Source organism: Microbacterium sp. Y355 (assembly GCF_059445345.1).
The window spans coordinates 2387534-2445204 of record NZ_JCAIUD010000001.1 but is presented as its reverse complement, the minus strand read 5'-3'; the positions used below and the strand labels follow the sequence as shown (position 1 = coordinate 2445204).

Sequence of the window (57671 nt, the reverse complement as noted above, 5' to 3'; positions counted from 1 at the left end):
GAGCTCACCTCGGAGTGCGTCGTGGATGCCGGATTCACCATGGGATGTCAGCTTATCGGCGAGGTCGCGGCGACGGTGACGCGACAGACGGAGGGGGCCAGGTGCCGGCCGAAGTCCAAGGAGGCGAACCCTCGGCCGGACACCTGGAGCGTGTGGTGCGTATCAGAGGGGCTTCGCCATCTCTTTGAGCACGTGCATGGTCGCCGCGACGTTGTCGAAATCTGGGAGGCGTCCCATCTCCCATTCGCCGATGTTCAGCGATGTCTCAACGATCAGCTTGCAGCGCTCGAAGCGGCGCTGCGTGAACTCGACGAATGCGTCTTCCAGGCTCTCGTGCTTCGTGAGTACTTCGCCGAGCACGACGCCGTCCTCGATCGCCTGCGCCGCACCCTGTCCGAGGTGCGGAGTGATCGCATGCACAGCGTCGCCCATGAGGATGACGCGGCCCTTGTGCCAGGGTGCCGGGGCGATCAGTGATTCTTCCGGGCGCAGCACGATGTCGGCCGGATCTTCGCTGAGGAACTCGTCTCGGAAACGCCCGGCGAGGCCGCCGTATCCCTCGAGCTCCTTGTGCAGCGCCTTCGAGAGATCTTCGGTGGCCGGGCGATCGCCGCGTTCCATCGGCTTGTTGAAGAACATGTAGGCGAGGTCGGGCCCGATCGGCACGAAACCAGCCATGCCGTTGGGGCCGTCCTGCAGGATGATCCGGTCGATCTCCGGCAGCCCTGGCATGTTCTGCCGGTAGGCAGACTGGCCGATGTAGCGCGGCTGCAGTTCGGCATCCAGTACATAGCCGCGCACCTTCGAGCGCACACCGTCCGCACCGATCACGGCATCTGCGACAATCTGTTCGCCGCCTTCCAGGGTCACGAGAACGTCGTCGTCGCGTTCCTGGAGTGATTCGAATGCGGTGGAGTACTGGATCGTCACGCCGATCTCCAGCGCGCGAGTCGTGAGGATCTCGTGCAACCTAGGACGGGTAACACCGTTCATCGGCGGCAGCGTGCTGCTCTCGATGGGGGTTCCGTGGATGTCGCGGATGAAGTTGCCGCCGTGGTCGTACATCGCACCCCAGGCCTTGGCGGGGTAGCCGGAATCGATGCACGCCTGGGCGCAACCGAGAGCGTCAAGGGCACGCAGGGCGTTGATCGGCTGGATGATGCCGACGCCGAACACGGAGGCGTGGGCATCGGGATACCGCTCGACGACGTGGACCTCGTGGCCCTCCTGGCGGATCGCGATCGCTGCGGAGAGTCCGCCGATGCCGCCGCCGACAACGAGAATCTTTCTGGCCATTTTCTCTCACCTACATCTTCGTGGTTCGTGACTCCGCGCGTCTTCGCGGGGAGTTGTCCGGGTTTCTCCGACGGATTTCTCCGTAGGTATCGCCCTGGCGTAGAACATATGATTACATATATATGTTCTGAAATGTTCCACTAATTTCGAAACACACCGATCCGGCCGACGATGGCCGGTGAACCAACTGCGACGAAGCAGGGAGTGTGGTGATGACGAGTCTCGACTCGAATCAGACAGCGGCGACGGGCGTGCCCATCCTCGTCGTGACAGGCGTATCCAAGTCCTTTGGCGGTGCCGCGGCACTGCGCGACGTTGACTTCGATGTGCGCCCAGGCGAGGTGCACGCGCTGGTCGGAATGAACGGTGCGGGCAAGTCGACGTTGGTCGGCGTACTCAGCGGCGCGCACGAGCCGGACGGTGGCGCGATCCATTTCGATGGCCAGGAGCTATCTGGGCTGAACCCTCGTCGTGCCCGCGAGCACGGAATTTCAACCGTCCCGCAGCGACGGGATCTCGTCCTGGAGCTCTCCGTCGCCGAGAACCTCTTTCTCGGTGACCTACCGCGTCGCGCAGGCTGGGTCGGATGGCGTGCCATGCACACCGAAGCACGAAAGACGTTGGAGCGAATCGGCCTCGACATCGATGAGCGCACCCTCGCCGGCGCTCTCTCCGCAGCGGAGCAGACGATGGTCGAGATCGCACGGGAAGTGCGACGCGGCGGGCGAGTGCTCATCCTCGACGAGCCCACGGCGTCGTTGGGGGGAGCAGCAGCCGAACAGGTGCGTGATCTCGTGCGGCGCTTGCGAGCTCAGGGCACCGCGATCGTTTACATCTCGCATCACCTCGACGAAATCCTCGACATCGCCGATCGGGTCACCGTCCTCCGCGACGGTCGACGCCAGATCACCGTCCCCGCAACCGAGCTGGACATGTCCTCGCTCGTCTATGCGATCGCGGGCGAGAGCGTTACCTCTGAGCGCCCCACCGATCGCGCAACTCCGGGTGAGACCAGGCTGCGGATCGACTCCGTCAGCACGGGCTCTCGCCTTCGTGATCTGACAATCGACGTGCGATCGGGTGAAGTCGTGGCAGTCCTTGGCCCCGCGGGCGACGGGCAGTCGGCGCTCTTTTCGCTGCTCTCCGGAACGGCGAAACCGGATGCAGGCACGCTAGAGGTGGACGGTCAGCAGGTCGTCTGGGGGAGTGTCTCCCGGGCGCTGCGCAGCGGCCTGCGCTGTGTCACCGGCGACCGGCTCGCCAACGGTCTTGTCGGCACGCTCGGCATCGACGAGAACATCGTCCTCGCCGGGGACCGCCGCACACCCAAGCCTTGGGTGAACTGGCGGAGCCTGCACCGCAGGGCGCAGGCTCTTCGCGAATCCTTTGGCGTCGTCACAATCCAGAAGGATCCACCCGTCGGTCAGCTCTCCGGAGGTAATCAGCAGAAGGTGCTGTTGGGCAAGTGGCTCGACGGTGACCCTCGCGTCTGCTTTCTGGAAGATCCGACCAACGGCGTCGACGTGCACGCCAAAGCCGACATCCACCGTCTCATCGATGAGCTCGCAGCCGGCGGGACAGCCGTGCTGCTGGCATCATCCGACGTCGCCGAGGTCCAGCGCCTCGCTGACCGGGTCATCGTCGTGAGCGCCGGCGAGCCTACGGTCGTCCTCAACGTCGCCGAAACTCACCGCGACGAGCTCGTCGCCCTCACCGTAGGAGGAACCCACCGTGACTGACACCGATGTCCGTCCCCCGATGACTGCCACCGTCGCTCTGCAATCTCTTCGCGAGAAGCGACTCTTCAACCTGGGTGGGCACGGCGGGCTTCTACTTGTGCTGCTGATCGTCGTAGTGATTACCTCGATCGGGTCGGAGGTGTTCCTCACCGCACCCAACCTCGTCAACGTGCTCCGCCAGGTGAGCGTCCTGGCCGTCCTCGCCGCTGGCCTGACCGTGCTGATGATCTCCGGAGGCATCGACTTCTCGATGGGCTCCAACGCCGTGGTGACCATGGCACTGGTGGCGCAGCTCGTCGCGGGCGGAGCGCCGACGATGCTCGCGGTACTCGTCGGTATCCTCGCAGCGACAGCGGTCGGAGTCATCAACGGCCTCGTCGTGACCTTCACCCGAGTGGCACCATTTGTGGCGACGCTCGCCGCCGCCACGCTTCTGGATGGGCTGGCGCTGTTCATCGTCAACGGAATGAGCATCTCCGCCGGTGCCGAGCTCAGCGCCTTCGGCGTCGCGAGCATCGGTGGCATCCCGTACCTGTTGATCATGGCGATCGTGATCTGCGTCGTTCTCGGATTGACCCTGAAATACACGAGCTTCGGACGCGACGGCTTCGCCATCGGCGGCAACGAGGATGCTGCCCGGCTCAGCGGTATCCCGGTCGCAGCGCGCAAGATCACGCTATACGCGCTGATGGGCCTGCTTGCGGGTGTCGCCGGCGTGATGATGCTCAGCCGTCTCGGAGCGGCGAGCCCTGGAGTTTCTGGTCTCACGATCGAGCTCCAAGCCGTCGCCGCGGTCGTGATCGGTGGGACCTCGCTCGCAGGCGGCCGCGGAACCATGATCGGCACCGCCCTCGGCGTGATCCTGCTCGGCATCCTCTCCAACGCGCTGAACCTTCTCAGCGTCTCGGCCTACATCCAGATGATGGTCGTCGGCGGCGTACTGCTGATCGCGGCCATCGCCAACTCGTGGCGGAGGCGGCACTAGTCGCATCCGCTTCCCGCGCCCACAGCGCACCCGCGCGTCCTGACCCGGGGCACGCATCACACCAAGAGAAAGGCACCGCACATGAGCAGGCAAAGAAGGCTGTTCCCGATCCTGTCCGCAACGCTGATGGCAGGACTCGTCCTGGCAGGCTGCAGCTCGACCGGAGGGGGAGGCGGCGATGACACGGGCGGTGGTGATGAAGCGACGAAGATCGGATTCATCAGCAGCGCAAACAACCAGTGGGGCACCTGTCTTCAGAACGGCGTCGAGGCTGCCGCCGACGAGGAGGGCGTTGAGCTTCTCGTCGCGAACTCCGACGCCGATGCCACAAAGGAGACCTCGAACATCGAGGACATGATCGCCCGCGGAGTCGACGCGATCGTACTGAACACGGTCAGTGTGGACGCGATGATGGGTGGCATCCAGAAGGCGAAGGCGGCCGACATCCCGGTCTACCTCGTCGCGGTCGTGCCGGAAGATCTCACTGATGTACTCGGCGCGACCGTCGTCGATCTCGGCGGCGTTGGCGCGCTCGCCGCGGGCTGGCTCGCCGAGGACGCGGGCGGAGAGCCGGCGGATGTCGCTGTCATCGCCGGTGCCCCAGGGGCATCATCCGACTACGTCGCGAAGGGCTTCACCGGAGCGCTACCCGACTCGATCACTGTCGTTTCCGAGCAGCCCGGCATGTTCAACCGTGGCAAAGCTCAGGAGGTCGCCGAGAACATCATCCAGGCGAACCCCGACCTCGACTACGTCTTCGTGCTCAACGAAGACATGGCGTTCGGAGCGAGGACTGCACTGGATGCCGCGGGCAAGGAGGACGTGCAGATCGTCACGATGAACGGCACCGAGGAGGGGCTTGCAGCGATCGAGGCTGGTCAGTTCTCGGCCACCGTCGCCGATTCGGCAGCCAACCTCGGTGCGACGTCGATTCAGAACACTGTCGCGCTGCTTGGCGACGAGGCTGAGGAGAAGATCTTCTCGATGCCGACGGCGCTCATCACTGCCGACAACATCGATGAGGCCATCCCGTTCTGCGGGTGATCAATCCAGAACACACAAACCGTCCTTCCCGAAGCTGGGGAAGGACGGTTTGTGTGTTCTCGATTGCGTGGATGCCGTCAGTGCAGCCCGAGGAACTCCTCCAGCGTCGCGGGGTTTGCCTTCAACAGAGCGTCGAGCACTGGTTCGTTCGGGAATTCGCTGGCCTCGAAGAACCAGCGCTTCGATGCGGGCATGCCCCACAACTGTGCGCGCTGTGGGTTACTGACGTCCCAGCGCATCGGCGGTGTCTCCAGATCGATGAACTGGTAGTGGGTGGTGAAGAGCTCAATGCGGTGCTGGTCGGGGTCGCGGATATAGAGGAACAGCGCGTTGCTGATGCCGTGGCGACCGGGGCCGCGATCGATCTCTTGGCCGAACCCTGTGGCGCCGCATACATCGGCTGCGTGAATCAGAGCGCCGGCATCGGGCACCGTGTAGGCGAAGTGATGCAGGCGAGGGCCGCGGCCGTTGGTGAAGACGAGGTCGTGTGTGTTGCCCTTCACCTCGAGCCAAGTGCCCCACAGCTCATCGGTGCCGTCGGCCGCGGTGTACTCGGCCATGCGCATCCCGAGACCCGCCCAGAAGTCGGTGGCGGCCTGCACGTCGTGGGTGGCGACCTGGTAGTGGTCGAGGCGCTGAGGGAACGAGCCGCGGAACTCGTCGAAGTTCTGCATCTTGCGCTCGACGACATCCATCGAACTGGTCAGCTCCATGTGGGTGCCGACTGCATCGCGGAAGCGGATCGTCGGGCCCTGGTGGTCGACCTCGACGCGTTCGAACTCGACTCCGCTCGAGCGGAAGTGCTTCTCGGCCGCGACGATGTCGTCGTCGGTGCGTACGCGTAGGCCGACGTGCAGCGCCTGCGGTTTGTCGGCCCTGACGAGCACGAGACTGTGGTGCGCGGCCTCCTCGAGGCCGCGCAGGTAGATGGTGTCGTCAGTCTCTGCGGTGACGACCAGGCCGATCACGTCGCGGTAGAAGTCGCGACTGGCCTCGAGATCGGTGACGGCCAGGGAAACATGGCTGGCACGGGTCAGTGCGAACGGCGGGTTGTCGTTGGTAGTGGGAAGCACGGCATCCTCCTTCATGGACGTTGGGTTCCAGTCTTCGCTGATCGGATGCCGCGAGGAACCCTTGATCTGACTAGCGCGGGTATAGTTCAAAGCTATGTCGACGCCATCCGGATAGGCTTTGGTCAATGGAACTTCGTCACCTGAAGTACTTCGCGGCCGTCGTCGAGGCTGGCTCGATCTCGGCGGCTGCGGCGCAGTTGCGCCTGTCGCAGCCCTCGCTTAGCGTGGCCATCTCGCGGCTCGAGGCTGAGGTTGGCACACCGTTGCTGGAGCGATCGACGCGCGGTGTCGAGCCGACGAGCGCTGGGCGGTATCTGCTCGGAGCTTCCTCGCGGGTGCTCGGTGACATCGCCGAGATCGCGAGCACTCTGACGCGGTTTGGGGCAGGAACAGCTGGTGCACTCACGATCGCCGCCGTGCCGGTACTGATGTGGCGTCGTATCCCCGATCTGCTCCGCCGCTACGCCGCAGAGGCGCCCGATGTCGAAATCAGCCTCGTCGATCCCCCGCCGTGGGATGCCGTCGACATGCTGCAGCAGCGCACGGTCGACGTCGCTGCGATCCTCGTCGCCGAACCGAAGCGCTTCGCGCGACGGCATGCCGCCTCGTTCGAGGTGCATGACTGGGGAGAAGTGCCGCTGGTCGCCGTTCTCCCGCCCGACATGTCAGACGCTCCTGATCCCTTCCCGCTTCGCGCTTTCGATGATCGCGTGCTCGTGCTTCCGCAGCGCACCGCGGCCGTGCCGAGCCTCCCGGAAGCGGTGGATGCTGCGATGCGCCGCCACGGTGTGGTGCCTGCCCGCATCCGCACGGCCGAGACGATCCAGTCGAGCATGCCGCTTATCGAAGCCGGTCTCGCGTGGGGCATCATGCCCGATCCGGATCGTACGAGCCTCACCAGGTTCGATGTGGCAGTGCGGCGGTTGGATCCGGATCCACGTGGCCTGCAAGCACTGGTGCTGGCACGGCATGGCGCGTCACGGCATCCGGCCCAGGCGCGAATGCTCGGACTTCTTGCAGACGTGACGCGGTGATCGATCATCTCCGCAGATCGTGTGCGAAATTCGATATGATCGACGCAAGGAAGTTCACGTGTCGCCCGTCGCTTCAGGCAGGGCGCAAGAGGGGGTCTCGCAATGGCGCAGAGTAAGGCGGAACAGGCCTACGTCATCCTCAAGACGAAGATCATGGATGGCACCTACGGCCCAGGACACCGTCTCGTCATCGATCAGCTCGGTCGTGAGCATGGCATCAGCTCGGTACCGTGGCGGGAGTCACTGCGTCGCCTCGAAGCCGAGGGCTGGGTCGACATCGTGCAGAACGTCGGTGCACTGGTGAAGACCTTCGACACCAACGCCTGGAAGCACTCCATCCGTCTGCTCGCCCGCCTTGAGGGCTTGGCCACAGCACTTTCTGCGCCGAATCTCTCGCCCGAAGACCTGGCCTCGGCCCGCGACCTCAACCGTCAGATGGCTGATTCGCTCGTGAACTTCGACACGATCCGCTTCGGCAGGCTCAATCGGCAGTTCCACATCGTGCTCTGCTCACGCTGCGACGACGAGCGGTTGAGTGGCCTGGTCGAACATGAGTGGACTCGCATGGACATCATCCGCCGCTCGGCCTTCTGGTATGCGCCCGGTCGTGCCATGGCATCCATCACGGAGCATGACCAGCTTCTCGATCTCATCGAGGGTGGGGCAGATGCCGAGGTGATCGAGACGGCCGCGCGCAAGCATGAGATCGCGACTCTTGATGCGGTGCTCGCGCACGACCAGGTCAGTCGGCTGGAGTAAGTTCCCGCTCCTCAACGGCCTCGATGGCGCGTCGACCACTCCGCAATGTACGCCTTCGCGTAGTCGTTGCCGTTGGGTAGCCGGAGTGTGGTGTGCACGTGGAAGCGTGCGGGCAGGCGGTTGTTGAGCCAGACGCCGGCGTGGTGGTCGAGCTCGGCCAGGATCACCGGACTCTGGATGCGGAAGTAGAACGGCTGTGAGCCGTCGGTCGCGCCATACCAACTGAAATACGTCTCGTCGCGATGTGCGTCGATGTCAGCAAGAGTCTGCAGGCGCTGCGGCTCGGTGAGCAGCAGCAGGAAATCCTCGACGATCTGCCGCAGCAGATTCCACTGTGCATCCGTGAGCTTCGAGGCGAGTAAACCCTCGTAGGGAACGACCCGATTGTCGCGGAATGCGCCAGCAACGTGTCGCTCATCGGCCGGATGCAGGCGCCCCTCCGGCATCGCCGGATCCAGCACCGAGGAGAACACGACGGCCGCGGCGCGCTGCGCTGCATCGAACGATTCGCCCAGTTCGATCGCGAGCTGCTCGCGGGCGTCGAATAGAGGGGCACGCTCGTCATCGGAGAGTGCGGGTTCGGCACCGAGGAACACTGGTGCGATCACGTGCCGCCCGCCGACCGACACGAAGTTCAGCGCGACATGGTGTCCGAACAGCTGCCAACCCCATGGTTCGTCGGACGACGGTGTGCCGTAGAGCGCGAACCAGTAGCTGCGCTCGTTCATGATCGTGGGCAGATCGACGAGCTCGCCGAGGTAGCCGTTGAGAGCCATCGCCTCGGTGACGCGGGCGTATCCTTCCGGGCTCAGGGATGCTTCAATCACCGCGAGTGCGGCCCGCACGACGGCATCCGACTGATCTTCCAGTCGCAGCCCGATGCGGAAGAAGACGAACTCTGGATTGCTCCATCCACGCCACTCGGGAGCATCCAGTGGGTAGCTGATCTGCTCACGCTGTTCGGGCGTGAGCAGATCGAGCAGAGCGGATGCCGCGGCTGCCGGCGCCGGGTCGGGCGACGCACTCTCGGGGAGCGAGTACAGCCCCTTTCGGCGCTCGCCGTCGGACGTGATGCCGACGAACGGCTCGTCGTACAGCCCCTTCCAGTACTCCAGCAGCTCGCGCAGGAACGGCGCTTGATACCGGTCGGCGGTGAACTCCTCGTAGTCCATTCCGCGCACATCGGCAAGCATTGGATCCTCGAGATCGATGAGGTGCTCGCGATAGCTCTGCGAGCCGAGCTCTATCGCGTCCTCCCGCCCGGCGACCCGGTCGCTGGAGAAAAAGCCGTCGATGTCGTTCTGTGCGGAATGGTCGCTCATCGGATGCTCCGTGCGTGCTGTCGGACGATCAGATCGGGAGGTTGAACATGCGCTTGGCGTTGCCGAACAGCACAGCTTCGCGGTCGGCATCGCTGATCTCGAGCTCGTTCTTTACGAAGTCGACTCCCTGGCTCATCCAGCTGTAGAAGACCGGGAACGATGACCCGAACATGTAGTGATCTGCACCGTTGATCTTCAGCGCCGCCTCAACCTGGACCTTGCCCCACGAGTGCGGGTGGGTCAGGTCAAAGAAGATGTTCTCGGCGAGGTACTGCTTGATCTTCTCTCCGCCGGTCGGGTCGAGGCGCTGCATGGCCTCCTGCTTCTTCGGCTGTTTCGGGGTGAGCAGTTCGGTGTTCGCGAACCAGTTGCCGCCGAGCATGGTGTGAATCATGCGCAGCCCGGGCATCTCGTCGAACATCCCGCTGAACAGCTCGCGGCCAACAGCGACGCCCTGGTCCATGATGCGACCGAGCTCACGGCGAAGATTCGTGTAGTCGAGCACGGATTTGTACTCCACGGGCAGCGGGGTGTGGTGGACGATGACTGGGATATCCAGCTTCTCGATCACCTTGAGGTAGGGGCGGAAGACCTCGTCATCGAGGTAGAGCTGGCCGTAGTGGCAGGCCAGCTGCACGCCGACAGCGCCGAGCTCCTTCACCGAGCGCTCCAGCTCATAGATGTTCTCCTTGCCGCCCCACGGCGGCACGCACGCGGTGGCGAACAGTCGTCCGTTCGAGCGCTTCACGATCTCGGCGGCGTTGTCGTTCACGGCCTTGCAGGTCTCCAGCCCGAGCCACTCCTGCCACACCGGCACGCGCATGATGCCGTAGTCGACCCCAGCCTCATCCATAGCCGCGAGCTTCGACTCGGCGGAGTAGTCACCCTCGACGTAGTTGAGGTTTGGGTATCCCTTGGGCTTTTCGAGGACAAGCTGCTTCTTGCCGCTCTCCATCTCAATGACGGTGGCAATCTCGCCGAAGCCGCGGGGGGCGCTGTCGAGAAAACCGTTCAGGATCTTCTCGTTCGTGAACAGGTCCTCGGGGAGGTGGTGAATGTTGATGTCGACGACGGTCATGGCGCTCTCCTTTGTGCGTTCCGGGGCTCGTGTGGATCAGCGTAGCGCATCGTGCTTGAAATCGTGTGCGATCCTGCGTACGATCAGTTTCACGTTCAAGGAGGAATGCGGATCATGGCAGATCACACCCATCGCGATGTCGAGTACATACTCGGCGACACCGGCATGCGCGGGCTCATCGTGACACCCTCCGGCAGCGTGCAGCGACGCCCCACCGTGCTCCTCATCCACGACGCCTTCGGGCTCGGCGACGACATGATCGCGATCGCCGACAGGCTCGCCTCCCGTGGCCTCACCGTCTTCGCCGCCGATGTCTGGGGAAACCGCACGACTCCCACCGCGCAGCCGGAGATCGGGCCGCTCATCGGATCGATGGCGGGAAATCGCCCGGAGTGGCGGGCGCGGATCGCTGAGGCGCATCGGGTTGCCACTGCCCAGCCGGAGGTCGACGCCGACAACATCGCCCTGCTCGGATATTGTTTCGGCGGTTCCTCCGCGCTCGAGTTCGTACGCACCGGGGGCTCAGCCCGGGGAGTGATTGCGATTCATCCCGGTCTCGATCTGCTCGAGCACGACTGGTCAGCCTCCGCGGCATCCGGCACACAGGCATTCATTGCGGTTGGATCAATCGATCCGATGGCGACCCGCGAGCAGCGCATCCATCTCGAAGACGCGCTTACCGGTGCCGATCTCGATTGGGAGATCGATGTCTACAGCCATACGACCCACGCGTTCACCAGTCTCAAGTCCCAGAACTCGCCGCGGCCAGAGCTCTTCGCCCACCACCCGCGCAACTCCGCGCGGGCCTGGCATGCGACGACCAGGGTGCTTGACGAGCTGTTCCCCCAGACCACCGGCGCCTAGCCGGATGTGACAGAAAGAGAACTCATGCACGACATCGCGATTATCGGAGCCGGCCCCGGCGGACTCGTCACAGCTCTGCGGCTGCACCAGCAGGGCATCAAGACGACCATCTATGAGGCGGTGCCCGAGCTCAAGCCGCTCGGCGTTGGCGTCGACATCAAGACCGTCGGCACAAGGGAGTTCGAAGAGCTCGGTCTGCTCGAGGAGTTCCGGACGATCTCGGTCGAAGCCGAGGATTCGATCTTCTATAACCACTTCGGTCAGGAGATCTACGCGGAGAAGTGCGGCCTGCACATGGGGTACCTGCACGAGCAGCGCTTCGTGCACCGCGGTGTCCTGCAGATGCTCCTCTACCGCACGGTGCTCGAGCGGCTCGGCGAGGATGCCGTCGTGCTGGGTGCGCGCGTCGTGCACTACACGCAGGATGCCGACAGTGTGACGCTCGATATCGAGCACCGCGACGGACGCACGGAGAAGGTGCGACACGGGTCAGTCATCGCCGCGGACGGCATCAAGTCGGCGGTTCGCCGCCAGATGCATCCAAACTTGGCGGAGCCTGAGTTCTCCGGCATCACGATGTGGCGCGGCACCACGCTGCGAGAGCCGATCCGAGGTGGACACACGATCCTGCATCTGGGCGACCCTCGCATCTCGACCATGATCGTCTACCCGATCGCCGAGAACTTCGAGGGCACCGGCCTCGACCTCATCAACTGGGTCGTCGAGACCAACGGTGAGGAGACGGTCGAGGACTGGAATGCGGTCGCCGATCCCGACCAGATCATCCCTGCGTTCGACACGTTGAAGCTGCCGTTCCTCGATGTGCAGCAGCTGATCCGCGATGCACGTGAGGTCTACCTGTTCCCGCTCATTCGGCACTTCCCGCTGGATTCCTGGGTCGATGGCCGCGTCATGCTCCTGGGTGACTCGGCGCACGCCATGTACCCGCGTGGCGGCAACGGGATCACTCAGGCGATGCTTGACGCACGCGTTCTGACAGAGAAGCTCGCCGAGCACGGTGACCCGGAGGTCGCGTTCGCTGAGTACGAAGGCGCGCGCCGCATGATCGTGAACCGGATTGCTGACAGTATGCGCGGCGAGGGCTACGAGGTGATCCGACGCATGGTCGCCGAACGCACTGACGGCAAGCCTTTCGATGACATCGAGCAGGTGTTGCCGTTGGCCGAGGCCGACGAGATCTTCAGTAAATACCACGCCATGGTCGGCGCACCGCGCCCCGGCCATGAGGCAGGCGAGGCCACCGGGTTCCGCACGTGGGAAGAGGTGGCCGCACGATGAGCACTCCATCTGCCGAGCTGAAGGCCGAGATTCTCGCTGTCGAAAAGCGCCGTCAGGATGCGCTGATTGCGGGCGACATCGACGTTCTGGGTGGCCTCTTCGATGAGTCACTTATCCACGTGCACGCACCAGGCCTCGTGCACACCAAGGCGCTGCTGCTTGAGCACGTGGCCGTGCGCCGTGCGTACATCGAGATCACTCGGCAAGACGTGCTGGTGCGAGTCTTCGGCGACTCCGCCGTCATCACGGGTGGCATCGTCAACCGGATGCACGCACCCGATGGCGGGGAGCGCATCGTGGACGGCGTGGCCACGCAGGTGCTGCACCGTAGTGATGACGGCCAGTGGCGGTTCGTGAGCTTCCAGATGACGCCGTACGGCGAACAGGCCTGGGGAACGCTCCCCTCGGAGAACGCGGAACAGGAGCAGCAGTCATGAAGCTCGCACGATTCCACACTGGTGACGAGGCGGTGCGCATTGGACGAATTGACGGTGATGAGGTCATCGACCTGTCCGGTGTCGAGGGCGTCGATTCTTCGCTGAAGGCGCTGATCCCCGAGCTTGATGCGCTTCGCGACAGCATCCTCGCGGCCCGAGGCCCGAGGCATCCGCTCTCTGACGTCACCCTGTTGGCACCCATCGATGACCCGCAGAAGTTTCTCGGGATCGGCATGAACTACGCAGCCCACGCCGAGGAGGCGCGTGCCGCGGGCATTCCGATCCCGACCAGCCAGATGTGGTTCAACAAACAGGTCTCGTGCCTCAATGGCCCGTTCGGTGACATTGTGCGCCCGACAGTCTCGGAGCAGCTTGACTACGAGATCGAACTCGGTGTCGTGATCGGCAAGCCAGCTCGCAACGTCTCGGTGGAAGATGCGCGCGAGTACATCGCGGGCTACCTCGTCGCCAACGACGTGTCGGTGCGTGACTGGCTCGCGAAGCTTTCACCGACGTTCACGCTCGGCAAGTCGTTTGACACACATGGGCCGATCGGGCCGTGGCTCACAACCGATGATGAGATCGACGACCCGCTGGCGCTGCAGATGACGCTCAGTGTCAATGGAGAGGTGCGCCAGAGCGCAGACACTTCCGACATGATCTACGACATCTACACGCAGATCGCCTATCTCAGCCAGGTGATGACGCTCATGCCCGGTGACATCCTCGCCACCGGAACCCCCTCAGGAATCGGCGCACCGACGCAGAATTGGCTCGTGCCAGGCGATGTCGTGCGTGCCGAGATCCAAGGGCTCGGCGTCATCGAAAACACTGTCGTCGAAAGCAGTTGAGATGAGACTGTCCCTCTCCGGGGCGATGGCGCTCGCCGCAGACCCGGAGCTGCTTATCGCCGACGAGGCGACGAGTGTGTTGGATGTCACGACTCAGAGTCAGGTGCTCGATCTCATCCTCGATCGACGCGACGCCGGCTTCACATCCGGCTGGCCGCGAGGAACGGCGGGCATATCGGCTGGCGACGCGGTCGGCGTGAATGAGGTGAGTGGAGGAACCATGGCGAGACGGATCAGCATCGAACTTCCCGGATTCGAGCATACGAACCCGATCCCGGCGGGCAGTCGGATCGGCCCATTTCTGGCATCCGGAGCCCTCACCGGACGTGACCCGCACACGCGGGAGATGCCCGCGGGGCTGGACGAGCAGTGTGCGAACGTGTTCGGCCACATTCGTGCGCTGATGGATGCCGCGGGTGGCTCGACTGATGACATCCTCAAGCTCACGCTCCACCTGGCTTCGTTCCGGGATCGCGAGGCTCTGAACCGTGAGTGGCTGGCGATGTTCCCCGACGCCGCGTCTCGGCCCGCGCGTCAGGTGGTGGCTGCGCAGTTGGACGGCGGAGCGCTGATCCACGCGGATCTGCTGGCTGTGCTTTCCTGAGCGTCCGCAGTTCTGAACTGCGTCACCCCTCAGAGATGACCGGGATGTCGTGCGCCTGCAGCAGTCGGGTCAGCCGGTGCCTTCTCTCCGCCGCACGATCTCGTTGATCCAGATCGGTGCGAACGGGGAGGTGCATCCGGGAGCTGTCGGATAGTCGGCCAGGACCTGCAGCCGGTCGCCGATCTCCAGCGCGCGTGCACGCAAGTGTGGGTGGTGGATGCCGATCTGAGCGAGGGTCTCGTTCATCGTCCATTGCGGGCGCTTCGGTGCATCCTTCATGTCTCGCTCGATGAGATCGAGCAGCTGCTCCAGGTCGAGGCCATCCGGCGTCTTCGCCACACGCTCGGATGTCAGCGACCACGCCGCGGCAGCGACTGTCGGATCAGGGCCGCCGAACCAACGAAGCCGCATCTCTTCGGCGAGCGGGGTCTTCTTGGCGACGTAGTTAACGAACCAGTCGTTGACCTTCGGCGCCCGTGTCTCGCGGAGCATCGCGTCGAGCTCGTCAGCGGAGAACTCCCTCGGCTTGCAGATCAACAGCGCGAGCAGCTGCGGTGGCGTCTCGCCGGTCGCCCAGAGCTCCTTCGCAAGTGCATGGTTCGTCTTGACCTGCTTCGCGAGCGCCCGCATCCGCGACAGGTTGATTCCGTGATCGTCGCCGCGCTTCTCATTCGCTGCGCGCACCTTCGGGTCGTCGAGCGCTGCGAGATCGGCGAGCACTTCGGACAGATCGGCCATGCCTCCAGCGTAGATCGGCTGGACGTTTCAATGAGCGCAAATGGCCCGATAATCCCCTCGGATCGAGCCATTTGCGCTTGTCGAACGCTCGGCGGTGGCATCAGAACAGCTCTGATCGCGCGAACTCCCGCACGGGTGGAGTGAGTCTTCCGTAGCTGCCGATGCCGCCGAGCGGTGCCAGCACCTCCATCAGTTCGCGGACGGCTTCCTGCGCCTTGTGCTCCGGTTCGTCACCTGCGGTCGTGAGCGTTCTCAGCCCGTCCGTCACGCGCTGGACGACGCCACCGGTGTCAGCGCCACTCCCATCGGCGATCGCGAGTAGTGCCAGCGTGCGGGCATGCTCCGGCGGCCAGCTGTAGGTGAAGTCACGTCCGTGCTGAGAGGCTTCGCGCATCTCAGCGAGCGCACGCAGCGGCTTCTCCTTGATCATTCTGGTTCGCACTGTCGGCAGGATGCGACCTTTCAGGCGTCGGGTGAACCGGGCCGTGCGCGCAAGGGTGAGCAGCGCATGCCCTGGCGACGGCGGTGAGCCAGATATCGGTGCCCAGTCCATGGCTGACTCGGCCTCCCGCGCCAGCGAGTCAGGAAGCGCACCGTGCTCGTTCTGCTCAACGCCACCCGGCCCGATTCGATCGACCAGCCAGCTCAGTCCCGACAGCAGCGCATCTGCGGTCGCCTTGTCCATCGGCGCGGGTTCGAGCAGCCCGGCATCCATCAGATGCGCGCGAAGAGCGAGGCGCCTCTCTGGCGGCAGTTCGAGCAGCAGCGACACCAACGGAGAGGAATGGCCCAGCTCCCCGGACAGCTCAGCGACGCCGGACGTATCCACTTCTGGCAGCACGATGCCGAATCTGCGCGTGAGCTCCTGCTGAACGTGCGCCCGCCGCAACGGCGCGAGCGCGTGCTGCCAGTGCGCACTGGCGTGCTCGGGAGCATCATCGTCGACGATCTGCACGCACGGTTCGCCGACCTTGGAAGTTCGCGAGCTCAGCACCTCGATCCGGCATCCGTCTGCCGCTCCAGGAATGTCGACGGTGGGATCGGCGCCGAACGTGACTCTGCGCACGTCGCGGTCATAACGCTGATCGTGGTAAGAATCGTCCGCTTCCGGATGCCCGGTCGCCAGCAAGAACGCATCGATGAGCCACGATTCCGATGTCCTTTGCGACATGTCGAATGTGCGCGTCGTCGGCGGCGCAGTTGGAGCAGTCACGCGTATGCGGATGGAAGAACGCAACAGGGAGTAGCTGTGGTCGAGATACATGACGCCCAATGTAGGAGTCGATGCCCCTGATTCACGCGTTCGGGGGATAACTTCCCGTCTCCGCGTACGGTGCAGAAACGGATTGGGAACGCGTCAGTCCTCGACGAGCGCTTCGCGGATGCGGCGCAGGTCTTCCATCAGCGAGCCGATCAAGATCCAGTGACCGGATGCCGGTGGCTTCAACTGCAGCGGAGCCGTCAACGCGGGGATTGCCGAAGTCTCAGAATTCGGCTCCGGCGCGATATCGGCGATCTGCACGGCCAGCCGCACATCGTGCCCTGCCCGCCGCAACTGCTCGGCGATCGCATGGACGGTCGGTTCATCGGCGAGAGCATCGTCGTAGTGGTCGAAGTACGCGCGCGTCATACCGATCACCTGCGTCACGATCGGTGACAGTTGCTGCAAGAGCGCGCGCATCTCGGCAAGTTCGCCGCGCGCTGAGCGACGCGGATTGAGCGTCAGCGATTCCTCCGCGGCGGTGATGGATTCTTCGGCCGCCGCCTGCATCGGGCGCAGCAGCCTGGCCTCGAGCATCAGCTCCTGCAGCTTCGCCGGTTCCTGCGGGCTCGGCAGTGCAATGGCCAATCGGTCGAGGCTGGCGGCGATCTCAGCGCCGAGCAGCCCCAGATCGCGACGTGCGGGAGCCGTGAGCACGGGCGGCACGATCAACGCATTCACGATGATGCCGATCGCGACGCCGATGAGGGTCTCCAGGATCCGATCGAGGGCATACTCCGGACTCGACGAGCCCAGAGCCAGTACGAGCATCGCCGAGATCGCGACCTGGTTTCCCATGCCTGGCGTCGCACGGAAGATCCAGGCGACAAGCATGGCAATGACGATCGCCAGCAGCACCACCCAACTCTGCTGCCCGAGTAGAAGGCTCAGCCCTGTTGCGATCAGGACGCCGACGATCACGCCGATGCTGCGCTCGACCGCTTTGGTGAATGACTGGTTCACACTGGGCAGAACGACAAGCAGGGCGGCAATTGCGGCGAACACGGGGAGTGGCCCAGGGATCAGCCACCCGGCGATCAACCACGCGCCGATCGTTGCCACGGCCGACTTCACGACCTGCAGCAGGGGAGCACGCTTCGTGCTGCGCACCGCCGATGTCATCCGCATAACCCCACGTTAGGACGGATCACGGATTGATATCGACACTGAGGACACCCTAACCTCGTGTTAGATTAGGCGAGGCTTACCAAAGTCTCGACGCCCTCGCGTCATACCCTCACACCCTCACACCCTGAACCCGAAAGGGAAGCCTGTGCGCATCTCCCGCCTTCTTGGTATCGGCGCCGCCGCGGTCCTGACCGTCGGCCTCGCAGCCTGCTCGACCTCCGCTCCCGAAAGCTCCGCTCCCGAAAGCACTGACTCCGGAAGCTCGAACCCGGCATCCGCTGACGCCTTCCCCGTTACGATCGAGCACGCGTACGGCGAGACCACGATCACGGAGAAGCCAGAGCGCGTCGCGGCCGTCGCGTGGGCCAACCACGAGGTTCCGCTCGCACTCGGCATCGTTCCGGTCGGCCTGGGCAAGGTCAGCTGGGGCGACGACGACGACAACGGCGTACTCCCCTGGGTCGAGGAAGAGCTCACTGAGCTCGGCGTTGACGTGTCGCTGCTTGGCGACGCGGATGCTGAGGCCGCAGGCGACGTCCCGGTGTTGTTCGACGAGGTCGACGGCGTCGACTTCGAGGCTGTTGCCGACACCAACCCCGATGTCATCCTCGCTTCGTACTCCGGTCTTTCGCAGGAGGAGTACGACACCCTCTCCAAGATCGCGCCCGTTGTCGCTTACCCCGACATCCCTTGGGCTACCTCCGTTGAAGACATGATCACCATGAACTCGACTGCGCTTGGCCTCGCTGAAGAGGGCGAAGCCCTGATCGAGGAAATCCACGCCGAGACGGATGCTGCGCTTGAGGCGCACCCCGCGCTCAAGGACGCGAAGCTGCTCTTCACTTATCTTGACCCGAGCGACCTCAGCCAAATCGGCTTCTACACGCCCGCTGACACCCGCCCCGGCTTCCTGACGAGCCTCGGACTCCCTGTGCCCGAGATCCTCACGGAGAACGCGGACAGCACCGAGTTCTACCTCTCGGCGAGTTCGGAAGAGGCTGACAAGTTCAACGATGTCGACGTGTTCATCACCTACGGCGACGAGTCAATGATCGCCACACTCCAGGCTGACCCGCTGCTGTCGAAGATTCCCGCAATCGCCGAAGGCCGCATCGCGATCCTGCCCGACGCGACGCCGATCGCGGCATCCGCGAACCCGTCGCCGCTGTCCATCAAGTGGGGCATCGACGAGTACTTCGCCATGCTCGAGGCCCCGCTGCTCTCGGAGTGACCTCAGCCGCCACGACTTTGACGCCGGGTGCCGCGAATCTGCGGCGCCCGGCGCTCGTGCGCGCCCTGTGGCTGCTCATCGGCGTCGGTGTCATCGTCGTCCTCAGCATCCTCTCGGTCTCCTTCGGCGTGCGCGCCGTCTCGTTCGATGACATCGTTGCGGCGCTGAGCGGACACGACGAGACCATCGCGCAGGCCGCGATCATCAAGCGCATCCCTCGTACAGCGCTCGCGATTCTGGTTGGCGCAGCCCTCGCGCTCTCCGGCGCGACCATGCAGGCAGTGACCCGCAACCCCATCGCGGATCCAGGAATCCTGGGCGTCACCAGCGGTGCATCACTCGCGGTCGTGCTCGGTATCGCATTCCTCGGCGTCTCTAGTGCGTACAGCTACATGTTGCTTGCAATCATCGGCGCCGCGGTCGCCGCCGTCTTCGTCTACTCCGTAGGCTCGCTCGGGCGCGGCGGTGCCACCCCGCTCAAGCTGGCACTTGCGGGAGCCGCGACCGCAGCCGCGCTCGGCTCGCTCATCAGCGCCATCATGCTTCCCCGTGTCGATCTGCTGCAGACGTTCCAGTCCTGGCAGATCGGTGGGGTCGGCGGGGCGGACTGGTCGCGTATCGCGATCACCGCACCCGTACTGGCGCTGGGCGGCCTCATCTGCTTCGCCTGCTCACGCGGCATGAACTCGCTCGCGCTCGGCGACGACTTGGCGTCAGGCCTCGGCGAGAACGTCTTCCGCACCCGACTCATCTCGGCTGTCGGCGCGGTCATCCTCGCGGGAGCCGCCACCGCCATCGCCGGCCCGATCGGATTCGTCGGACTCGTCATCCCGCACATGTGTCGGATGCTCATCGGCACCGACCACCGCTGGCTACTGCCCTTCTCGGCCATCGCCGGTGCGTCGCTTCTGCTCGCCAGCGACGTCATCGGACGCGTCATTGCCCCCTCAAGCGAAGAGATCCAGGTCGGCATCATCACCGCGGTCATCGGCGCCCCATTCTTCATCTGGATCGTGCGTCGCCAGAAGGTGCGTGAACTGTGACCCTTCTGCAGACCCAAGGGACCTCCGTGATTGCGGCCGGACGACGATCTCGCCACCGACGCCACGCCACGGCCAGCGTTGTGCTGGGCGTGCTGGTGTTCGCGCTCGCGGCCATCGCGCTCATGGTCGGCAACACTTTCTACACTCCGGGCGAAGTCATCCGCGTCATCCTCGGAGAGACGGTGCCAGGAGCATCCTTCACCGTCGGCGAGTTGCGTCTGCCACGCACGGCTCTCGCGATTCTTGCCGGATTCGCCTTCGGTATCGCGGGCGTCTCCTTCCAGACGCTGTTGCGCAACCCGCTCGCGTCGCCCGACATCATCGGCATCACCGAAGGAGCGAGCGCTGCGGCCGTGGTCGGCATCATCGTGCTCGGCGCCAGCGGTCCGATGGTGTCCGTGCTCGCGCTCGTCGGCGCACTGATCACAGCGCTCGCGATCTACCTGCTTTCGAAGAAGGGCGGCTTCTCCGGCATCCGCCTGATCCTGATCGGAATCGGCGTCGGGGCCATGCTGCAGAGCGTCGTCTCCTACGTGCTCTCACGTGCCGCGCAGTGGGACATCCAGACCGCCATGCGCTGGCTCACCGGCAGTCTGAATAATGCGTCATGGGACGACGTCGCCCCGCTCGCGATCGCCAGCGTGGTCATCCTGCCGCTGCTTTTCAGCCAAGCAAAGGCGCTGGGGATGCTGCAGCTCGGCGATGACTCGGCCTCCGGCCTCGGCGTTCGAGTGAACGCCACGCGGCTGATGTTCATCATCGGCGCGGTTGCGCTGCTCGGGTTCGCAACGGCCGCCACCGGCCCGATCGCCTTCGTCGCGTTCATGGCAGGACCGATCGCCGCGCGTCTCACCGGCCCTGGTGCGAATCTGCTGCTGCCGTCGGCCTTCGTCGGCGCGGTACTCGTGCTTGGCGGCGATCTGATCGGCCAGTTCTTGTTCGAGACGCGCTATCCGGTCGGCGTCATCACCGGCGTACTCGGCGCGCCGTACCTGATCTATCTACTCATCCGCACCAACCGCTCGGGAGGCTCGCTGTGACCGAGGCCCACACTCTGGTAGCCGAGGGGATCACCCTCGGCTACGGCGACCGCACCATCATCGAGGGCCTCGACCTGACCATCGCGCCTGGCAAGATCACGTCGATCGTCGGGGCGAACGGATGCGGGAAGTCGACGTTGCTGCGCTCGCTCGCACGTCTGCTCTCACCGTCATCCGGTCAGGTCGTCCTCGACGGCAGATCCGTGCATTCGCGCCCCACCAAAGAGATCGCACGCGTGCTCGGCCTGCTGCCGCAGTCTCCGATCGCCCCTGAGGGCATCGCTGTCGCCGACCTGGTCGGCCGCGGACGGCATCCGCATCAGAAAATGCTGGCACGTTGGAACGCGCACGACTATGAGGTCGTCGCCAATGCGCTCGAGGCCACCGGTACCACCGACCTCGCTGACCGCAGCGTCGACGAACTCTCCGGCGGACAGCGCCAGCGCGTCTGGATCGCCATGGCGCTCGCGCAGGAGACCGACATTCTGCTGCTTGATGAGCCCACCACTTTCCTCGACGTCGCGCACCAGGTCGAGGTGCTCGACCTGCTCACCGACCTGAGCGTCTCGCGCGGCACCACGATCGTGATGGTGCTGCACGACCTCAACCTCGCCGCCCGCTACTCCGACGAACTCGTCGCGATGAAGAGCGGGCAGGTGCACGCCCTGGGCGCACCAGGCGAGGTTCTCACCCACACGCTGGTCGAAGAGGTCTTCGGCATGGCGAATCAGATCACTACCGACCCGGTTTCAGGCAAGCCGATGGTCACGCCAATCGGGAGGCATCATGTCCGCTGAGACGACAACGAAGCAGCGTCCGTCCTACGTTCTCGCCCGCGCAGAGGTGCGCGCGGTCGATCGCGTGTCGCCGAACTTCGTGCGTGTCACCTTCGGTGGTTCGGAGCTCGCCGAGTTCGGCACGCCCGGAGATGTCTATGACGCGCGGATCAAGCTCGTCTTCCCGCCGGCTTCCGGCATCCTGCCCCCTGTTGCGCGTAACAACGACGACTGGTGGGGTTCGTACCTCGCCGTGCCGGAGGAGGAGCGCGGCTCGATGCGCACCTATTCGGTGCGCGAGCTACGACTGACGGATGCTGGCACTGAGGTCGTCGTCGACTTCGTGCTGCACCTGCAGCCAGGACTCACCGGACCCGCGTCGCTGTGGGCGAGTTCGGCTGCCGCGGGCGATGAGCTGCTGGTCGTAGGGCCTCGTCGCGGTCGTGAAGAGCGCAGCGGCATCGAGTACGCCCCGGGGTCGGCGTCATCGGTCATTCTTGTCGGCGATGAGACTGCGGCGCCTGCGATCGCCCGCATCCTGGAGGACGCTCCGCGCGACCTCCGCGGACTGGCATTCATCGAAGTGCCGGTCGCCGAAGACATCCTGGCCATCGACGCCCCCGACGGAGTCGAGGTGCACTGGCTGCCGCGCGGATCCGCCGCACACGGGTTGCGAGTGATTCCGACGGTGCTCGATTATCTCGGTGACAGCGCCCACACCGAGATCACTGTGCAGGATGCCGAGGGCGAGGAAATGGTCTGGGAGACGCCGGAGTACTCCGGCAGCGGCGAGGAAGTCGCGCCCTCTGCTTCGGCCGCCGAGCGGTACTTCTGGATCGCGGGGGAGAGCGGCGTCGTCACGACGCTCCGCCGTCACCTCGTGAAGGACCTCGGCATCGACCGCTCACAGGTGGCGTTCATGGGGTACTGGCGCCGCGGCGTCGCCATGCGCGGCTAGATTTCCCAGCCGGCTGGTTGCTGGCGTGGTTCGATGGGTGCATGGACAAGGAGCAGCAGATGGCACGTGAGACTCGTGCGATCTGGGCGACGCTCGTCTGCTTCCTCGTTGGCACTGGAGTCGGCACACTCGTACTGAGGGGAAACCCGCGGCCGATCGCCGGAGACGGATCGATGGGATTGCCCGCCGCGTTGATCGCCGGAGCGATTGCCGCGGCAGCCTTCGCCGTCAGTACATTCCTGCACCGCCGCGGTGAGAACGCGGCGATGCCACGGTGGCAGATCGTCATCTCGGCATCCTCGGCATCCTCGGCAGTCGCCCTGACCATCGCCTTCGCGGGAGTGACCGCGCTGGGTGTGCTGCTGGCCAGCGAGGTGCTCGGTGTCGGGCTGCAGGGCCTGGAGGTCCCCGCGCTCGGCGGCGGCATCATCACCGGAGTCGCGAGCGCCGTCGGCGGACGGCTCGCATTCGATGCAGGCATCGGCCTGCACACCACAGACCTCGCCGCGCTGCTGTTCAGTTATCTCGTGATCGGCACTCTCTTCGCCATGCTCACCGCCGCCGATCCGCACTGGTGGGAAGTGAACTTCTCACAGCTCGGCATCGGCGACGGAGCGTGGGTGTTCAACGGAACGCTCGTCGTCGCCGGCATCCTCGTCGCCACCGTCGGCATGTACATCGCGCGAGATCTGCACCGCATCCGTGGTGATGAATGGTTCGGACGCATCGCGACTGTGGCATTGCTATGGATGGCGACCGGTATCGCGCTCGCAGGGGTCGGGTTGTTCCCGCTCGAGCAGATAATCGTGCTGCACAACATCGCCGCTGTCGGAACCCTTGTGTTGTTCGTCGCCGCCGGAGTCGTGACGACTGCGGTGATGCCTGGGCCGCCGCGTCCGCTGCTGCTCACCACGGTCGGCATCGCTCTGATGCTCGTGGTCGCGTTTGTGCTGGCCGACAGCTACCACCTGTTCTCGGTGACTGTGCTCGAAGCGGTCGTGATCGGGCTCGGGCTGCTCTGGCTCACCACGCTCGTGCGTATCCTCGCGGCGCTGGCGCCGGAGGGCAGTAGGCCGTCGGCGCGTGGATCGCTGCTGCACGCGTGACGGGTAGCCGCCGCGGCTCAGGCCGGGCTCAGGCGCTCTCGCGCACCACGAGCTCAGTCTCCAGGATCACTGACCGGGTCGGTGCCCCAGCGATCACATCGAGCAGCACGTGCACCATCTGTGAGCTGATCTGCTCCCACGGTTGACGCATCGTCGTGATGGACGGCTCGTGCGTCGCGGCGAGGCCAGAGTCGTCGAAGCCGGCGACGGCGACATCTTCTGGTACCCGCAGACCCGCCCGCCGCACTGCGGCGATTGCACCGGCAGCCATCCGGTCGTTCGCCGCGAATACGGCATCCACGCCGCGTTCAAGTAGCTGGGTCATCGCGGTCTGACCAGATTCGAACGAGTAGTCGCCGGTCTCCACGAGCTCCTCATCGAAGCGGTCGCCGAGCTCCTCGCGGAAGCCGACCAGCCGGTACCGCCCGCCAGGTGTGTCGTCGGGGCCGGCGATCATGCCGATCCGCTCGTACCCCTTCTTATGCAGGTACGCGGCCATGGTCCTCGCCGATGCGACCTCTTCGACCGAGATGGTCGACAGCTCGCTCTCGTGCCCCAGCGGAACGCCACAGCTCACAATCGGGATGCCGTCGTCGAGCAGTTGCTCGAGCAGCGGCTCTGACTCGTGCGATGAGATGAGAAGCACGCCGTCGACGTGTCCTGCGCTGATGAAGTGCGCCACGCTGTCGCGCTCGGCGGGTGTCCCAGCGACGAGGAGCACCAGGGTCATCGACCGTTGCGCGAGAGCTTCAGCCGCCCCACGAAGCAGCAGCGCGAAGGTCGGGTCATCGAAGAGCAACTGCTGCGGCTCGGTGAGCAGGAACGCCATCGAGCCTGCGCGCCCGGTGGCGAGGCTGCGTGCGTGATGATTGGCGGTGTATCCGGTGGCAAGGATCGCCGCATCGACGGCAACGCGCGCGTCGGGGGACACCCAGTGCCCGCCGTTGATCACGCGGGAGACCGTGCTGCGGGAAACCCCGGCCTGCACGGCAACATCGCGGATCGTCGGCTTTCGCTTCGCCGTCACTTCACTCACCGGAACGACTCTACTCACTCCCTGGTTGGGACGTGTAATACATGCTGGGACCGGTCTCAGTTCGGTAACGGTTCGATCTGCGGCTGCCTCGAACCACGCGACAATAAGGTAGAACTGAGACCGGTCCCAGTTTGCCAACAAGATAAACTGAGACCGGTCCCAGTCGGATCCAACCGACTGAAGACAGCACCACGCACCGACCCAATGGAGTGACGATGACCACCCCCCACGCCTGGCCCGAACTTCGGGGAATCGCCTACGGCGGCGACTACAACCCTGAGCAGTGGTCACGTGAGACCTGGCGCGAAGACGTCGTGCTCATGCGCGAGGCCGGTGTCAACATGGTCAGCGTCGGAATCTTCTCCTGGGCGCTCATCGAGGTTGCCGAAGGCGAGTTCGACTTCTCCTGGCTCGACGAGCTGCTGGGCCTCCTGCACGAGAACGGCATCGCCGTCGACCTCGGCACCCCGACAGCGTCCCCGCCGGCGTGGTTCTTCGCGCAGCATCCTGACGCCCGCGTCATCGATCGCGATGGCCGCGTCATGGGCTTCGGGTCGCGCGGCATGGCGTCACACTCTTCGCCCGCATACCGGGAAGCAATCGTTCGCTACGCCGACACTCTCGCTGCGCGCTATGCGAAGCATCCGGCGGTCGTGCTCTGGCACGTGCACAACGAGTACGGCGTTCCGGTCGGCGAAGACCACTCCGCGCATTCTGCCGCGGCCTTCCGGCTCTGGCTCCAGGAGAAGTACGGCACACTCGACGCGTTCAACAGCGCGTGGGGCACCGCCTTCTGGGGCCAGCACTACACGGCATGGGAGCACGTCAACACCCCTGCTGCGGCTCCGAGCGTTGTGAACCCGGCCCAGCGCCTGGACTTCGCGCGCTTCACCGATCACCAGTTGCGTGCCTGCTTCATTGCCGAGCGCGACGCGATCCGCGTGCACGCCGACCAGCCCATCACCACGAACTTCATGGCGAACCAGAGCTGGACCACTGACCTCTGGGCCTGGGGCCGCGAGGTCGACATCGTCTCCGACGACCACTACCTGTGGGCCGCAGACGAAGACGCGCACATCGGTCTTGCCATCGCCGCAGACCTCAGTCGCTCGGTTGGCGGCGGCAAGCCGTGGATCCTCATGGAGCACTCCACCTCGGCCGTGAACTGGCAGCCCCGCAACATCGCAAAGCGCCAGGGTGAGATGGCCCGCAACTCGCTCACCCACCTCGGACGCGGTGCTGACGGCATCCTCTTCTTCCAGTGGCGCGCCGGTCGCTCTGGAGCTGAGAAGTTCCACTCGGCGATGCTCCCGCATGCCGGCGTGAACTCCCGCGTCTTCCGCGAGGTCACCCAACTCGGAGCCGACCTCGGCCGACTCGAAGAAGTGCAGGGCAGCACGGTCAAGGCCGACGTCGCGATCCTGTGGGACTTCGAATCGTTCTGGGCGCAAGATCTCGAATGGCGTCCTACCGAAGACCTGTCGCACCAAGAGCGCATCCGCGCCTTCTATGAGCGGCTGTGGCGCGACGGAATCACCTGCGATTTCGCACTGCCTGGGCAGGATCTCTCGGCCTACAGCCTCGTCATCGCGCCCGCCCAGTATCTGCTGACGGCGTCGGATGCCGAGAACCTCACCCGCTACGTCGCTGACGGCGGCACGCTGCTCGTCTCGTACTTCTCGGCCGTCGTCGATGAGAACGACGCCGTGCACCCTGGCGGCTTCCTCGCCCCGTTGCGCGACGTGCTCGGTGTCGACGTCGAAGAGCACTTGCCGCTGCGTGAGGGCCAGACGGCGGCGGTCGTCACCTCCTCCGGCGACACTCTGAACGCCGATCACTGGCAGGAAGCCCTGCGACTGCACGTTGTCGATGATGGCCGCGTCGTTGATGGTGGACACAGTGCCGATGTCTTCGGCAGCTACGCCGAGGGTCCCGCCGCCGGCGAGCCCGCGATCACCCGCAATTCTCATGGCGAGGGCGCGGGCTGGTACGTCAGCACCCGCCTGGATGCTGAGGGTCTGAACACCCTCATGCAGCACGTCTATGCCGATGCCGGCATATCTCCGACCGGGCTCCCCGAAGACCTCGAGGTCATCGTCCGTAGCGCCGACGACGCAACCTACCGGATCGCCGTCAACCATGGCGATGAGGATGCCGTGCTCCCTGTCACTGGGCAGGAACTCCTCAGCGGCACCGAGGTGGAAGAGAGCTTCACGATTCCCGCGGGCGGCGTCGCCGTCATCCGCTCCGAGAAGAGCCCCGAGAAGAGCCCTGAGAAGAGCCGCACCGCCTGACAACTGAATCGCGCCAGGTCACCCGACCAGACGCACCCCCCCGGTCGTGACGATGCGGCACGCTTACAGAGCGCATCGCCGGCCACAACAGATTGGAACCAGCAATGCGCAAGTACATCGGAGTCGGCGCCTTCGCGCTGGCAGCGGCCGTCGCCCTGACCGGTTGCAGTTCAAGTGCTCCTGAAGAGGCAGAAGAGGCGCCGGCCGGCGATGGTGCGGAACTCGTCATCTGGACGGATGCCGAGCGCGAAGCAGCGCTGACGGTTGCCGCCGCGGCCTTCGAAGAGGAGACCGGCGCCAAGATCACTCTCGTGCAGAAGAACTTCGAAGACCTCCGCAACGACTTCATCGCACAGGTGCCGACGGGTGAAGGCCCCGACCTCACTGTCGGTGCGCACGACTGGCTCGGCGCGCTCGTCGCAGCGGGTGTCGTCGACACGATCGACCTCGGCGACACCGCGGGCGAGTTCGAGCAGGTGGCGCTGGATGCCATGACCTATGACGGCCAGCTCTACGCACTGCCGTACTCGCTCGAGACGGTCGCACTAATCCAGAACGTCGACCTCGTCGGAGATGCCGCCCCAGCCACCTGGGACGAGATGATCCAGAGCGGCATCGATTCGGGCGCCGAGCGTCCGTTCGTGATCAACACGGCCGGCGAGACCGGTGACGCTTTACACGATGTACGGTCTCCAGACATCGTTCGGCGCTCCCGTCTTCGTGCAGGACGAGTCCGGCTCGTACACGACCGAGGTCGGCATGGGCGGAGCCGCAGGCGAAGGCTTCGCGAGCTGGCTCGGTGCGAACGGTGCGAACGGCACCGGTTACATCTCCACGACTGTCGACTACGACATCAACAACGAGCTGTTCGCCACGGGCAAGGCGCCGTACACGATCCAGGGTCCGTGGGTCATGAACCTGTTCGAGGACATGAACGTCACGGTCAACCCGATCCCGTCCGCCGGCGGCGAGACGGCTGCTCCCTTCGTGGGCGTGCAGGGCTTCTACCTCTCCAGCGAGAGCAAGAACGCCCTCCTCGCTCAGGAGTTCCTCGTGAACTACCTCGGCACCGAAGACGCGCAGCGCGCTCTCTACGAGGCAGACCCGCGCATTCCTGCGTGGTCAACTCTCGCCGAAGAGGTCTCGTCTGACCCGATCACTGCCGGCTTCGTGAAATCCGCCCAGGGTGGCGTGCCGATGCCGTCGATCCCCGAGATGGGTTCGGTATGGGATCTGTGGAACGCCGCGCAGGTGCAGATCATCAACGGTTCCGAGCCGGTCTCGACCTGGAACACCATGGTCGCCGACCTCCAGACCACGCTGGCCGGTTGATCCGCCGGGCCGGGAGGCGTTCGCGCCTCCCGGCCTTCTAGACCTTCGAAGGAGTGATGGATGTCGACTGAGGCACCGATCCAGACCGCTCAGACCGAGCGCACACCGCTGCGCGAACCCCACGCGAAACGCTGGCGTGGGCCCGGCTGGGGGTTCATCATCAAGCTGGTGCTGATGGCGCTGGTCAATGCCTTCGGCATCCTCACCGCGATCTCCGCGTGGCGCGCCGAATCATGGGTCGTGCTGGCCGTTGTGGTGCTGCTCGTCGTCATCGCCGACATCGTCTATTTCGGCAAGCGCGCGCTGCCGATGAAGTACCTGCTGCCCGGGCTCATCTTCCTCCTCGTGTTCCAGGTGTTCATCTTCGGATACACCGCGTACATCGCATTCACCAACTACGGCACGGGTCACATCGGCACGCAGGAGCAGGCCGTCGAAGCCGCAATCATCCAGGGCGAGCGCCGCGTCGATGACTCACCCACCTACCCGCTCTCGGTCGTGCAGCGCGGCGACGAGCTCGGCTTCGCGATCGCCACCGAAGACGGTGACGTGCTGGTCGGATCGGCGATCGAATCGCTCGCCGAGGCATCCGGCGCAGATCTTGGCAGCACCGGCGCACCCAGCGAGGTGCCTGGATGGACGGTTGTTCCACGGGCCACAGTGCTGACCGACTCTGCGCTCCAGGCGCAGATCGGCGATCTTCGGGTTCCTGTCTCGGACGACCCCAACGACGGCTCCGTCCGCACCCGTGATGGGTCCTCCGGCGCGATTTACGAGTCCACGCTGGTGTGGGATGCCGGAGCGCAGACCATCACCGACACGACCAACGACACCGTCTATGCGGCGACAGACGGTGGCTCGTTCGTCTCAGAGAGCGGTGCGGCACTGCCCACTGGCTGGTACGTGAACGTCGGCTTCGCGAACTTCCTCAAACTGTTCACCGACTCAGCGCTCGCGGGGACACTCGGAAGCGTCACGATCTGGACGTTCGCGTTTGCCATCCTGTCGGTCGGGCTGAGTTTCGCCATTGGACTCGGCCTCGCGATGGTCTACAACGATCCGCGGGTGAAGGGGCGCCGCGTGCTGCGGGCGCTGTTTATCCTGCCGTATGCGTTCCCCGCGTTCATGGCTGCACTGTTGTTCCGCGGAATGTTCAACGCTGAGTTCGGCATCATCAACGACCTGTTCCTCTTCGGCAGTCATATCAACTGGCTCGGCGATCCATGGCTCACCAGAGCCGCGGTGATCTTCGTGAACGTCTGGCTCAGCTACCCGTACTGGTTCCTGGTGTGCACGGGTGCACTGCAGTCGCTGCCGGGTGACACGCTGGAAGCCGCGGAGATCGACGGCGCGAACCGCTGGCAGCGATTCCGCTCGATCGTGCTGCCGCTGCTGCTCGTGTCGACGGCGCCGCTGCTGATCGCCTCGTTCGCGGTGGCGTTCAACAACTTCACGGTCATCTACACCTTCAACAATGGCGGGCCTGCGATACCAGGGGCACCGTTTGCGCTCGGTTCGACGGACATCCTGGTGTCTGCGATTTATGACGTCTCTGGTGTCTCCGGAGGTGCTTCCGACTACGGTCTCGCCAGCGCACTTTCCATCGTCGCTTTCATCGTGGTCGGAATCATCTCGGTGCTGGGCTTCCGCCAGACCCGCAAACTTGAGGAGTACCAGTGATGTCTACGCAGACCAGAGTAGTGGTGACGGGTTCTTCATCGGATGCCACGGCTGCCAGGGCCGGCGCGAGGCGCCGCCGGTGGTGGGCCGAAGTCGGTTGGAAGTACATCCTCGCCGTCGTCGTGCTGATTTTCGCCGCTTTCCCGCTCGTGTACGTTCTGTCTGCCTCGCTCAATCCGAAGGGCAGCCTGGCAGCGAGCAACGACCTGTTCGCGATCGTCGACATCACGAACTACATCGCGCTCGGCGAGTCCCGGTACTGGGTGTGGTTCGGCAACACTCTGCTGATCGGCGTCATCACCGCCGTCGGTTCGGTGGTCATGGGGGCCTCCGCGGCGTATGCGTTCTCGCGATTCCGATTCACCGGACGACGCGTGAGCCTGACGACGCTGCTCGTTGTGCAGATGTTCCCGCAGGCGCTCGCGTTCATCGCCATCTTCCTGATGTTGCTGACGATCGGCGAGGTCGTGCCCGCGCTCGGCATCAACTCGAAGATCGCGCTGATCTGCGTGTACCTCGGCGGAGCATTGGGGGCGAACACGTTCCTCATGTACGGGTTCTTCAACACGATCCCCATCGAGATCGACGAGTCAGCGAAGATCGACGGCGCCAGCCACGCCCAGATCTTCTGGAAGCTGATCATGCCGCTGGTCGTGCCGATCCTCGCGGTCGTGGCTCTGCTGTCGTTCCTGGCCTGCTTCGGTGACTTCATCCTGTCCAAAATCATCCTGACCTCAGAGGACAACTGGACTCTCGCCGTCGGCATGTACCAGTGGGTGTCGAACCAGCTGGCCTCGCGCTGGGGCCTGTTTGCGGCGGGCGTCGTCGTGGCGGCGCTACCCGTGCTCGCGCTGTTCTTCGCGCTGCAGAAGTACATTGTCGGCGGGCTGACGCAGGGTGCCGTCAAGGGCTGAATCCCCGTATCCATTCAGAATCGAAAGGTCGTCATGCACCGTCGCACACGCCGCCTATTCTCGGCAGCCCTCTCCGCCGTCACCGCGCTCGCCATGATCGGCGTCGCGATACCAGCGGCGGGTAACACCGCTGTGGCCGCCGTCGAGCCAGTTGAGGCCACGATCACCGTGCCCAGGGTCGAGAATCTGCCCAGCGATTTCATCGGCGGTGTCGACGTCTCGTCCGTGCTCTCGCTGGAGGAGTCCGGCGTCGTCTTCCGTGACGCCGACGGCGCACCGGGCGACCTGTTCGAGATCCTCGTCGACTCTGGCGTCACCGATGTGCGCGTGCGGGTATGGAACGACCCTTTCGATGCGTCAGGGAACGGCTACGGCGGAGGTGACGTGGATGTCGACCGCGCGATCGAGATTGCCAAGAGAGCGACAGATGCCGGACTCGGCGTGCTCGTCGACTTCCACTACTCCGACTTCTGGGCAGACCCGGCCAAGCAGCAAGTGCCGAAGGCGTGGGAAGGGCTGAACGCCGACGAGGTCGCGGCGGAGGTCGGAGTCTTCACCAGCGACGCCATGCGCCGGATGGTCGCTGCGGGAGTCGATGTGCAGATGGTGCAGATCGGGAACGAGACGAACAGTGGTGTCGCCGGAGTGCGCGGCTGGGACGACATGTCAAAGGTGTTCTCCGCAGGCTCCGCCGCGGTGCGGGCGGAAGCACCGGATGCTCTGGTCGCCCTGCACTTCACGAACCCCGAGCGGGCCGGCTTCTACGCGAATGTCGCCGCACAGTTGGATCTTCGCGACGTCGACTATGACGTTTTCGCATCCTCGTATTACCCGTTCTGGCACGGCACCCCTGCCAATCTCACCGCAGTGTTGAAGGACATCGCCGACAGCTACGACAAGAAGGTCATGGTCGCTGAAACGTCGTGGGCGTTCACGCTCGAGGACGGCGACGGCCACGGCAACGTGATCGAACTGCCGGAGGAAGCGACACAGTACCCGGTGAGCGTGCAGGGCCAGGCGAACGCCGTACGCGCGGTCGTGCAGGCAGTCGCCGATGTCGGAGATGCCGGTATCGGTGTCTTCTACTGGGAGCCGGCGTGGCTTCCGGTCGGCACGCCGGCGCAGGTTGAGGACAACCGCGTGCTGTGGGAGCGCGACGGCTCCGGGTGGGCATCGAGCTTCGCGGGCGAATACGAACCGGAAGACGCCGGTCAGTGGTTCGGTGGATCCGCGTGGGAGAACCAAGCGCTGTTCGGATTCGATGGCACAGCATCCGACGTGCTGAATATCTTCTCCTATGTGCGCACCGGCGCGACGGCTCCTCGACAGGTGGAGTTGGTGCAGCCGGTCGCACTGCAATTTACCGAGAGGGAAGCAGTGACGCTTCCCGGTGAGGTCACCGTGCAGTACAGCGATGGAACCTCTGAGCAGCAGACGGTCATGTGGCCGGACGCCGTGCAGCACATCGAGGGAGTCGGCACGTACTCGGTCGTGGGTCGAACGGATGCTGGCCTTGATGCGTCCGCCACCATCACGGTCGCCGCGCGCAACCACCTGCTCAATCCTGGGTTCGAGGAGTCAGACACGAGCATGTGGACGACGACCGGGGTCGGCCTGACGCTGCGCTCAGGAGACGACCCGCACGCAGGCTCGTACTCGGCGCACTTCTATGCGGAATCCGCATCGTCCTTCGAGCTGTCACAGACAGTGACGGGACTGCCGGAGGGCGACTATGTCGCTCGCGCCGCGTTGCAGGGTGACGGCGAAGGTGCCGACGGGAAGGTCACGCTTTCACTGTCGACACCGGCGCAAACAGGCACTCCGGTCGCGTTCGCGCTCGACGGGTGGCGTGCGTGGTCGACTCCGACGACCGATGCTGTGCACGTGGACGCCGATGGTGTGGCAACACTGAGTGTGACGGGCGCCCTGCCTGCTGGCGCGTGGGGCACGATCGACGACTTCGAGCTCGTGCGGATGCCGGAAGCCGGTGCCGACACCACGTCACTGCGTGCGCAACGGGATGCCGCCGCAGCGATCGATCCGGCTGAGTATGTCGATGATTCGACGGTCGGGCTGCAGGACGCGATCGAACGCGCAGACATTGTGCTCGCCGCGACGAGCCCGAGCGGCGAGGCCGTAGTGGGTGCGCTGCAGCAGTTGAGCGATGCGCGTGACGCGCTCGTCGTGCTCGACGATGCGACGACCGCTCCTGGCCGCGGCGTGCTGTCCCACGACAACGGCCACGACACCGGTCTGCTCGACGGTGACTTCAGCGTAACGATGAACCTGTGGTGGGGGCAGAATGCCACCAAGCTGCGTCTGTTCGAGAACGGCACGCTGATCGCGACGGTGCCGCTGGACTACAACGGCGATGCGGCGCAGGCGGTTGCCGTCGCCGTGGAGGGCAAAGCAGACGGCACCTACGAGTACACCGGTGAGCTAGTGAATTCGCGCGGCGTCGCGGCCGTGCAGTCGGTCACGGTCACCGTAAAAGATGCAGCGCCAGGCGTTCCCGTTCTCTCCGCGAACAACTGGGACGGCGACGGGAACTACACGGTCACCGCTGATATGTGGTGGGGTACGAACGCGAGCGGCTATCGGCTGTTCGAGGACGACGTTCTACTGACAGAAGGTGAGCTGGTCGCGAACACGCCGGCCGCGCAGCGCATCTCGGTACCGGTCTCCGATCGGGCGACCGGGACGCACACGTACCGCGTCGAGTTCGTGAACTCCGCCGGAGTCAGCACCAGCAAGGTGTTGACGGTCCACGTCGGGTAGGGGTGGCCCCCGGCATCCGTCCCTGACAGGATCGAGTCACTGCACCGATCATTACGAAGGGACGACGATGTCCGATCAAGTGTTCATCTTCATCGCATTGGGGCTGTACTTCGCCGCGATGCTTCTCATCGGCTATCTGGCGTTTCGCCGGACGACCGACCACGAGGACTACATGCTCGGTGGGAGGAGCCTGCCCCCGTGGGTCGCGGCGCTCAGTGCCGGAGCATCCGACATGTCCGGCTGGCTCGTGATGGGGCTCCCAGGAGCCATCTATCTCTCCGGACTCATCGAAGCGTGGATCGCCGTCGGCCTTACGATCGGCGCGTATCTGAACTGGCTGCTCGTGGCCCCGCGCCTGCGTGCGTATACGGAGGTGTCGCGCAACTCGATCACGATTCCGAGCTTCTTCGAGAATCGGCTGCGTGACTCGTCCAGGCTGCTGCGCATCCTCGCCGGCGTTGTGATCCTGGTGTTCTTCACGCTGTACATCTCTTCCGGCATGGTCGCCGGTGGCTTCTTCTTCGAGAGCTCGTTCAATTCCGACTACTTGCTCGGCATGGTGCTGGTGGCTGGTGTCACTCTGCTGTATACGCTGTTCGGGGGCTTCCTCGGAGCCTCGTTTACCGACGTCGTGCAGGGGCTGATGATGCTGATCGCCCTGATCGTCGTTCCGGTTGCTGCGATCATCGCCGTCGGTGGTTTCGGTGAAGTGGCCACCTACGTCGAAGACCTCGCCCCGAACCACATCTCGCTGATCGGCGGAACGGCGCTGACCGGCGGAACGATTCTGGCAATCGTCGGGTCGCTCGCCTGGGGGCTGGGCTACTTCGGCCAACCGCACATCATCGTGCGGTTCATGGCGCTGCGCAACCCCGGTGAGGCGAAGGCGGCGCGCCGTATCGGCATGAGCTGGATGATCATCTCTCTGCTCGGCGCAGTGTTCTCCGGCTTCGTCGGCATCGCCTACATGGCACACCAGGGCATCGACCTCGCGAACGCTGAGACGGTGGTGCTGGTGATGGCGCAGACGCTGCTGCACCCATTCGTCGCAGGTCTCGTGCTGGCTGCGGTGCTCGCGGCGATTATGAGCACGATCTCCAGCCAGCTGATCGTCGCCTCTTCCGCGCTCGTGGAAGACCTCTTCAGAATCGTCAAGAAGGATCCGTCGCCCAAGTTGCTGATGATGCTCGGGCGAATGACCGTGCTCGGCGTCGCTCTCATCGCCGGGCTGCTGGCGATCGTGCCCAATGACACGATCCTCGGGCTGGTCTCGTTCGCGTGGGCTGGCTTCGGGGCTGCGTTCGGGCCGCTGATCCTGCTGAGTCTGTTCTGGCGCAAGCTCACCAACTGGGGTGCGCTGGCCGGCATGTTCGTCGGAGCTGCCGGTGTGTTCGTCTGGAAGGCCGTATGGCCTGAGATGTATGAGCTGCTGCCGGCGTTCATCTGCGCACTGATCGTTGCTGTGGTCGTGAGCCTGCTCACCCATCGCGAAGGATCCGAGCGACAGAGCGAGATCCTGCAGGAGTTCACCGAAACAGGCACGCTGCTGACCGTGAACGGTGTCGGACGCGGCGCGCGGACGGATCGGATGACGCCCTAGTCCGGGCACGCGAAGGGGCGGATGCCGTGGCATCCGCCCCTTCGTCCTGGTTACTTGGCCAGGAACGCTGCCAGTGCGGAGTTGACCTCGTCGGCGTGGGTCCAGAGCAGACCGTGCGGGGCGCCCTCGATCTCGACGTAGTCGGCCTCAGGGAAGGCCTTGTGGAAACGGCGGGCGGTGGCGTCGATCGGCAGGATGTTGTCGCCCGTGCCGTGCAGGATCAGTGCGGGCTTGCCGCTCGCGCGAACCGCCTCGACGTCGCCGCGGAAGTCTTCGATCCAGGCCGACACGACCGCGTATGCAGCAACGGGGGCGCTGCTGGTCGCGACGTTCCAGCTGCCGGTGACGGCCTCTTGGCTGATGCGCGTGCCAAGGTTCTCGTCGAGGTTGTAGAAGTTCTGGAAGAACTGCGTGTACCAGGCGTACCTGTCACCCTTCGCGGCAGCGACGATCCCGTCGAACACGTCCTGCGGCACACCTTCGGGGTTGTCATCCCGGGCGACGAGGAAGGGCTCGAGGGATGCGAGGAAGGCAAGCTTCGCGACACGTTCGTGGCCGTAGCGAGAGACGTAGCGTGCGAGTTCGCCGGTGCCCATCGAGAATCCGACGAGGATGACGTCCTGCAGATCCAGCGTCTCGAGAACCGTGTTCAGATCTGCGGCGAAGGTGTCGTAGTCGTAGCCTGCATTGACCTTGGATGACTGGCCGAAGCCGCGGCGGTCGTAGGTGATGACGCGGTAGCCGTTCGCGAGGAGTTCGCGAGTCTGACGCTCCCAGCTGTGCCCGTCCAGCGGGTATCCGTGGATGAGAACGACGGGCTGACCTGAGCCCTGGTCTTCGTAGTAGAGCTCGACGGGGGTGCTGTTCTCGTTGCCGACGGTGATGCTGCCCATGGTCGTACCTTTCAGATTGGGAGGAGAACGGTCGTTCTCTGGTGATAATGACCACGATAGAGAACGATCGTTCTCATGTCAAGTACACTGGAGAAATGAATGAGGAAGAAGCACGCGAACGCATCCTGGATGCCGCCGAGCAGCTTTACTACGCCAAAGGCTACGCGGCGGTCGGCATGGACGAACTTCGCGCAGCGGCAGGCGTTTCACTGAAGCGCGTGTACACGCTGTTCCCTTCGAAGAACGACATCATCGCGGCGGTATTGGCGCGCAAGCATGAGGAGTGGGAGAGCATGCTGACCGGCGCAGTGGCGGCCGCCGGCGACAGCCCGCGCGCGCGCATGCTGGCCGTGTACGACTTCCTCGAGAGCTGGTTCTGCACTGACGACTTCCGCGGATGCGCGTTCATCAACGCCTTCGGTGAGCTGGGCGGCACGACTCCCGAGATTGCGCAGATCGTCCGCGCACACAAGGCCTCATTCCAGCAGTACATGGCAGGACTCGTCGCCGAGATCGGTGCTCCCCACGCGCTCGGCGCGCAACTGTCGATACTCGCCGAGGGTGCCCAGAGTACGGCGGCGATCTCTGCCGACCCGAAAGTTGCTGCCCAGGCACGGGCCGCAGCTGAGGTGCTCATCGACGCGGCGATGGCCACCGTCTGAGGTGGCGACGGTGCGGAAATAGGGCATCTGCCCGATGTCCTGATGGTGCCTCAGAGCGGAGTGTGGAACTACCGCACAACCGAGGAGTCAGCACCATGTACGAGCACCCGTCCTACACCTACAGCAGTATCGTCGCCGAGCAGGAACGCGTGGATCGCGCCAACGAGCTGCGGCGCATCATCGCCGAGAACCCGTCGAGGGTGGTGGTGTACGAGCGTCCTCTTCTCGCTCGGGTGCGCAAATGGTTCGGCGCTCGACGAGCGGATGCCGCCGCGCCGAGTACACCGCCCGCCAGCCCGCGCGTAGCCGGCGACCACACCGCACTGCGGGCGCACGCGCGGTGACCACCCTTGCGGTGAATACATTCACATCTGAGAACGTCGGCCCTGATGTCCGTGGCGCGTGGCACCATGATGTGGTGACGGTTCCGACGGACAGCACAGCGATGGTGGGTCGCGACGCCGACCTTGTCGCACTGCGGCGCGCGTTCGATCGCGCCGTCGGGGGTGAACCTTCCGCGGTACTCATCGAGGGCGAAGCCGGCATCGGAAAGACGCGTCTGCTGCGAGAATTTCAGGCAGAGGTGGCCGCGCACTCCGACGTCCACGTCGGCCGCTGCCTCGATCTCGGCACGGCCCGCTCCGCATACGGGCCACTCATCCGCATCCTTCGCTCGATCGTTGAACGGCTCGGCGTGACCGAGGCGCGCGCAGCGGTCGGCGCTGGTGCCGAGGCGCTGCGCATGCTCGTCCCCGAACTCGGCAACGGTGCGGTGATGCGAGAGCTCACGAGCCCAGATGCAATGCGCGGCGCGGTCGTCGCCCTGATCGAGGCGTCCGCCGAACGCGCACCGCAGGTCATCGTGATCGAGGACGTGCACTGGGTCGACGACTCCACACTGGGCATGCTCTCGTTCCTGCTGGGCACCCTGCAGTCCGGTCGCGTGCTCGTGATCATCACCTGCCGCAGCGATGATGTGCGACGCGGCGACGCCGTGAGCCGGTTCATCGCCGAGACGACGCGCGCACGCCTCATCGAGCGACTCCCTCTGCAGCGCCTGGACGCGAACGCCACGCGGCAGCTGGCCGAGCAGCTCTCTGGCGGCGCGCTCACCGAAGCTGCTCTGGAGCGTTTGATGGACCGCGCAGAGGGTGTGCCGTTCTTCATCGAAGAGGTTGCATGTTGCGCCGCGGGGCCCCTTCCCGACTCGCTGCGCGAAATGTTGCTCGTGCGGTTCGACCAGCTCGACGACGACGCCCGGCACGTGGTGCGTGTCGCGTCGGGGGCCGAGGGGACGCTGTCCCATACCCTGCTGGCCGAGCTGGCGCGCCTCCCAGACGAGCGCTTCGACGACGCCATTCGGGCGGCGGTACGAGGCGGCATGCTCTCGGTCGACGACGATCAGTACACCTTCCGGCACGCGCTGTTGCGCGAGGCTGTGCATGCTGATCTACTGCCGGGGGAACGCGCGCGACTTCATCGCGGGTACGCCGAAGCTCTCGAAGCCCGTGCCACTTTGCTCGACCGCTGCGATCGGTCCTCGCTCGCGCATCACTGGAGGCTCGCTCAGGTACCGGACCGTGCGCTTGTCGCATCGGTCGCTGCGATGCATGAAGCCAAGAACCGCTTCGCCTTCGCAACGTCGGCCCGCTTCGGGGAGCTGGCCCTGGAACTGTGGGAGCAGGTGCCGGATGCCGAGACCGTCGTCGGCATGTCGCACGTGCACTTGATGCGGCAGCTCGGCTCGATCCTGCGAAATGCGGGCGAAGCGGAGCGCGCGTTGTCCGTCGCCGAGCGCGCCCTCGACCTGATGGATGCGGATGCGGATGCCGATCCCGCCGAGCACGCGCGACTGCTACGGGACAAGGCCCAGTTCCGCAGCAATCTCGGACTGCCCGGCTCGAAGGAGCTCTATTTGCAGGCCCTTGAGATCGTCGACGCCGCCGTCGACGATGACCGACTGCATGCGACGCTTCTCAACCAGATCGCCGGGAAGCACATGCTCGCCTCGATGCCGAGGGAAGCGATCATCACTGCGACGCAGGCGCTCGAAGTCGCGCAGCGTGTCGACGACGCGTACGAAATCTCCGTTGCGCACAACCTCCGCGGGACGTGCCGGGGGTACCTGGGTCAACTCGATGAGGCCTTCGCCGACTTCCGTGAAGCAGATCGGTTCGCGGCACTGAGTAACGGTGGTGCCGAGCTGCGCTACCGGGTCAACTACTCGGACCTCCTCGCGCTTCTCGGCCGACACCACGAAGCGTTCGAGGTCGCGGAGGCCGGTGTCACACGGGCACGTGAGCTGGGCGTCGAACGCGCAACGGGCACGCTCTTGGTGCAGAACATGGTCGAGCCGCTGCTCACGCTCGGCGATATCGACGGTGCGAAGGCACGGTTGTCGGCAGTGCCGATCGGCAGGCCCCAGGTGCTCAACGACCAGTACGTCTTCCTCACCCGCATCCGCATTCTCGCATGGCAGGGCAAGGTCGACGAGGCCGAGCGTCTGCGCGAGGAGTGGATGCCGTCGCTGCGCCGCACCGGCGAACTCGAGCGTCAGGCGTGGTACCGGATCATCGAGGATGACATCGCGCTCGCCGTCGCCCGCGGACAGTGGTCTGACGCCTTGGATACCATCGTCGCGATGACGGAAGACCAGGGTTTCGTGCTGCTGCACGCGTACCGGCTGCTCCTCGAGTCTGGCTGGCTCGTTGCTGAGGTGCGAGCATCCGGTCGGAGCACCGATGCGGCCGTGGCGGCGATCCGCCGTCTCTGGTCAGAACTGCCGGCCACCGTTCGCGCCGACGAATGGGCGACGATCCTCGACGCGATGCTCACCCCATCGATCGACGCGATGCGTGCGGCGATCGATGCCTCCGAGAAATACGACATCCCCGCGATAATGCGCGGCGTCACCCGTCTCGAACTGGCACGGATGCTCGTCGCGACGGGCGACAGAAGTGAGGCTCGGGCGGTGCTGGCGGATGCGTCGAAAGTGGCAACGGCAATCGGACACGAGCCGCTTCGGGAGAGCGTCGAGGCGTTCGGACGAGCGAGCGGAATCAGTGCAAGCGACCGTATCGCCGATGAGCTCGAGCTGACCGCGCGTGAGCAGCAGGTGCTGGACCTGGTCGCCGAAGGACTCAGCAACCGGCAGATCGGTGAGCGACTCTTCATCAGCGTCAAGACGGCGAGTGTGCACGTGTCTGCGATCCTGCGAAAACTGGGCGTTGCCACCCGCACCGAGGCGGCGATGGTGGCTGCGCGGCGGGCTCCAGACGCCGCAACGAGGTAGGGGCCTCAGAGCACCAGGCGATAACCCATCCCGGATTCGGTGAGCAGGTGCGCGGGCGATGCCGGCTCCTGCTCGAGCTTCTTGCGCAGCTGCGACATGTACAGCCGCAGATATCCGGAGTCGGAGACCTGCTCGCTGCCCCAGATCTCCTTGAGCAGATCCTGCCGGGTGACGAGAGCGCCGGGGTGGCGGGCGAGGTGCTCCAGCATCCGCCACTCTGTCGGCGTGAGGTGCACCCGTGTGCCTGCTCGCGTCACGGCCTTCGCGGACAGATCGATCATGACATCGCCAAACTGAACTGTCGCCTCGCCGGTCGCGGGCGATGATCGCCGGGAGAGCGCACGCAAGCGAGCGAGGAGCTCATCCACTTGGAATGGCTTCGTGACGAAGTCGTCGGCTCCGGCATCCAGTGCCTCGACCTTGTCTGCCGATCCGGTGCGGCCGGAAATTACGATGATGGGCGCTGTGGTCCAGCCGCGGAGCGCGTGGATCACCTCGATCCCGTCAAGCCGTGGCATCCCGAGGTCGAGCAAGATGATGTCGGGGTGATTCTGCGCTGCCGCGGCGATCGCGGCGGCACCGTCTGCAGCAGCCACGACGTCGTATCCGTGTGCGGCGAGCGTGATGCGCAGAGCCCGCACCATTTGCGGATCGTCATCGGCGATGAGGAGCTTCACTCTGACTCCTTCGTGTCTGGCGTTTCGGCCGCCAGTGGCAGCGACACGACCATGGTGAGACCGCCGCCAGGGGTATCCTCCGGCGTCAGGCTCCCACCCATCCCCTCGGTGAATCCCTTCGAGAGGGCCAGGCCCAGTCCGAGACCGGTGTTGTTGTCGGTGTCGCCGTAGCGTTGGAACGGCTGGAAGATGCTGCGCTGGCGTTCGAGGGGAACACCTTCGCCATGATCGATGATGCGGATCTCGGCACGCTCGCCAGCCCGAATCGACGAAACAGTGACGCGGCTGCCATCCGGCGAATGCGCCAGCGCGTTGGCGAGCAGATTCACGAGCACCCGCTGCAGCAGCACCGGATCGGCGCGCAGCGGGGGAAGGTCCGGGTCCAGCGCGAGCTCGACGTCGGAGGGGCCGAGGGAGAGCTCGTCGAGAGCAGACAAGACGCTGCCTGCCGCGTCTACCCGTGTCGCGGAGACGGCGAGCACGCCTGCCTGCACTCGGCTCACATCGAGGAGGTCGGTGATCAGCGTCGACAGCGTCGTGAGGCTCTCGTCTGCGGTCGCGAGCAGCTCCGCTCGATCAGATACCGAGAGCTCGTGCGCGCCGCGCAACCCGCCGATCGCGGCGACTGCGGCCGAAAGCGGGCGGCGAAGGTCATGGCTGAGGGCGGACAGCAGGGCGCTGCGCACCTGATCGGTCTCCGCGAGTGCCTCAGCCTCACGTGCCGTGGCACTGAGGTCGGTGTGTTCGATTGCGGCGGAGAGTTGCGCAACGATCACATCCACGAGCCTGCGCGACGGGGCATCAAGCGGCCCGCCGTGCAGCTCCAGAGATGCGCGGGACCCGCCGTCAACACCTTGGCCCACCGGAATCGTGGTCTCACGGCCGTCAGAGACGGGTTCGCCGTCCATCGCCAAGACTTCGCCGTCCGCTCCTACGAGCCGCACACCACTCAGCCCGAACGCCGCCCGCGTGCGGGTGACGAGTGCGAGCACAGCGCTCTCGCCGCGGAGCACATTTCCGGCGACCGAGGCGAGCAGCTCCGCTTCGGCGGTGGCGCGCTGGGCGGCACGTGCACGGTTCGCTGCATGCGCGACGATCAAACCGACCAGCACGGCGATGATCACGTACAGCGCGAGGGCCACGATGTGCAGCGGATGCGCGATCGCGATCGTGAACACGGGCGCGACGAACAGCAGATCGAGCGCGATGCCGGAAAGCAGGGCGGCGAACACCGCCGGTCGCAGCCCTCCGATCATGGCGACGATGACCACGAGCAATTGATATGAGAGCACTTCGTAGGTGATCGACTCTGGACTGCGCAACGAGAACAGCAGCCAGGACAGCAGCGCTCCGCCGATGAGAGCCGCCGCGTACCCGGCGACCTCGCGCCGCCACCCCAGTGCTCCGGTGTCGAGACGCGGCAATCTCACGCCGCCGGAGGCACCAGGCTCAGGCATCCGCTCTACGCTCATGTTCCCTCCGTCCTTGCATCCTAGGCTTCTGGCATCCTCAGTCTTGTGGCGACGCAGTCGTGCTGCTGGCAGATTCAGGCGGGCCAGCCGGTCGACGGACGCGCCGCCCGTTGCTGGCCACCGCTCGGCCTGCGCGTTCCTGACCGGGCAGTGGCCGGGAACGGCGTCCATAGATTATTTCCGAGGAGTCGAGCAGCCACGGCACGAGGGTGATGGTGACGCCGTGTACGAGCATGAGCTGGCTCGCGAGGCGCTGGGCGCGGCGGTTGTGCAGGAACGTTTCCCACCAGTGCCCGACGATGTACCTCGGCAGGTAGACGGTCATCACCGAGGGGCCATTCTTCTCGCGATACTGCGCAATGAACTGCTCGACCGGGTCGGCGAATGCGCGATATGGCGACTCCAGAATCAACAGCGGGATCGGCATCAGATGATCCGCCCACTCCTTCTGCAGTCGGCTGGCCTCATCGGAATCCACGGCGATGTGAATCGCCACGGTCTTGTTGTGCCCGGCGGCCACGGCGTAGTCGATTGCCTTGATGACCGGTTTCTGCAGGCGGCTGACCAGCACGAGAGCCACATCTCCCTGCGCGCCGAAGTGGGTGATGTCATCGATCGCGATCTCATGGTCGACGTCACGGTAGTAGCGCTTCACGCCCATCATCAGGAACGCGAGGATCGGGATGGCGAAGAAGACCAAGTACGCGCCGTGCGTGAACTTCGTGACCGTCACGATCACGAGAACGAGGACGGTGAGAGTCGCTCCAGATGCATTGATGACGAGGCCAGAGCGGGCACTGCGTCGATCGGATGCCGTCACCCTTGTACCGCGCAGCACCCGCCGCCAATGCCTGACCATGCCGATCTGGCCCAGCGAGAACGACACGAAGACACCGATGATGTACAGCTGGATGAGGGTGGTCAGCTTCGCCTGGAAGATGACGAGAACGGCGATCGCGGCGATGCCGAGCAGGATCATGCCGTTGGAGAAGACCAGGCGGTCGCCGCGGGTGTTCAGCGCTTTTGGAGCGTAGCCGTCGCGGGCGAGCACAGCGCCCAGCAGAGGGAAACCGTTGAATGCGGTGTTCGCCGCAAGTAGCAGCACGCAGGCAGTGGTCGCCTGAATGACGAAGAACAGGATGCTGCCGCCGCCGAAGGTCGCCGCGGCGATCTGCGCCATCAGGCTCGGTTGCGGATTTGAGCAGTCGAACCCGATCAGGTCACACGGGTTTTCGGCGTAGTGCACGCCAGTGATGAGCGCGAGCGCGGTGAGGCCGGCGAACAGGCAGATTGCGATTGATCCCATCAGCACGAGTGTGGACTGCGCGTTGCGCACTTTAGGTTCACGGAACGCCGGGACGCCGTTGGAGACCGCCTCCACGCCGGTGAGGGCGGAGCATCCGCTGGAGAAAGCACGCAGAATCAGCAGGATGACCGCTGCCTGGCTGAGGCTCTCGGCGTGAACCGTGAACTCGGCGCTGGAGGCGATCGGCGCATCCCCGAGGAGCGTACGGGCGATTCCGGTGACGATCATGATGCCGACGGATCCGATGAACAGATACGTCGGGATCGCGAACGCGAACGACGCCTCCCGCACCCCCCGCAGATTCACGAGGATGATCGCGACGACGAAGCCGACCGCCATCTCGACCCGCCATGGGTCAAGCCCTGGCAGTGCGGAGATGATGTTGTCCACGCCGGATGCCACGGAGACCGCGACCGTCAGCACGTAGTCGACCAGCAGAGCCGCCGCGACGACGACGCCGGGGATCTCGCCCAGGTTGCGCCGGGCGACCTCATAGTCACCGCCGCCAGACGGATAAGCCTTGATCAGCTGGCGATAGCTGAGGACCACCACGACGAGCAAGACAATCACGGCCGCGGCCACAAGCGGCGAGAAAGACAGGAAGGTCAGGCCGCCGAGCAGCAGGATCATCACCAGCTCCTGCGGAGCGTACGCCACCGAACTCAGCGCGTCTGAGGCGAAGATCGGCAGCGCTCGCCGCTTCGGCAGCAGCTGATCTGAGGCCTGTTCGGAGGAGATGGGGTCGCCGAGCAGAATGCGCTTGACCAGCTGCGGCGCATCCGCATTTTCGCGTGTTTCGTTCGTCACGTCCAGCGACGCTACGCGTGATTGCGGAGCCCAAATGGCATCCTTACGGAATCCATACGGCCAGGGCCTGGACGCTCATGGAACCCTCATGCGCGGTCCGGATGCCACGGCATCCATGCCTGTTAGACGTGCTCACAGCGAAACGTACAGCCCCTTCTGAAGACGGCCGCGTAACGTCGATCTCATGACGACTCTTCAGGTCAGCGAAGACGACATCCACCAGGCCCGCGAGTTGCGTGATGAGTTCCAGCGCTTCCTGCGCGAGTACGAGTTCGGGATGCGCGAGGTCGAGACAAAGATCTCGATCCTGCGCGACGAGTTCCTGCACGATCACGCGTACAACCCGATCGAGCACGTGAAGAGCAGGCTCAAGACGCCGGACAGCATCGTGGAGAAGGTCGCCCGAAAGGGGATCGAAGAGCCGGACTTCGCGCGCATCCGTAAAGAGATCACCGACATCGCCGGTGTCCGTGTGACGTGCAGCTTCGTCGCCGACGTCTACCAGCTGTTCGATCTGCTCACCGAGCAGGACGACATCACGGTGCGCTCGGTGAAGGACTACATCAAAGAGCCCAAGGCCAACGGTTACAAGAGCCTGCACGTGATCATCGAGGTGCCGGTGTTCCTGTCGACCGGGCCGCTGATGGTTCCGGTCGAGGTGCAGTTCCGCACGATAGCGATGGATTTCTGGGCGAGCCTTGAGCACAAGATCTATTACAAGTTCTCCAACCAGGTGCCCTCTCACCTTGTAGAGAGCCTGTCGGATGCCGCGGATGCCGCGAGCGAGCTCGACAGTCGCATGGAGCGGCTGCACCGCGAAGCGCACGGCGTGCCGCGGCGGCAGTTGCCGCCAGCTCCGCCCCGCGTCGTGAAGGTTTAGCCGGCTCTACTCCGGCGCTTTCCCGACCACCACAGGAAGTTCGATGAGTCGTGCCAGCGGCTCTGTGACGGTCCCGTCGAGGCGTTCAAAGAGCATCCGCGCCGCCTGAGCACCCAGCGCGCGCGGATCATGGGAGACGGTGAGTAGTGGAACGGTCAGCAGATCGGCGAGCTCGATGTCATCGAACCCCACGAGCATGGGCGGGGTTGCCAGAGTTCCTTCGCGATGGCGTCTTTCGATCGAGTAGATCGCGCCGATGGTGTTCCGGTTGTTGGCGCTGAAGACGGCGGTCGGCGGGTCGGGAAGGTCGAGCAGGGCGTCCATCGCCCTTCGAGCATCGGAAACGTCCTGCTGTCCGCGTTTGACCAGCGCCGGTTCTGGCACGAGGTCGAACTCGGCGAGCGCTCGGGCGTAGCCGTCATATCGGCGGGCCGCGGTAGACACGGACACCACATTCCCGAGGAACCCGATTCGCCGATGCCCTGACTCGAGCGTCGCTTTGGTCGCCTCGTAAGCACCGTTGACATCATCGAGCAGTACGGTGTCGACGTCCAGCCCGTCGACGGTGCGAGAAGCCAGGACAATGGGCACACGTCCGAGGCTCTCCGGGCGCAGGTGCGCACCGCCCTTGCCGGTGGGCACGACGATGAGCCCTTCGACCTTTCGGCCGATGAAGTCGGAAATCAGCTGCGTCTCACGCGAGAGGTCTTCGCCCGTGTTGCCGAGCAGGATTCGACGATCGTGCTGGGAGGCGACATCTTCCACGCCCAGGGCGAACTGACCGTAGTAGGGGTTGGCGAGGTTGGTGATTGCGACGCCGATGAGGCCCGACGAGTGGCCGGGGCGGATGCTTCTGGCGTTCTCATTGCGGTGGTAGCCGAGCGCCGAGACTGCTTCCATCACGCGTTGCTGAACGGCCGGGCGCACGTTCTTGCCGCCGGACAGCGTGCGGGAAACGGTCATCGGGCTGACCCCGGCGTGCTGCGCCACCTCACGCACAGTGGGGGCAAGTCGCTGCGGCGGATCGATCGAGTCGGCCACGTGCATCCCTCCTCGCATCGAATGCGCGATCATGTCGGCTGCATACACGTTAGCAACGGACGAATCACAGGCGCGTCGCACCGTCTGATCTCGTCACAGTCTATCTGAGTTGGTATCGTTATCAGATGATCTTCGACCCGGATGCATCGCAGCATCACGACTGGCTCGCACACGAGACCGACAGGCTCATCGACTTCTTCGCGATGGACGATGTCGACGCGCGTCTTCGATTCTGCTGGCGCGACAATCAGGGTGCGCCTGTGCCGGAGCGACCGAGACACCTCTACAGCGTCAGTCGGCTCGTCCACTGCTTGAGTATCGAGCACATGCTCGGGCGAGAGAACGCAGGGGCCTGGGCAAGGGAGGGGGTGGAGTTGCTGCTTTCGCAGTTCCTCGACCCGGTGCACGGCGGCTTCTTCGCGGCGATCGGAGACTGCGATGAGATCGTCTCGGCGCGAAAGGATGCGTACGGTCACGCCTTCGTGCTTTTGGCAGGCAACAGTGCAGTGCTGGCGGGGATTGCGGGTGGGGCAGAGCTCTTCGAAGAGGCCCGGCGCCCCATCGACGAGCACCTCTGGGACGATGACGCGCAAGCTGCTCTCGAGTCGTGTGATCGAGACTGGACCTCACCGGACGAATATCGAGGCCAGAATGCCAACATGCATCTGACCGAGGCATATCTGGCTGCCTACGAGCGCACCGGAGAAGAGGTGTTCGCCCAGCGCGCCGAGAGCATCGCCAATCGGCTCATCCTCCACGGCGCCGGGACCAGCCGCTGGCGGATCCCCGAGCACTACACGCCATCGTGGACCGTCGATCGACCATACGGCGCCGACCATCCGGATGACCCATTTCGCCCCTACGGCACACTGACAGGACACTCGCTCGAGTGGGCGCGACTTCTCCTCCAGCTGCGCGCTGTGCGGCCGACAGCGGAATGGACGCTCGACGCGGCGATCAACCTGTTCGACCGCGCGGTGGATGACGGCTGGGACGATGTGCGGGGAGGATTCGTGTATAGCGTGGACTTCGATGGGGCGGTGGTGAATCCGGCTCGGATGCATTGGACCATCGCCGAAGCGATCGGGGCAGCGCTCTGGCTCTATCGGGTCACTGCAGATGCGAAGTATCGCGAGTGGTACATCCGGTTCTGGACATATGCAGAACGACACGTTCTCGATCGCGAGGAAGGGTCATGGTGGCACGAGTTGGACGTCGACAACCGTCCGAATGCAGTGACCTGGGATGGAAAACCTGATCTTTATCACGCGTGGCAGGCGACGCTCTATGCCCGAATTGAAAGCGGTATCGGGGTGGCCAGAGCCGCACGAGACGGCCGCGTCGTGACACCGACCGATGCTGGATCAGGGGAGGCATCCTGATGGGTGACATGACAGGCACGTTGTGGCCGGTGCTGGAAATCGGTGGCACTCATCTGGCCACTGCCGTGATCGACGACCGTGATTGGACAATCGTTCCGGGGTCTGTGTCACATCGTTCATTCGACGCCACCGGGTCTTCGGAGCAGTTGATCGGGGCGATGGCCGATGCCGCCTCCGGCGTCGGCGTTGCACAGGGCGCCGACTGGGCCGTAGCCATTCCCGGGCCCTTCGACTACGAGGCCGGGATCGGACGCTTCGAGCATGTCGGAAAGTTCGACAGCCTGAACGGTGTCGACGTGCGGCAAGGCCTGCGTGCGCAGATCCGACCCACTCCGGCATCGGTTCGATTCCTGAACGACGCCGACGCGTTCGGCGTCGGGGAGTTCGTCGTCGGAGCGGCCCGCGGTCATGACCGCGTCGTCTGCATCACCCTGGGCACCGGTGTGGGATCGGCGTTCCTTGACCGGGGGGAGCCGGTCAATTCCGGTCCGTCCGTCCCTCCGGACGGCAGCGTTCACCTGCTTCGGCATCTCGGCCGTCCCCTGGAGGAGTTCGTGTCGCGGCGGGCGATCCGGCGCGCCTACTCTGTCGCGGTCAGCCTGACGTCAGGGAGTGTCCCCGATGTGCGCGAGATCGCGGAGCGGAGTCGCCAGGGTGATGACGCCGCTGCCGCGGTGCTCAGCGAGGCATTCGAGTCTCTCGGCGTCGCGCTCGGTCCGGTGGCCAAGCGCTTCGAGGCCACGGCCGTGGTCGTGGGCGGATCTATGTCCAGATCATGGGACATTGTCGGGCCCGCCCTCCGTCACGGAATGACGAAAGGCGGGCCCGACAGTTCGACGGTGGCTCTACATCCTGCACAGTTCCCGGCAGAGGCCGCATTCATCGGAGCGGCATACGGGGCGAGCCGAGGTTAGCCTCAGACGTTGCGCTCAGTTCCACGCACGTATGCCGTGACGGTGCCGAGCTGCTGGCCCAGGCCTTTGCCGTGCGGCCGGAGGACGTAGGGCCCGACTGCCGCCGGAATGATGAACGTCTCGGCATAGTGCACGACGAACGGCGCGAACGCACCGGTCGGGCTCTCGACGACCGCCTCGGCGCCCTCGACCAGGTTCAGCACATGCACCGTTCCGTGGGTGTTGGCGTTGACAGCTTCAGTGAACCAGTGGCGACGTACCTCGATGAACTCCAGCTCGTGAAGACCGGTGCGTTCCTCTGTCCACCCGGGTCCCGATGCGATCTGGTCGACCTGGCCGACGAGTTGGTCGGCGACCCACTCCGTGTCGCGGTTCCACTGGATGTTCGGTATTGCGTGCTCGAGGTGGATAGGGCGAGGCTTGCCGTCGAGGCCGAGCCTGTCCCAGTCCCACATCTTGAACGTGAAGGTGGAGGGCGTCGCCGAGATCTCGAGAACCATGGTTCCCGCGCCAGAGCAGTGCACGGTCCCGGCCGGGATCGCGAAATGGTCGTGCTTCTTCGCTGGGAAGGTGTTGACGTAGTCCTCGGCGGGAAAACTGATCTCGCCGCGTGCGGCCGACTCGAGATCTGCGGTCATCTTTGCCGGGTCGATGCCGGTTTTCGTGCCGAGGTAGACGACAGCATCCTCTTCGGCATCGAGCAGATAGTAGCTTTCGTCCTGCGTGTAGTGCTTGCCGAACGTGTTCTGTACGTAGCTGGTGAGAGGGTGCACCTGCAGGGAGAGGTTTGCGCCACCCATCGTGTCGAGGAAGTCGAAGCGGATCGGGAACTCCGCACCGAATCTTGAGAACGTGCGCTCTCCCAGGAGCCGCTGTGGCTCAGTGAAGACGATGTCGATCGAGGGCAACTCGAAGAGTTCGTCGCCGATGCTGAGCAGAATACTGTTCTCTTCGGGAACGCAGTCGAAGCACCAGGCGTAGTTCTCCGCCGTCCGATCGAGGTCGAACGACTCCTTCATCCACTGCCCACCCCACACTCCGGGGTCGAAGAACGGCACGACGCGGAACGGCGTCTGCACAGCGGTATCCATTGCGGCGAAGAAGGTGTCCGCGGTGATGAGCTTCGCTGCGGAGCTGGATCGATTGGTGTCGAGCACGAAATCGATCTGGGGGAACAGCGAACGCTTGTGTCGGTCTGCGACAGCCCACTCGACGAAGTATCCACGTTTGAATTTGCGGATGCTGTCTTCGGAGTGGTTGTTGCTGCGCCAGTTGGGGGCACCGTTGCGCTGACGCTGTTGGATCTCCCACCGCGCCATGTCAGCGAGTACCAGGACGCAGTGCGGGAGAGGAACGAGCGCGCTCCCCCAGCCGATGAGGACAGTGGGCGTATTCGACGACACGACCCGCCCGGCGATCGCGCTCAGCCGATCCTCGTCATAGAACTCGACGAGGAGATGGTGGCTCAGGACTCCGAAGACCCGATCATCCGTCAGGTTTCGTGCGAGGAGTTCGTCCAGCGCGTCGACGGACTTTGCGGCCTCGGTCTCCACATCGATGACCGTATAGCCGGGGAGTGCCTCGCGTATTGCCGCGCTGAGAGCTGCGATGTCGGTGCCAGGATAGGCATCCACGACGATGAGCGGTTGACTTCCTGCGCTTTCTGCAGTGCGCGCCACCTCAAGCCACGCCTCGTCACCGCGCCACACGTGATGGTCTCCGGGGACGACGATCACCGGTTGCTTCTCGTAGCTTGTGCGGGGAGTTCTTGCTGCCACAGTGCTCGTCCTTAACATCTTGGGGAACTTTTGATAACGTTACCATAGCCAATTTCGAGCTCGATTGCTGCCGGAAAACATCTTTCTTCAGTCTCGACTCGGCGCGTGGTATCGTTACCAAACTTCATCAGCCACGTGATCTCGAACCCTAGAGAAGCACCCGGCACTCATCTTGTTATCAAGGAGGATTCAAGGCATGAACGGCAGACACAGCACACTGAGACGGGTGGGAACTGCGACCCTTGCGCTTGCGCTCGGCGTCGCGTTGGGAGGCTGCGCCCAGGGATCATCGGGCGGCGGCGGCGGGCAGGGCTCCGATTCCGCCACCGTCACGCTGAACGGCGACCGCGCTGACTTCGCGGAGGGGTATCTCCTCGCCGGTGAGGCGCTTGAAGGCATCACCGGAATCGGCCTGGAGGCGCAGAATGTGCCCTCGACCGAGAACTATCAGCAGGTCGTACGTTCTTCGCTGCAGACCAGCAGCACAACTGATCTCGTGAAGTGGTGGAACGGGTACCGGCTGCAAGAGCTGGCTCGCACCGGCGGACTGGCAGACCTGACCGCGGAATGGGAGTCGGCCGAAGAAAAGGGCTGGGTGAACCCCGAGACCCGCGACAGCTTCTCGTACGACGGCAAGGTGTACGGAATGCCCATGTACAAGAGCTACTGGGTGATCTTCTACAACAAGAACGTCTTCCAGGACGTCGGCATCGAAGTGCCGACGACATGGTCGGAGTTCGAGGCCAACAACGACAAGCTCAAGGCCGCCGGGGTCACCCCGCTCTTTGCGACGCAGCAGGCGGGGTGGACCTCGTTCATCTGGTACGCCGAGATCCTCTCCAAGCTGGATCCGCAGTTCTACGCCGACCTCATGGAAGGAAAAGCCAAGTACACCGACGAGACTTCGCAGAAGGCTATGCAGATCTGGTCGGACATGTACGCGAAGGGCTACTTCACTGCGGCCGATGTGGCGTGGGACAACGAACCCGCGCTCCTCGCCGAGGGGACTGTCGCCCAGGTGCCGATGGGAACGTGGCGCAACGGCATCTTCGCCGACACCGGGATGACTGAGGAAGACTACGGCGCATATCTGCTGCCGGCCGTGGAAGACGGAGTCGATCCTTCTGTGATTGTGGAATCTGGCACGATCGCGGTGGCAGAGAAGGCACCGAACAAGGATGCTGCGCTCGAGACGATGGCCAACTGGCTGAGCCCCGACGTGCAGCAGCCCTGGGCCGATGAGATCAAGGACACCTCCGCGAACCCGATGGTGACGACCGACGACCCCATCCTCACCGAGGTCCTCGATGCGGTTTCCGCGGAGAAGCCCACCGAGCTCGTGCGCTTCTGGGAGGCCGGGCCGCCCCCGCTCATCGAAGGAAGTGTGCAGTACTTCGGCGCGTTCATGGCCAACCCGTCCGAAGACAACATCATGCCGACGCTTGAGAAGCTACAGGCGCTGGCTGACACCGAATGGGCGAACTGGAAGGCCGCGCAGTAGTGCGCACCGCCACACAAGCGCTCACGACGGCCGGGTCGGGGAAGAAGGCTGCTCCCCGACCCGGTCGGCACGGTGCACACATCCGGGACCGAGCCAGCGCCATCCCGTTCCTCACGCCCGGTGTGGCGCTGGTCGGCGTCATGCTGCTCGTTCCGTTCGTCCTGACGGTGTACCAGAGCCTCACGAAAGACAACGGCTTCACGTCGACGTTCATCGGGCTGGACAACTACGCTCGTCTCTTCCAAGACCCCACGTTCCTCCAGTCACTGCTGAACACGGTGATGTGGACGATCGGGACGCTCATCCTGCCCGTCGGTATCGGGCTTCTCGTCGCGGTGTTCACGAACGGCATGCGCGGTGGTCGCTGGCTCCGCTATGCGTTCATCCTCCCGTACGCGCTCTCCGGCACGGCAACGGCGGTCATCTGGGGCTTCATCCTCCGCTCCGATGGAGCGCTCAATCAGGCGATCGCATTCTTCGGGGGCATCCCTCCGGCATCGGGTTGGCTGCTGGAATGGCCTACCAACACGATCGTGATGATACTGGCGAGCACTTGGCAGGCGACCGGTGTGGCCGTCATCCTCTTCCTCGTGGGCCTTCAGTCCATTCCGCCTGACACGATCGAGGCGGGTTCGCTCGACGGTGCGAGTGGGATGCGCCTGTTCTGGCACGTCGTACTTCCCCAGCTGCGTCCGGTCACCGTAGTGGTTGTCGGAATCTCTATCACGAACAGCCTGCGCGTATTCGATCTCATCTGGTTGCTGACCAAGGGCGGCCCTGGTGCGGTGTCCGAAACCCTCGCAGTGACGATGTATCGGCAGACGTTCATCATCGGTGACTACGGGTACGGCGCGGCCGTGGCTGTCGTCCTGGCCATCATCGTCGTTGCGGCGTCGTGGTTCTATCTGCGCCCGCAGTTGAAGAAGGTATGACAATGATCGGCAGAACCATCCGCAACGTCGTCGTCATCGTGTTCGCCATCCTCTGGCTGATCCCGGTCTATCTGCTTCTGGTCAATGCCTTCGTGCCGGTCGAGGATTACACGGGTGCTCCCTCGTGGTTCCCTACCGGGTTCGGCTTCTTCGAGAACATCGCACTGGCGTGGACGCAGTCCGGGCTCGGTGCCGGGATGCTGAACAGTCTTTTGTACTCCACTGTCTCGGCACTAATCGCCGTCTTCGCCGCAGCGCTCGCCGGGTTCGCGGTCATCGTGATGCCGACGAGGCGGCCGACCCTGTGGTTCTGGGTCATCTACCTCGGCACTTTGCTGCCTCTGCAGATCTTCCTCGCCCCACTCTTCAAGGCGTATGTCTCGACCAACCTGTACGACACGAACCTGGGCATGATCCTGATCTACTCCGCGATTTGCGTGCCGTTCGCATTCTTCATCGTTCGCAACTACCTGACGACGCTGCCTCCGGAGGTCACCGAGGCCGCGAAGCTGGACGGCGCCGGGTGGTCGCTGCTCTTCTGGCGGATACACCTGCCGCTGATCCGGTCGTCTTTGTTCGCCGCGTTCATCTTCCAGTTCACCTGGGTCTGGAACGATCTGCTCTTCGGCATCACGTTGACGACCAGCCCGGACCGTCGCCCGGTGATGGCCGCGCTTGCCGAGATCAACGGCGGATTCTCGAGCCTCGGTCCGCCGGTCGTCCTTGCCGCGGCGCTCGTCGTCTCGCTGCCGACGGTGATTCTCTTCCTCACGTGTCAGCGATTCTTCGTCTCCAGCCTGCGGCCGGTCTGAGTCTGCGCCCGTGCGGCGGCTCAGCCGAAGAACTCCCGCACGGCCGTCGACATCGCCGTCACGCCGATCTCGATGGTCGGGTGGATCTCCGGTGCGAAGAACGGCGAGTGGTTCGTCGGAATCTCGCTGTCGACGGTGCCGTTCGCAACCGCGGTGGCGTACTTCGCGGGGTCCAGCCCGCCCCAGAACCAGAACACCAGAGGTGCGCCGGCATCCCGTGCGAACCATGACACGTCTTCACTGCCGGTGAACATGCCCGGATCGATCACCGCTTCGTCGCCGAGCACGCGGCGCAGTGCGGTGGTCACCCGCGAGGTCGAGTCCTCGTCGTTGATCGTCGCCGGGAGGGTGTGGTCGGTGCGGATCTCCGGCTCGCGCTCTGCGCCGGATGCCGAAGCCTCTGCACGGACGATCCGCTCGACGCTTTCGAGAACCTTCGCGCGCATCTCGTCGTTCGGGTAGCGCAGGCTCAGCTCGAGCGTCGCTTCGGTGGGGATGATGTTGTTCTTGAGCCCGGCGTGAATCGAGCCGACAGTGACGACTGCGACATCCTTGGGGTCGACCTCGCGAGAGGTGATCGTCTGCAGCCGCATGACGGTCGCTGCCGCCATCACGATCGGATCGATGGTGGTGTGCGGGCGTGACCCGTGCCCGCCGCGACCGTGCATGGTGACGGTGAGACCATCGGATGCCGCCATCTGCGTGCCGCTGCGCACGCCGATGATTCCGGCCGGGAACGGCGTGACGTGCTGACCGAGCACGATATCGGGCTTCGGGTAGCGGTCGAGGATCCCGGCATCCAGCATTGCCCGCGCTCCGGCGCCGTACTCCTCGGCTGGTTGGATGAGCACGACCAGTGTTCCTGACCATTCGGCGCGCTCGGTGACGAGCTTTTCGACGGCGCCGATCATCGCGGTCACGTGCATGTCATGGCCGCACGCGTGCATGACGGGCACGGTGTGTCCGGCGGGATCGACGCCGGTCGCGGTGCTCGCGTAAGCCAGTCCCGTCTGCTCCTGCACGGGAAGCGCATCCATGTCAGCGCGAGCCCAGACCACAGGACCATCGCCATTGCGCAGAAGAGCGACGACGCCGGTGATGCCGACACCCTCTTCGACCTCGAGCCCGAGATCGCGCAGGTGCTCGGCGGCGATGCTGGCTGTGCGGGTTTCCTGGAACGACAGTTCCGGATGCCGGTGCAGGTCGATGTACAGGGACTCAAGGTCGATGCTCATGGCCTCGACTCTATCTGTGCGATGCCGGGATCAGGATGCCGCGACGACGTAACTTTTCAGCTCCGGTCCTGGACGCAGCACCCCATTCACGATCGCACGGATCGCGAACTCGCTCGCCTCGCCGAGTTCGACGACATCCGGATGCAACAGCCACTGCAGCTGCAGCCCATCCATCACCGCGAGGATCGAAGCGGAAGCAGCCGCGATCGTGCCCGGCTCGATCTCGCCCTCCTGTGCGCACAGCGCGTGGAAGGCCGTTGAGACCTCGCGACGCAGAGTCGTGTAGCGATCCTCGAAGAAGTCGCGCGCCGCGTGACCGTCGGTCACAGACTCTGCAGAGAGCACCGTGTATGCCTGCACGATGCCTGGTCGCTGGGCATTGGTGAATGCCGTGCGAACGAGGTGCAAAAACAGCTCTGCCCCGCCAGGGATGTGCTTCTCGAGCAGCTCGGCGACATCGTCCTGATCACGGAAAGCGAGTACCTCGAGCAGCAGCTTCTGCTTCGAGCCGAAGTGGTGAAGTACCCCGGCGTGCGTCATCCCGACCTGCTCCGCGACGTCGGAGAGGGTGCCGTTCGTCGACCCCTTGTTGCCGAAGATCTCGATCGCGGCCTTCAGGATCTCGGTGCGCTTCTCGAGCGTGGCGGGGCGCGTTCGCGTCTCCGATGAATCAGTTGCCACGGCATCCTCCTTGGGCGAGTGTAACGGTCTGGCAAAGGGTACTTGCAAAGCTTACTGACTTGTAGGTAATCTCACTGAAGTTTACTTTCTCATGAGTAAGCAAAAACCCCCCTGCACAAAGACCGTGTCCAAGGAGAAGCAATGAAGCTCAGTAGATCTCTGATCGCCATCGGCGCGATCGCCGCCCTCAGCACCGGCGTCCTCGCCGGCTGCGCCTCGCCGTCCTCCGACGGCTCCAGCTCGAACGGCTCCAACTCGAACGGCGCCGACGCGGCGCTCACTATCGCCAAGCCAGACGGCGCGATCACCACCGAATCGCACAACCCTTACCTCGGCGATTCCTCCGCCTCGAAGTACGGCTACGCGAAGGCGATCTTCGAGCCACTCGCTCTCGTCAACCCGACGGGTGACCTCGGCACCACTCCGTGGCTGGCCGAATCGGTCGAATGGAATGACGACTACACGGCGGTCACGGTCGTGCCCCGCAGCGGAGTCAACTGGAGTGACGGCGAACCCTTCACCGGCGATGACATCATCTTCACGTTCGATCAGTTCCTCAGCGGCAAGCTCACCGATTCGCAGGGGCTCAAGTACACCGGCGCCACCGTCGACGGCGATGCGATCACTCTGAACTTCGCCGACTCGAAGTACATCGCGCAGTCACGCGTGCTGCACACCCCGATCGTGCCCAAGCATGTCTGGGAGAACATCGAAGACCCCAATACCGACCCGCTCACCGATGAAGGGCTCGTCGTCGGCACTGGCCCGTACACGCTGTCGAGCTGGACCACGGAATCAGTCACCCTCGCCGCGAACGACGACTACTGGGGCGGCGAGCTCGCGGTCCCCGAACTGCACTACGTCTCTTACGGCGACAACGCCGCACTCACAACTGCGCTCGCATCCGGCGAAGCGGACTGGGCGCAGGCGTTCATCCCGCAGATCGAGGACAGCTACCTCGCAGTCGATGAGGACAACCACTACCTCGTCTCATCGACGGCCGGTGCCGGAACGCTGTTCTTCAACCTGCAGACCAAGCCGTTCAACGATCCGGCACTTCGCGAAGCTCTGGCGTGGACGATCGATCGGCAGGCCTACGTCGACATCGCCCGTGAGGGCGCGAGTGAAGTCATCTGGAACGCGACGGGACTCGGATCCCTGCTCGAAGACGAGATCATCCCTGAGTACCAGGGCACTGACTACTCCGTCGACATCGACAAGGCGAAGCAGATTCTCACAGATGCCGGATACACCTGGAAGGACGAGGACCTGATCGACCCCGACGGCGAGGCAGTGTCCTTCTCGATCTCGGTCCCCGCCGGATGGAGCGACTGGAACACCGAGCAGGCACTCATCGCGGAAGAGCTCGACGAGGGTCTTGGCATCGAAGTCAAGATCGACCAGCCCGACTGGGGCGGCTGGGATGTCGCACGCCAAGAGGGCACGTTCCAGGCGATCATCCACTGGCTCGAGGACACCGGCAACGCCTATGGTCTCTACACCTCGACGATGGACCCCAAGTGGATCGTCGACGACAAGGCGCAGTTCAACTTTGGCCGTTTCGATGACCCGAAGGTCACCGAGGCACTGAACACCTATGCGAACGCCTCCTCTGATGAGGATCGCGCAGCCGCTCTCACGGTGATGGAGACGGCCTTCGCTGAGAACGTGCCGGCGATCCCGCTCGGTTCGCACCCGTTGCTCGGGCAGTACAACACCCGCAACTACACCGGGTGGCCGACCGACGACGATCAGTACGCCTCAGCCGACCCGACCCAGCCCGGAATCGTCCAGATCCTGACGGCCCTGACCCCCACGTCCTAAACCCTCCCGCGAGACTTCGCGTATGTCACCGTTTTCCTCGGATTCCGTGACATACGTGAAGTCTCGCGGTGTGGTGGGCATGAAAGTGATACCCATGTCAGACCCCCTGCTTTCCGTTCGTGACTTCTCGGTCGTGTACGACGTGGACCCGCCCGTGGCGGCGGTGAAGAACGTCAGTCTCGAACTGCAACGCGGCGAGATTCTCGGCCTTGCCGGAGAATCCGGATGCGGCAAGACCACCCTCGCCTACGGCATCCAGCGACTCCTCAAGGCGCCAGCGGT

The 57671-nt window shown here is 64.5% G+C and carries 51 protein-coding genes and 2 pseudogenes (2 of these 53 running past the window's edge); 35 read left to right on the top strand and 18 right to left on the bottom strand.

The window, feature by feature from the left end; translation table 11 throughout:
• Both AC1C2O_RS11680 and AC1C2O_RS11675 read right to left on the bottom strand, forming a co-directional pair.
• Positions 1–41: the beginning of a MarR family winged helix-turn-helix transcriptional regulator gene (locus AC1C2O_RS11680; protein WP_495430602.1), read on the bottom strand. It extends 418 nt beyond the left edge of the window; 41 of the gene's 459 nt are visible here — the first part of the coding sequence; the start codon lies at positions 39–41; the stop codon falls past the left edge of the window.
• A 121-nt stretch (positions 42–162) separates the two neighbouring features.
• Complete coding sequence (locus tag AC1C2O_RS11675) at positions 163–1296, bottom strand: FAD-dependent oxidoreductase (protein WP_495430601.1); 1134 nt, start codon at positions 1294–1296, stop codon at positions 163–165.
• Positions 1297–1508: 212 nt separating this feature from the next.
• Here AC1C2O_RS11675 and AC1C2O_RS11670 point away from each other — a divergent pair.
• The 4 genes and pseudogenes from AC1C2O_RS11670 to AC1C2O_RS11655 form a co-directional block, all read left to right on the top strand.
• Positions 1509–2039, top strand: a pseudogene (locus AC1C2O_RS11670) (ATP-binding cassette domain-containing protein); the annotation flags it as partial.
• A gap of 189 nt (positions 2040–2228) precedes the next feature.
• The gene (locus AC1C2O_RS11665) at positions 2229–3035 is read left to right on the top strand and encodes an ATP-binding cassette domain-containing protein (RefSeq protein ID WP_495431730.1); all 807 of its coding nucleotides are present in this window, start codon (positions 2229–2231) and stop codon (positions 3033–3035) included.
• Positions 3028–4020, top strand: coding sequence for an ABC transporter permease (locus tag AC1C2O_RS11660; RefSeq protein ID WP_495430600.1), 993 nt, complete (start codon positions 3028–3030; stop codon positions 4018–4020). The genes AC1C2O_RS11665 and AC1C2O_RS11660 overlap by 8 nt, the downstream gene beginning before the upstream one ends.
• Before the next feature lie 81 nt (positions 4021–4101).
• The gene (locus AC1C2O_RS11655) at positions 4102–5064 is read left to right on the top strand and encodes a sugar ABC transporter substrate-binding protein (RefSeq protein WP_495430599.1); all 963 of its coding nucleotides are present in this window, start codon (positions 4102–4104) and stop codon (positions 5062–5064) included.
• Between the two features lie 77 nt (positions 5065–5141).
• Here the strand turns inward: AC1C2O_RS11655 and hpaD are convergent, their stop codons facing one another.
• Positions 5142–6137 carry a 3,4-dihydroxyphenylacetate 2,3-dioxygenase gene (gene hpaD, locus AC1C2O_RS11650; protein WP_495430598.1) on the bottom strand — a complete coding sequence of 332 codons (996 nt, stop codon included), beginning with the start codon at positions 6135–6137 and terminating at the stop codon, positions 5142–5144.
• Between the two features lie 125 nt (positions 6138–6262).
• Here hpaD and AC1C2O_RS11645 point away from each other — a divergent pair, with 125 nt between their 5' ends.
• Together AC1C2O_RS11645 and AC1C2O_RS11640 are read left to right on the top strand one after the other, a co-directional pair.
• Positions 6263–7171 carry a LysR family transcriptional regulator gene (locus tag AC1C2O_RS11645; RefSeq protein ID WP_495430597.1) on the top strand — a complete coding sequence of 303 codons (909 nt, stop codon included), beginning with the start codon at positions 6263–6265 and terminating at the stop codon, positions 7169–7171.
• 102 nt (positions 7172–7273) lie between these two features.
• Entirely contained in the window at positions 7274–7930 is a 657-nt protein-coding gene (locus AC1C2O_RS11640) for a GntR family transcriptional regulator (RefSeq protein ID WP_495430596.1), read from the top strand.
• Between the two features lie 11 nt (positions 7931–7941).
• On the opposite strand, the gene AC1C2O_RS11635 is transcribed toward AC1C2O_RS11640, so the two are convergent.
• Together AC1C2O_RS11635 and AC1C2O_RS11630 are read right to left on the bottom strand one after the other, a co-directional pair.
• Complete coding sequence (locus AC1C2O_RS11635) at positions 7942–9252, bottom strand: DUF3500 domain-containing protein (RefSeq protein ID WP_495430595.1); 1311 nt, start codon at positions 9250–9252, stop codon at positions 7942–7944.
• A gap of 28 nt (positions 9253–9280) precedes the next feature.
• Entirely contained in the window at positions 9281–10330 is a 1050-nt protein-coding gene (locus AC1C2O_RS11630; RefSeq protein WP_495430594.1) for an amidohydrolase family protein, read from the bottom strand.
• A gap of 114 nt (positions 10331–10444) precedes the next feature.
• Here AC1C2O_RS11630 and AC1C2O_RS11625 point away from each other — a divergent pair, with 114 nt between their 5' ends.
• Genes AC1C2O_RS11625 through AC1C2O_RS11605 form a run of 5 tightly spaced genes read left to right on the top strand, consistent with a single transcriptional unit; the run spans position 10445 to position 14385 of the window.
• Complete coding sequence (locus AC1C2O_RS11625) at positions 10445–11194, top strand: dienelactone hydrolase family protein (RefSeq protein ID WP_495430593.1); 750 nt, start codon at positions 10445–10447, stop codon at positions 11192–11194.
• Positions 11195–11218: 24 nt separating this feature from the next.
• Positions 11219–12493 (top strand): FAD-dependent monooxygenase, encoded by a 1275-nt coding sequence (locus AC1C2O_RS11620; RefSeq protein ID WP_495430592.1) that lies wholly within the window; start codon positions 11219–11221, stop codon positions 12491–12493.
• On the top strand, positions 12490–12930 hold the full coding sequence (locus tag AC1C2O_RS11615) for a nuclear transport factor 2 family protein (protein ID WP_495430591.1): 441 nt from the start codon (positions 12490–12492) through the stop codon (positions 12928–12930). Before AC1C2O_RS11620 ends, AC1C2O_RS11615 begins: the two co-directional genes overlap by 4 nt.
• Positions 12927–13781 (top strand): fumarylacetoacetate hydrolase family protein, encoded by an 855-nt coding sequence (locus AC1C2O_RS11610; RefSeq protein ID WP_495430590.1) that lies wholly within the window; start codon positions 12927–12929, stop codon positions 13779–13781. Before AC1C2O_RS11615 ends, AC1C2O_RS11610 begins: the two co-directional genes overlap by 4 nt.
• Position 13782: 1 nt before the next feature.
• Positions 13783–14385: a RidA family protein gene (locus tag AC1C2O_RS11605; protein ID WP_495430589.1), complete on the top strand. Its 603-nt coding sequence runs from the start codon at positions 13783–13785 to the stop codon at positions 14383–14385.
• Between the two features lie 69 nt (positions 14386–14454).
• Here AC1C2O_RS11605 and AC1C2O_RS11600 read toward each other — a convergent pair whose 3' ends face one another.
• From AC1C2O_RS11600 to AC1C2O_RS11590, 3 genes are all read right to left on the bottom strand, one after another.
• A complete protein-coding gene (locus AC1C2O_RS11600; protein WP_495430588.1) occupies positions 14455–15123 on the bottom strand; it encodes a DNA alkylation repair protein in 669 nt (222 codons plus the stop codon).
• Positions 15124–15223: 100 nt separating this feature from the next.
• Positions 15224–16387, bottom strand: coding sequence for a hypothetical protein (locus AC1C2O_RS11595; protein WP_495430587.1), 1164 nt, complete (start codon positions 16385–16387; stop codon positions 15224–15226).
• Between the two features lie 93 nt (positions 16388–16480).
• The gene (locus tag AC1C2O_RS11590) at positions 16481–17512 is read right to left on the bottom strand and encodes an FUSC family protein (protein WP_495430586.1); all 1032 of its coding nucleotides are present in this window, start codon (positions 17510–17512) and stop codon (positions 16481–16483) included.
• A gap of 145 nt (positions 17513–17657) precedes the next feature.
• Between AC1C2O_RS11590 and AC1C2O_RS11585 the strand changes: the two genes are divergently transcribed.
• Genes AC1C2O_RS11585 through AC1C2O_RS11560 form a run of 6 tightly spaced genes read left to right on the top strand, consistent with a single transcriptional unit; the run spans position 17658 to position 23666 of the window.
• Complete coding sequence (locus AC1C2O_RS11585) at positions 17658–18743, top strand: iron-siderophore ABC transporter substrate-binding protein (protein ID WP_495430585.1); 1086 nt, start codon at positions 17658–17660, stop codon at positions 18741–18743.
• On the top strand, positions 18740–19786 hold the full coding sequence (locus AC1C2O_RS11580; RefSeq protein ID WP_495430584.1) for a FecCD family ABC transporter permease: 1047 nt from the start codon (positions 18740–18742) through the stop codon (positions 19784–19786). The genes AC1C2O_RS11585 and AC1C2O_RS11580 overlap by 4 nt, the downstream gene beginning before the upstream one ends.
• Entirely contained in the window at positions 19783–20826 is a 1044-nt protein-coding gene (locus AC1C2O_RS11575; RefSeq protein ID WP_495430583.1) for a FecCD family ABC transporter permease, read from the top strand. The genes AC1C2O_RS11580 and AC1C2O_RS11575 overlap by 4 nt, the downstream gene beginning before the upstream one ends.
• Positions 20823–21623 (top strand): ABC transporter ATP-binding protein, encoded by an 801-nt coding sequence (locus AC1C2O_RS11570; protein WP_495430582.1) that lies wholly within the window; start codon positions 20823–20825, stop codon positions 21621–21623. The genes AC1C2O_RS11575 and AC1C2O_RS11570 overlap by 4 nt, the downstream gene beginning before the upstream one ends.
• Positions 21613–22560: a siderophore-interacting protein gene (locus AC1C2O_RS11565; RefSeq protein ID WP_495430581.1), complete on the top strand. Its 948-nt coding sequence runs from the start codon at positions 21613–21615 to the stop codon at positions 22558–22560. The genes AC1C2O_RS11570 and AC1C2O_RS11565 overlap by 11 nt, the downstream gene beginning before the upstream one ends.
• A 59-nt stretch (positions 22561–22619) precedes the next feature.
• On the top strand, positions 22620–23666 hold the full coding sequence (locus AC1C2O_RS11560; RefSeq protein WP_495430580.1) for a DUF998 domain-containing protein: 1047 nt from the start codon (positions 22620–22622) through the stop codon (positions 23664–23666).
• Between the two features lie 28 nt (positions 23667–23694).
• Here AC1C2O_RS11560 and AC1C2O_RS11555 read toward each other — a convergent pair whose 3' ends face one another.
• Positions 23695–24702 (bottom strand): LacI family DNA-binding transcriptional regulator, encoded by a 1008-nt coding sequence (locus tag AC1C2O_RS11555; RefSeq protein ID WP_495430579.1) that lies wholly within the window; start codon positions 24700–24702, stop codon positions 23695–23697.
• A gap of 215 nt (positions 24703–24917) precedes the next feature.
• Between AC1C2O_RS11555 and AC1C2O_RS11550 the strand changes: the two genes are divergently transcribed.
• Entirely contained in the window at positions 24918–26996 is a 2079-nt protein-coding gene (locus AC1C2O_RS11550) for a beta-galactosidase (protein ID WP_495430578.1), read from the top strand.
• A gap of 170 nt (positions 26997–27166) precedes the next feature.
• Here the strand turns inward: AC1C2O_RS11550 and AC1C2O_RS11545 are convergent, their stop codons facing one another.
• The gene (locus AC1C2O_RS11545) at positions 27167–27394 is read right to left on the bottom strand and encodes a hypothetical protein (RefSeq protein WP_495430577.1); all 228 of its coding nucleotides are present in this window, start codon (positions 27392–27394) and stop codon (positions 27167–27169) included.
• Here AC1C2O_RS11545 and AC1C2O_RS11540 point away from each other — a divergent pair.
• The 6 genes and pseudogenes from AC1C2O_RS11540 to putP form a co-directional block, all read left to right on the top strand.
• Positions 27299–27547, top strand: a pseudogene (locus tag AC1C2O_RS11540) (extracellular solute-binding protein); the annotation flags it as partial. The gene AC1C2O_RS11545 and the pseudogene AC1C2O_RS11540 overlap by 96 nt on opposite strands.
• Positions 27548–27677: 130 nt before the next feature.
• Positions 27678–28328 (top strand): sugar ABC transporter substrate-binding protein, encoded by a 651-nt coding sequence (locus tag AC1C2O_RS11535; protein WP_495430576.1) that lies wholly within the window; start codon positions 27678–27680, stop codon positions 28326–28328.
• A 60-nt stretch (positions 28329–28388) separates the two neighbouring features.
• Complete coding sequence (locus AC1C2O_RS11530) at positions 28389–30008, top strand: ABC transporter permease subunit (RefSeq protein WP_495430575.1); 1620 nt, start codon at positions 28389–28391, stop codon at positions 30006–30008.
• The gene (locus tag AC1C2O_RS11525) at positions 30008–30922 is read left to right on the top strand and encodes a sugar ABC transporter permease (protein ID WP_495430574.1); all 915 of its coding nucleotides are present in this window, start codon (positions 30008–30010) and stop codon (positions 30920–30922) included. Before AC1C2O_RS11530 ends, AC1C2O_RS11525 begins: the two co-directional genes overlap by 1 nt.
• A gap of 33 nt (positions 30923–30955) precedes the next feature.
• Complete coding sequence (locus AC1C2O_RS11520; RefSeq protein ID WP_495430573.1) at positions 30956–33700, top strand: glycosyl hydrolase 53 family protein; 2745 nt, start codon at positions 30956–30958, stop codon at positions 33698–33700.
• A gap of 67 nt (positions 33701–33767) precedes the next feature.
• Complete coding sequence (gene putP / locus AC1C2O_RS11515) at positions 33768–35300, top strand: sodium/proline symporter PutP (protein WP_495430572.1); 1533 nt, start codon at positions 33768–33770, stop codon at positions 35298–35300.
• Between the two features lie 50 nt (positions 35301–35350).
• On the opposite strand, the gene AC1C2O_RS11510 is transcribed toward putP, so the two are convergent.
• Positions 35351–36193 carry an alpha/beta fold hydrolase gene (locus AC1C2O_RS11510; RefSeq protein ID WP_495430571.1) on the bottom strand — a complete coding sequence of 281 codons (843 nt, stop codon included), beginning with the start codon at positions 36191–36193 and terminating at the stop codon, positions 35351–35353.
• Positions 36194–36288: 95 nt separating this feature from the next.
• Here AC1C2O_RS11510 and AC1C2O_RS11505 point away from each other — a divergent pair, with 95 nt between their 5' ends.
• From AC1C2O_RS11505 to AC1C2O_RS11495, 3 genes are all read left to right on the top strand, one after another.
• The gene (locus AC1C2O_RS11505) at positions 36289–36855 is read left to right on the top strand and encodes a TetR/AcrR family transcriptional regulator (RefSeq protein ID WP_495430570.1); all 567 of its coding nucleotides are present in this window, start codon (positions 36289–36291) and stop codon (positions 36853–36855) included.
• Positions 36856–36950: 95 nt separating this feature from the next.
• Positions 36951–37199: a hypothetical protein gene (locus AC1C2O_RS11500; RefSeq protein ID WP_495430569.1), complete on the top strand. Its 249-nt coding sequence runs from the start codon at positions 36951–36953 to the stop codon at positions 37197–37199.
• A 74-nt stretch (positions 37200–37273) separates the two neighbouring features.
• Complete coding sequence (locus AC1C2O_RS11495; RefSeq protein ID WP_495430568.1) at positions 37274–40147, top strand: helix-turn-helix transcriptional regulator; 2874 nt, start codon at positions 37274–37276, stop codon at positions 40145–40147.
• 5 nt (positions 40148–40152) lie between these two features.
• Here the strand turns inward: AC1C2O_RS11495 and AC1C2O_RS11490 are convergent, their stop codons facing one another.
• The 3 genes from AC1C2O_RS11490 to AC1C2O_RS11480 are packed head-to-tail and all read right to left on the bottom strand — an operon-like array spanning position 40153 to position 44409.
• On the bottom strand, positions 40153–40824 hold the full coding sequence (locus AC1C2O_RS11490) for a response regulator (RefSeq protein WP_495430567.1): 672 nt from the start codon (positions 40822–40824) through the stop codon (positions 40153–40155).
• A complete protein-coding gene (locus tag AC1C2O_RS11485) occupies positions 40821–42296 on the bottom strand; it encodes a sensor histidine kinase (protein WP_495430566.1) in 1476 nt (491 codons plus the stop codon). The genes AC1C2O_RS11490 and AC1C2O_RS11485 overlap by 4 nt, the downstream gene beginning before the upstream one ends.
• Before the next feature lie 37 nt (positions 42297–42333).
• A complete protein-coding gene (locus AC1C2O_RS11480; RefSeq protein ID WP_495430565.1) occupies positions 42334–44409 on the bottom strand; it encodes an APC family permease in 2076 nt (691 codons plus the stop codon).
• A gap of 184 nt (positions 44410–44593) precedes the next feature.
• On the opposite strand from AC1C2O_RS11480, the gene AC1C2O_RS11475 reads away from it, so the two are divergent.
• Positions 44594–45289, top strand: a complete 696-nt coding sequence (locus AC1C2O_RS11475; RefSeq protein ID WP_495430564.1) for a GTP pyrophosphokinase — start codon at positions 44594–44596, stop codon at positions 45287–45289.
• Positions 45290–45295: 6 nt separating this feature from the next.
• Here AC1C2O_RS11475 and AC1C2O_RS11470 read toward each other — a convergent pair whose 3' ends face one another.
• Entirely contained in the window at positions 45296–46330 is a 1035-nt protein-coding gene (locus tag AC1C2O_RS11470; protein WP_495430563.1) for a LacI family DNA-binding transcriptional regulator, read from the bottom strand.
• 125 nt (positions 46331–46455) lie between these two features.
• Here AC1C2O_RS11470 and AC1C2O_RS11465 point away from each other — a divergent pair, with 125 nt between their 5' ends.
• A complete protein-coding gene (locus AC1C2O_RS11465) occupies positions 46456–47712 on the top strand; it encodes an AGE family epimerase/isomerase (RefSeq protein ID WP_495430562.1) in 1257 nt (418 codons plus the stop codon).
• A complete protein-coding gene (locus AC1C2O_RS11460) occupies positions 47712–48626 on the top strand; it encodes an ROK family protein (RefSeq protein WP_495430561.1) in 915 nt (304 codons plus the stop codon). The genes AC1C2O_RS11465 and AC1C2O_RS11460 overlap by 1 nt, the downstream gene beginning before the upstream one ends.
• A gap of 2 nt (positions 48627–48628) precedes the next feature.
• Here AC1C2O_RS11460 and AC1C2O_RS11455 read toward each other — a convergent pair whose 3' ends face one another.
• Entirely contained in the window at positions 48629–50404 is a 1776-nt protein-coding gene (locus tag AC1C2O_RS11455) for a class I mannose-6-phosphate isomerase (protein ID WP_495430560.1), read from the bottom strand.
• Positions 50405–50630: 226 nt separating this feature from the next.
• Here AC1C2O_RS11455 and AC1C2O_RS11450 point away from each other — a divergent pair, with 226 nt between their 5' ends.
• The 3 genes from AC1C2O_RS11450 to AC1C2O_RS11440 are packed head-to-tail and all read left to right on the top strand — an operon-like array spanning position 50631 to position 53649.
• The gene (locus AC1C2O_RS11450; RefSeq protein ID WP_495430559.1) at positions 50631–51905 is read left to right on the top strand and encodes an ABC transporter substrate-binding protein; all 1275 of its coding nucleotides are present in this window, start codon (positions 50631–50633) and stop codon (positions 51903–51905) included.
• Positions 51905–52837 carry a carbohydrate ABC transporter permease gene (locus tag AC1C2O_RS11445; RefSeq protein ID WP_495430558.1) on the top strand — a complete coding sequence of 311 codons (933 nt, stop codon included), beginning with the start codon at positions 51905–51907 and terminating at the stop codon, positions 52835–52837. The genes AC1C2O_RS11450 and AC1C2O_RS11445 overlap by 1 nt, the downstream gene beginning before the upstream one ends.
• A gap of 2 nt (positions 52838–52839) precedes the next feature.
• Positions 52840–53649, top strand: a complete 810-nt coding sequence (locus AC1C2O_RS11440) for a carbohydrate ABC transporter permease (protein ID WP_495430557.1) — start codon at positions 52840–52842, stop codon at positions 53647–53649.
• A gap of 20 nt (positions 53650–53669) precedes the next feature.
• On the opposite strand, the gene AC1C2O_RS11435 is transcribed toward AC1C2O_RS11440, so the two are convergent.
• Positions 53670–54884: an amidohydrolase gene (locus AC1C2O_RS11435; protein ID WP_495430556.1), complete on the bottom strand. Its 1215-nt coding sequence runs from the start codon at positions 54882–54884 to the stop codon at positions 53670–53672.
• 30 nt (positions 54885–54914) lie between these two features.
• Positions 54915–55565 (bottom strand): TetR/AcrR family transcriptional regulator, encoded by a 651-nt coding sequence (locus AC1C2O_RS11430; protein ID WP_495430555.1) that lies wholly within the window; start codon positions 55563–55565, stop codon positions 54915–54917.
• A 141-nt stretch (positions 55566–55706) separates the two neighbouring features.
• Between AC1C2O_RS11430 and AC1C2O_RS11425 the strand changes: the two genes are divergently transcribed.
• Both AC1C2O_RS11425 and AC1C2O_RS11420 read left to right on the top strand, forming a co-directional pair.
• Positions 55707–57389, top strand: a complete 1683-nt coding sequence (locus AC1C2O_RS11425) for an ABC transporter substrate-binding protein (RefSeq protein ID WP_495430554.1) — start codon at positions 55707–55709, stop codon at positions 57387–57389.
• A gap of 94 nt (positions 57390–57483) precedes the next feature.
• Positions 57484–57671 carry the 5' end (the start) of an ABC transporter ATP-binding protein gene (locus tag AC1C2O_RS11420; protein ID WP_495430553.1) on the top strand. The gene runs 637 nt beyond the window's last position, so 188 of the gene's 825 nt are visible here — the first part of the coding sequence; the start codon lies at positions 57484–57486; the stop codon falls past the right edge of the window.

Excerpts from the sequence above, each read along its gene's own strand:
- AC1C2O_RS11675 (WP_495430601.1), bottom strand. The coding sequence starts at position 1,296 with ATGGCCAGAAAGATTCTCGTTGTCGGCGGCGGCATCGGCGGACTCTCC.
- AC1C2O_RS11665 (WP_495431730.1), top strand. The coding sequence starts at position 2,229 with ATGTCCTCGCTCGTCTATGCGATCGCGGGCGAGAGCGTTACCTCTGAG.
- AC1C2O_RS11655 (WP_495430599.1), top strand. The coding sequence starts at position 4,102 with ATGAGCAGGCAAAGAAGGCTGTTCCCGATCCTGTCCGCAACGCTGATG.
- AC1C2O_RS11645 (WP_495430597.1), top strand. The coding sequence starts at position 6,263 with ATGGAACTTCGTCACCTGAAGTACTTCGCGGCCGTCGTCGAGGCTGGC.
- AC1C2O_RS11640 (WP_495430596.1), top strand. The coding sequence starts at position 7,274 with ATGGCGCAGAGTAAGGCGGAACAGGCCTACGTCATCCTCAAGACGAAG.
- AC1C2O_RS11635 (WP_495430595.1), bottom strand. The coding sequence starts at position 9,252 with ATGAGCGACCATTCCGCACAGAACGACATCGACGGCTTTTTCTCCAGC.
- AC1C2O_RS11630 (WP_495430594.1), bottom strand. The coding sequence starts at position 10,330 with ATGACCGTCGTCGACATCAACATTCACCACCTCCCCGAGGACCTGTTC.
- AC1C2O_RS11625 (WP_495430593.1), top strand. The coding sequence starts at position 10,445 with ATGGCAGATCACACCCATCGCGATGTCGAGTACATACTCGGCGACACC.
- AC1C2O_RS11620 (WP_495430592.1), top strand. The coding sequence starts at position 11,219 with ATGCACGACATCGCGATTATCGGAGCCGGCCCCGGCGGACTCGTCACA.
- AC1C2O_RS11615 (WP_495430591.1), top strand. The coding sequence starts at position 12,490 with ATGAGCACTCCATCTGCCGAGCTGAAGGCCGAGATTCTCGCTGTCGAA.
- AC1C2O_RS11610 (WP_495430590.1), top strand. The coding sequence starts at position 12,927 with ATGAAGCTCGCACGATTCCACACTGGTGACGAGGCGGTGCGCATTGGA.
- AC1C2O_RS11605 (WP_495430589.1), top strand. The coding sequence starts at position 13,783 with ATGAGACTGTCCCTCTCCGGGGCGATGGCGCTCGCCGCAGACCCGGAG.
- AC1C2O_RS11600 (WP_495430588.1), bottom strand. The coding sequence starts at position 15,123 with ATGGCCGATCTGTCCGAAGTGCTCGCCGATCTCGCAGCGCTCGACGAC.
- AC1C2O_RS11595 (WP_495430587.1), bottom strand. The coding sequence starts at position 16,387 with ATGTATCTCGACCACAGCTACTCCCTGTTGCGTTCTTCCATCCGCATA.
- AC1C2O_RS11590 (WP_495430586.1), bottom strand. The coding sequence starts at position 17,512 with ATGCGGATGACATCGGCGGTGCGCAGCACGAAGCGTGCTCCCCTGCTG.
- AC1C2O_RS11565 (WP_495430581.1), top strand. The coding sequence starts at position 21,613 with ATGTCCGCTGAGACGACAACGAAGCAGCGTCCGTCCTACGTTCTCGCC.
- AC1C2O_RS11560 (WP_495430580.1), top strand. The coding sequence starts at position 22,620 with ATGGCACGTGAGACTCGTGCGATCTGGGCGACGCTCGTCTGCTTCCTC.
- AC1C2O_RS11550 (WP_495430578.1), top strand. The coding sequence starts at position 24,918 with ATGACCACCCCCCACGCCTGGCCCGAACTTCGGGGAATCGCCTACGGC.
- AC1C2O_RS11535 (WP_495430576.1), top strand. The coding sequence starts at position 27,678 with ATGTACGGTCTCCAGACATCGTTCGGCGCTCCCGTCTTCGTGCAGGAC.
- AC1C2O_RS11530 (WP_495430575.1), top strand. The coding sequence starts at position 28,389 with ATGTCGACTGAGGCACCGATCCAGACCGCTCAGACCGAGCGCACACCG.
- AC1C2O_RS11525 (WP_495430574.1), top strand. The coding sequence starts at position 30,008 with ATGTCTACGCAGACCAGAGTAGTGGTGACGGGTTCTTCATCGGATGCC.
- AC1C2O_RS11520 (WP_495430573.1), top strand. The coding sequence starts at position 30,956 with ATGCACCGTCGCACACGCCGCCTATTCTCGGCAGCCCTCTCCGCCGTC.
- putP (WP_495430572.1), top strand. The coding sequence starts at position 33,768 with ATGTCCGATCAAGTGTTCATCTTCATCGCATTGGGGCTGTACTTCGCC.
- AC1C2O_RS11510 (WP_495430571.1), bottom strand. The coding sequence starts at position 36,193 with ATGGGCAGCATCACCGTCGGCAACGAGAACAGCACCCCCGTCGAGCTC.
- AC1C2O_RS11505 (WP_495430570.1), top strand. The coding sequence starts at position 36,289 with ATGAATGAGGAAGAAGCACGCGAACGCATCCTGGATGCCGCCGAGCAG.
- AC1C2O_RS11500 (WP_495430569.1), top strand. The coding sequence starts at position 36,951 with ATGTACGAGCACCCGTCCTACACCTACAGCAGTATCGTCGCCGAGCAG.
- AC1C2O_RS11485 (WP_495430566.1), bottom strand. The coding sequence starts at position 42,296 with ATGAGCGTAGAGCGGATGCCTGAGCCTGGTGCCTCCGGCGGCGTGAGA.
- AC1C2O_RS11475 (WP_495430564.1), top strand. The coding sequence starts at position 44,594 with ATGACGACTCTTCAGGTCAGCGAAGACGACATCCACCAGGCCCGCGAG.
- AC1C2O_RS11465 (WP_495430562.1), top strand. The coding sequence starts at position 46,456 with ATGATCTTCGACCCGGATGCATCGCAGCATCACGACTGGCTCGCACAC.
- AC1C2O_RS11460 (WP_495430561.1), top strand. The coding sequence starts at position 47,712 with ATGGGTGACATGACAGGCACGTTGTGGCCGGTGCTGGAAATCGGTGGC.
- AC1C2O_RS11440 (WP_495430557.1), top strand. The coding sequence starts at position 52,840 with ATGATCGGCAGAACCATCCGCAACGTCGTCGTCATCGTGTTCGCCATC.
- AC1C2O_RS11435 (WP_495430556.1), bottom strand. The coding sequence starts at position 54,884 with ATGAGCATCGACCTTGAGTCCCTGTACATCGACCTGCACCGGCATCCG.
- AC1C2O_RS11425 (WP_495430554.1), top strand. The coding sequence starts at position 55,707 with ATGAAGCTCAGTAGATCTCTGATCGCCATCGGCGCGATCGCCGCCCTC.